This is a genomic window from Tsukamurella sp. 1534 (assembly GCF_000312385.1).
Lineage (GTDB): Bacteria > Actinomycetota > Actinomycetes > Mycobacteriales > Mycobacteriaceae > Tsukamurella.
Genome location: NZ_HE997627.1, coordinates 531292 through 587522, shown reverse-complemented (window position 1 = coordinate 587522; position 56231 = coordinate 531292). Strand labels below are relative to the sequence as shown.

The 56231-nt window shown below is 71.7% G+C and carries 55 protein-coding genes (1 of these 55 running past the window's edge); 34 read left to right on the top strand and 21 right to left on the bottom strand.

Annotated features, from left to right (window positions below):
- Positions 1 to 881: the 3' portion of a DUF4192 domain-containing protein gene (locus BN39_RS15210; protein ID WP_159103255.1), read on the top strand. 193 nt of this gene lie to the left of the window's left edge; the window shows 881 of its 1074 coding nt (coding positions 194-1074); its start codon lies off the left edge, out of view; it ends in the stop codon at positions 879 to 881.
- A 93-nt stretch (positions 882 to 974) separates the two neighbouring features.
- Here BN39_RS15210 and galE read toward each other — a convergent pair whose 3' ends face one another.
- Together galE and BN39_RS15200 are read right to left on the bottom strand one after the other, a co-directional pair.
- Complete coding sequence (galE, locus tag BN39_RS15205) at positions 975 to 1961, bottom strand: UDP-glucose 4-epimerase GalE (RefSeq protein WP_019203285.1); 987 nt, start codon at positions 1959 to 1961, stop codon at positions 975 to 977.
- A gap of 5 nt (positions 1962 to 1966) precedes the next feature.
- The gene (locus BN39_RS15200) at positions 1967 to 2650 is read right to left on the bottom strand and encodes a metal-dependent transcriptional regulator (protein WP_019203284.1); all 684 of its coding nucleotides are present in this window, start codon (positions 2648 to 2650) and stop codon (positions 1967 to 1969) included.
- A gap of 189 nt (positions 2651 to 2839) precedes the next feature.
- Between BN39_RS15200 and BN39_RS15195 the strand changes: the two genes are divergently transcribed.
- Positions 2840 to 4072 carry an acetoin utilization protein AcuC gene (locus BN39_RS15195; RefSeq protein ID WP_040768059.1) on the top strand — a complete coding sequence of 411 codons (1233 nt, stop codon included), beginning with the start codon at positions 2840 to 2842 and terminating at the stop codon, positions 4070 to 4072.
- 50 nt (positions 4073 to 4122) lie between these two features.
- A complete protein-coding gene (locus tag BN39_RS15190; RefSeq protein ID WP_019203282.1) occupies positions 4123 to 6837 on the top strand; it encodes a GNAT family N-acetyltransferase in 2715 nt (904 codons plus the stop codon).
- Positions 6838 to 6875: 38 nt separating this feature from the next.
- Here BN39_RS15190 and BN39_RS15185 read toward each other — a convergent pair whose 3' ends face one another.
- From BN39_RS15185 to BN39_RS15175, 3 genes are all read right to left on the bottom strand, one after another.
- Complete coding sequence (locus tag BN39_RS15185) at positions 6876 to 7868, bottom strand: sigma-70 family RNA polymerase sigma factor (RefSeq protein WP_019203281.1); 993 nt, start codon at positions 7866 to 7868, stop codon at positions 6876 to 6878.
- Between the two features lie 114 nt (positions 7869 to 7982).
- Positions 7983 to 9467, bottom strand: coding sequence for a methyltransferase (locus BN39_RS15180; RefSeq protein WP_019203280.1), 1485 nt, complete (start codon positions 9465 to 9467; stop codon positions 7983 to 7985).
- Between the two features lie 15 nt (positions 9468 to 9482).
- Positions 9483 to 9818, bottom strand: a complete 336-nt coding sequence (locus BN39_RS15175; RefSeq protein WP_019203279.1) for a DUF3099 domain-containing protein — start codon at positions 9816 to 9818, stop codon at positions 9483 to 9485.
- Between the two features lie 38 nt (positions 9819 to 9856).
- Between BN39_RS15175 and BN39_RS15170 the strand changes: the two genes are divergently transcribed.
- Positions 9857 to 10093 carry a DUF3039 domain-containing protein gene (locus BN39_RS15170; protein WP_019203278.1) on the top strand — a complete coding sequence of 79 codons (237 nt, stop codon included), beginning with the start codon at positions 9857 to 9859 and terminating at the stop codon, positions 10091 to 10093.
- Between the two features lie 9 nt (positions 10094 to 10102).
- On the opposite strand, the gene BN39_RS15165 is transcribed toward BN39_RS15170, so the two are convergent.
- Complete coding sequence (locus tag BN39_RS15165; RefSeq protein ID WP_019203277.1) at positions 10103 to 11365, bottom strand: YihY/virulence factor BrkB family protein; 1263 nt, start codon at positions 11363 to 11365, stop codon at positions 10103 to 10105.
- Positions 11366 to 11501: 136 nt separating this feature from the next.
- Here BN39_RS15165 and BN39_RS15160 point away from each other — a divergent pair, with 136 nt between their 5' ends.
- The gene (locus BN39_RS15160; RefSeq protein ID WP_019203276.1) at positions 11502 to 13187 is read left to right on the top strand and encodes a DEAD/DEAH box helicase; all 1686 of its coding nucleotides are present in this window, start codon (positions 11502 to 11504) and stop codon (positions 13185 to 13187) included.
- Between the two features lie 106 nt (positions 13188 to 13293).
- On the opposite strand, the gene BN39_RS15155 is transcribed toward BN39_RS15160, so the two are convergent.
- Entirely contained in the window at positions 13294 to 13503 is a 210-nt protein-coding gene (locus BN39_RS15155) for a hypothetical protein (protein ID WP_019203275.1), read from the bottom strand.
- 110 nt (positions 13504 to 13613) lie between these two features.
- Between BN39_RS15155 and BN39_RS15150 the strand changes: the two genes are divergently transcribed.
- Positions 13614 to 14486: a DMT family transporter gene (locus BN39_RS15150; protein ID WP_040768056.1), complete on the top strand. Its 873-nt coding sequence runs from the start codon at positions 13614 to 13616 to the stop codon at positions 14484 to 14486.
- A gap of 42 nt (positions 14487 to 14528) precedes the next feature.
- A complete protein-coding gene (locus BN39_RS15145) occupies positions 14529 to 16775 on the top strand; it encodes a M13 family metallopeptidase (protein WP_019203273.1) in 2247 nt (748 codons plus the stop codon).
- A 31-nt stretch (positions 16776 to 16806) separates the two neighbouring features.
- Here the strand turns inward: BN39_RS15145 and BN39_RS23700 are convergent, their stop codons facing one another.
- From BN39_RS23700 to BN39_RS15130, 4 genes are all read right to left on the bottom strand, one after another.
- Positions 16807 to 16977, bottom strand: coding sequence for a hypothetical protein (locus BN39_RS23700; RefSeq protein ID WP_019203272.1), 171 nt, complete (start codon positions 16975 to 16977; stop codon positions 16807 to 16809).
- A gap of 9 nt (positions 16978 to 16986) precedes the next feature.
- On the bottom strand, positions 16987 to 17763 hold the full coding sequence (locus BN39_RS15140; protein WP_019203271.1) for a rhomboid-like protein: 777 nt from the start codon (positions 17761 to 17763) through the stop codon (positions 16987 to 16989).
- A 68-nt stretch (positions 17764 to 17831) separates the two neighbouring features.
- Entirely contained in the window at positions 17832 to 18989 is a 1158-nt protein-coding gene (locus tag BN39_RS15135; RefSeq protein WP_019203270.1) for an acyl-CoA dehydrogenase family protein, read from the bottom strand.
- A 64-nt stretch (positions 18990 to 19053) separates the two neighbouring features.
- On the bottom strand, positions 19054 to 19659 hold the full coding sequence (locus BN39_RS15130) for a TetR/AcrR family transcriptional regulator (RefSeq protein ID WP_019203269.1): 606 nt from the start codon (positions 19657 to 19659) through the stop codon (positions 19054 to 19056).
- Between the two features lie 172 nt (positions 19660 to 19831).
- Here BN39_RS15130 and BN39_RS15125 point away from each other — a divergent pair, with 172 nt between their 5' ends.
- From BN39_RS15125 to BN39_RS15045, 17 genes are all read left to right on the top strand, one after another.
- Positions 19832 to 21049, top strand: coding sequence for an acetyl-CoA C-acetyltransferase (locus BN39_RS15125; RefSeq protein ID WP_019203268.1), 1218 nt, complete (start codon positions 19832 to 19834; stop codon positions 21047 to 21049).
- Positions 21049 to 21804 (top strand): SDR family oxidoreductase, encoded by a 756-nt coding sequence (locus tag BN39_RS15120; RefSeq protein WP_019203267.1) that lies wholly within the window; start codon positions 21049 to 21051, stop codon positions 21802 to 21804. The genes BN39_RS15125 and BN39_RS15120 overlap by 1 nt, the downstream gene beginning before the upstream one ends.
- Before the next feature lie 4 nt (positions 21805 to 21808).
- Positions 21809 to 22612, top strand: coding sequence for an SDR family oxidoreductase (locus BN39_RS15115; RefSeq protein WP_019203266.1), 804 nt, complete (start codon positions 21809 to 21811; stop codon positions 22610 to 22612).
- Complete coding sequence (locus BN39_RS15110) at positions 22609 to 23598, top strand: NADPH:quinone oxidoreductase family protein (protein WP_019203265.1); 990 nt, start codon at positions 22609 to 22611, stop codon at positions 23596 to 23598. Before BN39_RS15115 ends, BN39_RS15110 begins: the two co-directional genes overlap by 4 nt.
- Positions 23595 to 24299 carry an HAD family phosphatase gene (locus BN39_RS15105; RefSeq protein WP_040768054.1) on the top strand — a complete coding sequence of 235 codons (705 nt, stop codon included), beginning with the start codon at positions 23595 to 23597 and terminating at the stop codon, positions 24297 to 24299. The genes BN39_RS15110 and BN39_RS15105 overlap by 4 nt, the downstream gene beginning before the upstream one ends.
- A complete protein-coding gene (gene fabG, locus BN39_RS15100) occupies positions 24296 to 25051 on the top strand; it encodes a 3-oxoacyl-ACP reductase FabG (protein WP_019203263.1) in 756 nt (251 codons plus the stop codon). Before BN39_RS15105 ends, fabG begins: the two co-directional genes overlap by 4 nt.
- An 11-nt stretch (positions 25052 to 25062) precedes the next feature.
- A complete protein-coding gene (locus BN39_RS15095) occupies positions 25063 to 25515 on the top strand; it encodes a MaoC family dehydratase (protein ID WP_019203262.1) in 453 nt (150 codons plus the stop codon).
- Entirely contained in the window at positions 25515 to 26531 is a 1017-nt protein-coding gene (locus BN39_RS15090) for a phosphotransferase family protein (RefSeq protein WP_019203261.1), read from the top strand. The genes BN39_RS15095 and BN39_RS15090 overlap by 1 nt, the downstream gene beginning before the upstream one ends.
- 3 nt (positions 26532 to 26534) lie before the next feature.
- A complete protein-coding gene (locus BN39_RS15085) occupies positions 26535 to 27767 on the top strand; it encodes an acyl-CoA dehydrogenase family protein (RefSeq protein ID WP_019203260.1) in 1233 nt (410 codons plus the stop codon).
- Positions 27764 to 28945, top strand: coding sequence for an acyl-CoA dehydrogenase family protein (locus BN39_RS15080; protein ID WP_019203259.1), 1182 nt, complete (start codon positions 27764 to 27766; stop codon positions 28943 to 28945). Before BN39_RS15085 ends, BN39_RS15080 begins: the two co-directional genes overlap by 4 nt.
- A complete protein-coding gene (locus BN39_RS15075; protein ID WP_019203258.1) occupies positions 28942 to 30027 on the top strand; it encodes an acyl-CoA dehydrogenase family protein in 1086 nt (361 codons plus the stop codon). Before BN39_RS15080 ends, BN39_RS15075 begins: the two co-directional genes overlap by 4 nt.
- Before the next feature lie 32 nt (positions 30028 to 30059).
- A complete protein-coding gene (locus BN39_RS15070; RefSeq protein ID WP_019203257.1) occupies positions 30060 to 31040 on the top strand; it encodes a phosphotriesterase in 981 nt (326 codons plus the stop codon).
- Between the two features lie 7 nt (positions 31041 to 31047).
- Complete coding sequence (locus BN39_RS15065; protein ID WP_019203256.1) at positions 31048 to 32571, top strand: long-chain fatty acid--CoA ligase; 1524 nt, start codon at positions 31048 to 31050, stop codon at positions 32569 to 32571.
- Positions 32572 to 32739: 168 nt separating this feature from the next.
- Positions 32740 to 34128 (top strand): MFS transporter, encoded by a 1389-nt coding sequence (locus BN39_RS15060; RefSeq protein ID WP_019203255.1) that lies wholly within the window; start codon positions 32740 to 32742, stop codon positions 34126 to 34128.
- Positions 34129 to 34176: 48 nt separating this feature from the next.
- A complete protein-coding gene (locus BN39_RS15055; protein WP_019203254.1) occupies positions 34177 to 34791 on the top strand; it encodes a TetR/AcrR family transcriptional regulator in 615 nt (204 codons plus the stop codon).
- Positions 34792 to 34828: 37 nt separating this feature from the next.
- On the top strand, positions 34829 to 36562 hold the full coding sequence (locus BN39_RS15050) for an AMP-binding protein (RefSeq protein ID WP_019203253.1): 1734 nt from the start codon (positions 34829 to 34831) through the stop codon (positions 36560 to 36562).
- Positions 36563 to 39754 (top strand): carboxyl transferase domain-containing protein, encoded by a 3192-nt coding sequence (locus tag BN39_RS15045; RefSeq protein WP_019203252.1) that lies wholly within the window; start codon positions 36563 to 36565, stop codon positions 39752 to 39754.
- 58 nt (positions 39755 to 39812) lie between these two features.
- On the opposite strand, the gene BN39_RS15040 is transcribed toward BN39_RS15045, so the two are convergent.
- Positions 39813 to 40247, bottom strand: coding sequence for a DUF6069 family protein (locus tag BN39_RS15040; RefSeq protein WP_019203251.1), 435 nt, complete (start codon positions 40245 to 40247; stop codon positions 39813 to 39815).
- A 147-nt stretch (positions 40248 to 40394) separates the two neighbouring features.
- On the opposite strand from BN39_RS15040, the gene BN39_RS15035 reads away from it, so the two are divergent.
- Together BN39_RS15035 and BN39_RS15030 are read left to right on the top strand one after the other, a co-directional pair.
- Positions 40395 to 40877 carry a cation:proton antiporter regulatory subunit gene (locus BN39_RS15035; protein ID WP_040768438.1) on the top strand — a complete coding sequence of 161 codons (483 nt, stop codon included), beginning with the start codon at positions 40395 to 40397 and terminating at the stop codon, positions 40875 to 40877.
- 7 nt (positions 40878 to 40884) lie between these two features.
- Positions 40885 to 42051, top strand: coding sequence for a cation:proton antiporter (locus BN39_RS15030; RefSeq protein ID WP_019203249.1), 1167 nt, complete (start codon positions 40885 to 40887; stop codon positions 42049 to 42051).
- A gap of 15 nt (positions 42052 to 42066) precedes the next feature.
- Here the strand turns inward: BN39_RS15030 and BN39_RS15025 are convergent, their stop codons facing one another.
- Together BN39_RS15025 and BN39_RS15020 are read right to left on the bottom strand one after the other, a co-directional pair.
- Entirely contained in the window at positions 42067 to 42711 is a 645-nt protein-coding gene (locus BN39_RS15025; protein ID WP_019203248.1) for a response regulator transcription factor, read from the bottom strand.
- Positions 42708 to 43871: a sensor histidine kinase gene (locus tag BN39_RS15020; RefSeq protein ID WP_019203247.1), complete on the bottom strand. Its 1164-nt coding sequence runs from the start codon at positions 43869 to 43871 to the stop codon at positions 42708 to 42710. Before BN39_RS15020 ends, BN39_RS15025 begins: the two co-directional genes overlap by 4 nt.
- Before the next feature lie 108 nt (positions 43872 to 43979).
- On the opposite strand from BN39_RS15020, the gene BN39_RS15015 reads away from it, so the two are divergent.
- The gene (locus BN39_RS15015) at positions 43980 to 44531 is read left to right on the top strand and encodes a hypothetical protein (RefSeq protein ID WP_019203246.1); all 552 of its coding nucleotides are present in this window, start codon (positions 43980 to 43982) and stop codon (positions 44529 to 44531) included.
- A 21-nt stretch (positions 44532 to 44552) separates the two neighbouring features.
- Here the strand turns inward: BN39_RS15015 and BN39_RS15010 are convergent, their stop codons facing one another.
- A complete protein-coding gene (locus BN39_RS15010) occupies positions 44553 to 45125 on the bottom strand; it encodes a TetR/AcrR family transcriptional regulator (RefSeq protein WP_019203245.1) in 573 nt (190 codons plus the stop codon).
- 98 nt (positions 45126 to 45223) lie between these two features.
- Here BN39_RS15010 and BN39_RS22340 point away from each other — a divergent pair, with 98 nt between their 5' ends.
- Positions 45224 to 46792 carry a PDR/VanB family oxidoreductase gene (locus tag BN39_RS22340; protein ID WP_019203244.1) on the top strand — a complete coding sequence of 523 codons (1569 nt, stop codon included), beginning with the start codon at positions 45224 to 45226 and terminating at the stop codon, positions 46790 to 46792.
- Between the two features lie 7 nt (positions 46793 to 46799).
- On the opposite strand, the gene BN39_RS15000 is transcribed toward BN39_RS22340, so the two are convergent.
- From BN39_RS15000 to ppgK, 3 genes are all read right to left on the bottom strand, one after another.
- Entirely contained in the window at positions 46800 to 47591 is a 792-nt protein-coding gene (locus BN39_RS15000; RefSeq protein ID WP_019203243.1) for an alpha/beta hydrolase, read from the bottom strand.
- A gap of 119 nt (positions 47592 to 47710) precedes the next feature.
- Positions 47711 to 49174, bottom strand: coding sequence for an RNA polymerase sigma factor (locus BN39_RS14995; protein ID WP_019203242.1), 1464 nt, complete (start codon positions 49172 to 49174; stop codon positions 47711 to 47713).
- A 218-nt stretch (positions 49175 to 49392) separates the two neighbouring features.
- On the bottom strand, positions 49393 to 50136 hold the full coding sequence (ppgK, locus tag BN39_RS14990) for a polyphosphate--glucose phosphotransferase (RefSeq protein ID WP_019203241.1): 744 nt from the start codon (positions 50134 to 50136) through the stop codon (positions 49393 to 49395).
- Between the two features lie 114 nt (positions 50137 to 50250).
- Between ppgK and BN39_RS14985 the strand changes: the two genes are divergently transcribed.
- Positions 50251 to 51123, top strand: coding sequence for an inositol monophosphatase family protein (locus tag BN39_RS14985; protein WP_019203240.1), 873 nt, complete (start codon positions 50251 to 50253; stop codon positions 51121 to 51123).
- A 29-nt stretch (positions 51124 to 51152) separates the two neighbouring features.
- Here BN39_RS14985 and cei read toward each other — a convergent pair whose 3' ends face one another.
- The gene (gene cei, locus BN39_RS14980; RefSeq protein ID WP_019203239.1) at positions 51153 to 51875 is read right to left on the bottom strand and encodes an envelope integrity protein Cei; all 723 of its coding nucleotides are present in this window, start codon (positions 51873 to 51875) and stop codon (positions 51153 to 51155) included.
- 232 nt (positions 51876 to 52107) lie between these two features.
- Between cei and BN39_RS14975 the strand changes: the two genes are divergently transcribed.
- A complete protein-coding gene (locus BN39_RS14975; RefSeq protein WP_019203238.1) occupies positions 52108 to 52407 on the top strand; it encodes a DUF4193 domain-containing protein in 300 nt (99 codons plus the stop codon).
- 27 nt (positions 52408 to 52434) lie between these two features.
- On the opposite strand, the gene BN39_RS14970 is transcribed toward BN39_RS14975, so the two are convergent.
- Positions 52435 to 52926, bottom strand: a complete 492-nt coding sequence (locus BN39_RS14970; RefSeq protein ID WP_019203237.1) for a DUF3093 domain-containing protein — start codon at positions 52924 to 52926, stop codon at positions 52435 to 52437.
- 23 nt (positions 52927 to 52949) lie between these two features.
- Here BN39_RS14970 and dut point away from each other — a divergent pair, with 23 nt between their 5' ends.
- Together dut and BN39_RS14960 are read left to right on the top strand one after the other, a co-directional pair.
- Entirely contained in the window at positions 52950 to 53408 is a 459-nt protein-coding gene (gene dut / locus BN39_RS14965) for a dUTP diphosphatase (protein WP_019203236.1), read from the top strand.
- 101 nt (positions 53409 to 53509) lie between these two features.
- Positions 53510 to 54334, top strand: a complete 825-nt coding sequence (locus BN39_RS14960; protein ID WP_019203235.1) for a DUF3710 domain-containing protein — start codon at positions 53510 to 53512, stop codon at positions 54332 to 54334.
- Here the strand turns inward: BN39_RS14960 and BN39_RS14955 are convergent.
- The gene (locus BN39_RS14955; RefSeq protein ID WP_040768048.1) at positions 54318 to 55013 is read right to left on the bottom strand and encodes an alpha/beta fold hydrolase; all 696 of its coding nucleotides are present in this window, start codon (positions 55011 to 55013) and stop codon (positions 54318 to 54320) included. The two genes, BN39_RS14960 and BN39_RS14955, sit on opposite strands and share 17 nt — an antisense overlap.
- A gap of 28 nt (positions 55014 to 55041) precedes the next feature.
- Here BN39_RS14955 and BN39_RS14950 point away from each other — a divergent pair, with 28 nt between their 5' ends.
- Positions 55042 to 55740, top strand: coding sequence for a DUF3159 domain-containing protein (locus tag BN39_RS14950; protein ID WP_019203233.1), 699 nt, complete (start codon positions 55042 to 55044; stop codon positions 55738 to 55740).
- Positions 55737 to 56231, top strand: a 495-nt coding sequence (locus BN39_RS23535) for a TRAM domain-containing protein (RefSeq protein WP_019203232.1), incomplete at its 3' end; no start/stop codon positions are given. The genes BN39_RS14950 and BN39_RS23535, both read left to right, overlap by 4 nt.

Below are 56231 nucleotides of genomic sequence, written 5' to 3'. Positions count from 1 at the left end.
ACTGCCGCCGCCACCTCGGTGCCGCCGTGCGGCTCCTGCGGCAGCAGGGCGTGGACCGCCTGCTGTGCGTGGTGGTCGAGGAGCGCAGCCTGGCCAAGGCCACGCCCGCCCTCGTCCACGCGCTGGAGGAGCACCTGCGGGCCGTGGACGCAGACGAGGAGGACCTGGAACTGCTGGACCTGATCTTCGTGCCGGTTCTGGCGGGCGGGGAGCGCTGGGTCTGCCGGCACGGGGAGAGCGGCCGCATGGCGGATCCGGCGGATTCGCCCGCGACGCTCGCCGCGGCCTTCGCCGGGCGGCCGGTGCGGCGGTCCAGGGACGAGCTCATCGGGCTGCTCGCCGAGGAGGGGCCGGGAGTGGGCGAGGTGCGTTGCCGGGACGTCGCGGCGCACGAGGCCGACGACGATCCGGGCGAACTGCTCGACGCCGTCGTGGCCGCGGTGACGGCGGAGGGTGCGGCCGGGCCGGGAAGCCTGAGCGACGACGACGTGGCGCTGCTCGGCGGCGCCGTGTTGCACACCGCGGTCCGGGACGCGGCGATGGCGCTGGGGCTCACGGTGGTCGCGGCCGAGGCGCGGGACCTGTTCGGCGAGCTCGCCCGGAGGCTGCGGGGCGCCCCGCGGGCCGCGGCGGCGACCCTCGTCGCGTCGGTGGCCTACGCGGCGGGAGACGGGCCGCTCACCGGCATCGCCCTGGAGGCCGCTCTTCTCGCCGACCCGACCTACCGGGCCGCGATCCTCATGGCCTCCGCCTTCGACGCGGGGATGAGGCCGGACGAGCTGGCCGAGGCCTCCCGCGCGGGATTCGGTGTGGCGTACCGGCTCGGCATCGTCCTCCCGCCCGAGGAGGGGCGGGACGGAGGGTTCCCGATGACGGGGTGACTGCGGACCCGACGGTGCGCCGCTCGCCCGTGGCGCCGAGCGCCGCCGGGCCCTGCCGCCGTGCGCGGCGTCAGGCCCTGCTGCCGCGCGTCGTCAGGCCTTGCGGGCCGCGTGCGCCCGGTCGCCGAGGGCCACGGTGTAGTCCCAGGCGTCGGCGACGATGCCGCGCAGGTCCGTGTGCTCCGGTTTCCACCCGAGTTCGTCGACGGCGCGGCGCGACGACGCGACCAGCGTCGCCGGGTCCCCGGCGCGGCGGTCGGCCTGCTCCTCGGGGATCTCGCGGCCCGTCACCTCGCGGCAGGTGTCGATCACCTGGCGCACCGAGAAACCTTCGCCCGAACCGAGATTGAAGACGTCGTGGGTGCCCTCGCGGGCGTGGCCCAGTGCCAGCACGTGCGCCTCGGCCAGGTCCTTGACGTGCACGTAGTCACGCACCGCCGTGCCGTCGGTGGTGGGGTAGTCGGAACCGAACACCTTGATCGCCGGCCGCTGGCCCAGCGCGGTCTGCAGAACCAGCGGGATGAGGTGCGTCTCCACCTCGCGGTTCTCGCCGAACCCGCCGTAGCTGCCCGCCACGTTGAAGTACCGCAGCGAGACCGCGGCCAGCCCGTAGGCGGTGGCGTAGGAGGTGATCGCCGCGTCGATCGCCAGCTTGGTGGCGCCGTAGGTGTTGGTGGGCGCCGTGCGGGCGTCCTCGGTGATCGGTACCGCCTCCGGCTCGCCGTAGGTGGCTGCGGTCGAGGAGAACACCAGCCGCGGCACGCCCGCCGCGAGCATCGCGTCGAGGAGCGACAGCGTGGTCACCACGTTGCCCTGCCAGTAATTGTGCGGGTGCTGCACCGACTCGCCGACGAGCGATTTCGCGGCGAAGTGCAGTACGCCGTCGAACTCCCCGTCGGTGAGGATCTGGCGCGCGGCGGTGGCCACGTCGCCCTCCACGAACCGCGCGCCCGCGGGCACCGCCTCGCGGTTGCCCGTGCTCAGGTCGTCCAGGACGGTCACCTCGTGGCCCCGTTCCAGCAGGACCTGGGTGCACACACTGCCCACGTATCCGGCACCGCCGGTCACCAACAGCTGCATCGCGACTACACCGCTTCGACGAACACGGCGTGCGCCATCTCGTCGGGCAGCTCGAAGTCCTCGTGCCCGGCCACCGAGATGACGACCGCCCCGCGCTGCACCGTGACCGCGACGCGCGCGTCCGGCACCACGCCGGCCTCGCGGAACCGGCCGATCAGGTCCGTATCGGCCTGCACGTGCTCGGCCAGGCGCTTGATCACCACGGCGGTCGGGCCGCCCTGGGGTAGGTCGGTCAGGCGCGCCGGGCGCGCCGGTTCGCCGTTCACGCGCACGCCGAGTTCCCCGAGACCGGGGATCGGGTTCCCGTAGGGCGACGTGGTGGGGTTGCCGAGGACCTCCAGCAGCCGGCGCTCGACGTCCTCGCTCATCACGTGCTCCCAGCGGCACGCCTCGGCGTGCACGCTCTCCCACTGCAGGCCGATCACGTCCACCAGCAGCCGCTCGGCGAGCCGGTGCTTGCGCATGACCGCGATGGCCAGCTGCCGCCCCTTCTCGCTCAGCTCGAGGTGGCGGTCGCCCGCCACCCGCACCAGACCGTCGCGTTCCATGCGCTGCACGGTCTGCGACACCGTGGGGCCACTCTGCTCGAGACGCTCCGCGATCCGGGCCCGGAGAGGGACGACACCCTCCTCTTCGAGCTCGTAGATGGTGCGCAGGTACATCTCGGTGGTGTCCACCAGATCGTTCACGAAATCCAGCTCCTTTACGTCGCGACCAGCTTAACGGAGGCGCGGCATTCTCCCCGTGACTTAAGGTTACCTAAGTTGGACGCGTCGCACCCTCGCAATATTCCCCCAGCCGACCCGCGGACGGTGGCTCCGGTCGCATCCCGGGCGATTCGCCGGGCCCGGTGGGCCCGCGCGGATAGGGTTGGGCGCATGCCAAGGTTCCCCGACTCCCAGGTGGTCTGGGACCCGTCGGTGCTCGATTACCGTTTCTCGCAGCACCATCCGATGGACCCCGTCCGGCTCAAGCTCACCCTGGAGCTCGCCCGTTCCGTCGGCGTGCTCGACGGTGTCGAGCTCACCGTGCCCGGCCGGCTCGACCCGCTCGAACTGGCTCGCGCCCACACCGACGACTATCAGGCCGCCGTGCGGGTCGCCGGTTCCGGCCGCGCCCGCATCGACCTCACCGGATACGGCCTGGGCAACGATGACAACCCGGTGTTCCTGCACATGCACGAGGCGGCCGCGAGCATCGTCGGTTCCACACTCTCCGGTGCTCGCGCCATCGCGTCGGGCACCACGACGCGGGCCGTCAACATCGCGGGCGGCATGCACCACGCGATGCGCAGTCACGCCTCCGGCTTCTGCATCTACAACGACGCCGCGATCGCGATCTCCTGGTTGCTGGACAACGGATTCGACCGCATCGCGTACGTCGACATCGACGCCCACCACGGCGACGGCGTGCAGGCGGCGTTCTGGAACGACCCGCGGGTGATGACGGTGTCGCTGCACGAGGACCCGCAGCACCTGTGGCCCAACACCGGCTACCCCACGGAGCTCGGCGGCCCCGAGGCGCGCGGCACCGCGATCAACGTGCCCGTCCCGGCGTTCTGCCCCGACGGGCTGTGGCTGCGCGCGTTCCACGCTGTGGTCCCGTCGGTGCTGCGCGAGTTCCGCCCGCAGCTGATCGTGAGCCAGTGCGGCTGCGATTCGCACGCCAGCGACCCGCTGACCGATCTCTCGCTCACCGTCGACGGACAGCGCGCGGCGATCCTCGCCATGCGGGACCTCGCGGACGAACTGTGCGACGGCCGCTGGCTCGCCGTCGGCGGCGGCGGGTACCAACTGGTGTCGGTCGTGCCCCGCGCGTGGACGCACCTGCTGGCGGCGGTGATCGGCACCGACGTCGATCCGGCGACGCCGATCCCCGATTCCTGGAAGGACCTGGTCGCCGAGTTGCCCGCGGACCGGCTCGGCGGCGTCCCCGGCCCGGTCCCGGAGACCATGGGCGAGGGCGGCGACGTGGCGTTCACGCCGTGGGAACCCGCGTCGCACGACGCGACGTCCCCGCCCGCCGACGCCGCTGCGGACCGCTTCATCGCCCGCGCCCGATCCGCTGTATTCCCCCTTCACGGACTCGATCCGGAGGATCCCCGTGACTGACGTGCTCCCTTCCGCCTTTTCCGCTCCAGGCCTCGATCCGGAGGACCCCCGTGACTGACGAGACGCCGCTGTTCCCCTCCGGCCCCAGCACCGACCCGTTCCCGGCGCCGCTGGCCACCGGGACGCGCTCGGGGCCCTACGAGTTCCCCGCGCACTGGGTGGCCGACGTGCTCGCCAGCGACGGCGGCGTCGTGCACATCCGGCCCGTGGTGCCCGACGACGCCGACGCCATGGTCCAGTTCCACGCAGGCCTGTCCGAGCGCACCCGCTATCTCCGCTACTTCGGCCCCTACCCGGTGATGCCACCGCGGGACGTGGCGAGGATGACCACCGTCGACCACGACCAGCGCGTGTGCCTGCTCGCGGTGCTGGGCGGCAGGATCATCGCGGTGGGCCTCTACGAGGGACTCGCCGACGCCGGGAAGCCGACGGCCGCCGAGGTGGCGTTCGTGGTCGCCGACGAGCACCAGGGCCGCGGCCTCGGGCCGATCCTGCTCGAACACCTCGCGGGCGCCGCCGCGGAGTGCGGCTTCCACAAGTTCGAGGCCGAGGTGCTGGCCGAGAACCGCTACATGGTGAACGTCTTCAAGGCCGCGGGCTACGAGCTCAAGCGCAACTTCGACGGCAGCGTCGTGCACGTCGAATTCGACATCGACCCCACCGAGGCCCTGGTCGCGGTGCGCAACGCGCGCGAGCTCGCCTCCGAGGCGCGCAGCGTGCGGAACGCGTTGCAGCCCACGTCGATCGCCGTGATCGGCGCGTCGGCCACGCCCGGCAAGGTGGGGCACGCCGTGCTGCGCAACCTGATCGCCGGCGGGTTCGCGGGCCCCGTGTTCCCCGTGCACCCCGAGCGCCGGTCCGTGGTCGGCGTGCGCGCCTACGAATCGGTGCGCGACATCCCCGATCAGGTGGACCTCGCCGTGGTGGCCGTGCCCGCCGACAACATGGACACCGTGCTCGACGACTGCCTCGCGAAGGACGTGCGCACGCTGCTCGTCGTATCGTCGGGGTTCTCCGACGCCGGCGGCCGGGGAACCGAGACCGAGAACCGCCTGCTCACCGCGGTCCGCTCCCACGGCATGCGGCTCATCGGGCCGAACGCCCTGGGCGTGGTCAACACCGACGAGGAGGTGCGGCTCAACGCGACCCTGGCCCCCGTCGTCCCCGGGCGCGGCAACGTCGGCTTCTTCTGCCAGTCCGGCGCCCTCGGTATCGCGATCCTCGACACCGCGGCCAAGCGCGGCGTGGGCCTGTCGACCTTCGTCTCCGCCGGCAACCGCGCCGACATGTCCGGCAACGACGTGCTCCAGTACTGGGACACCGACCCCGCCACCGAGGTCGTGCTGCTGTACCTGGAGAGCTTCGGCAACCCCCGCAAGTTCGGGCGCATCGCGCGCAGGCTGGCGCGGCAGAAGCCGATCGTCGCGGTGCATCGCGGCGGTGTCGACGTGGACCGCCGGCGCCGCGGATCCGAGGCGCTGTTCGAGAACTCCGGTGTGGTGCAGGTGGAGTCGATCCCGGAGCTGTTCGACTGCGCCACCTTCTTCAGCTACCAGCCGTTGCCCAAGGGCCGGCGGGTGGCCGTGATCGGCAATTCCACGGCGCTGGGGATCCTCGCGACCCACACCGGCGTGCGGGAGGGCCTCGACGTGGCCGAGCCGGTGGATCTCGGCGCCGCCGCGACCCCGGAGGAGTTCGGCGCCGCGATCGACGCCGCGCTCGCCGACGACCGGGTGGACGCCGTCATCGCGGTCTTCGTCCCGCCCGTGGAGGCGCCGCCGGAGGCGCACGCCGCGGTGCTGCTGGAGGCCTCCCGCAAGCAGATCAAGCCCATCGTGTCCACGTTCCTCGCCTTCGACGGCGTCACCGAGCTGCTCGCCGCCACCGACGACGCCGGGGTGCGGGTGCGCGGTTCCGTGCCCTCGTATCCGGAGCCCGAGCGCGCCGCCCGCGTTCTCGCACACGGGTGGCGGTACGCGCAGTGGCGGGCCCGGCCCGTGTCGGACGTGGTACGTCCGGGTGGGACCGATACGGAGGCCGCCCGCACCCTGGTGCGGGAGTGGCTGCCGTCCATCGATTCCGGCGGGAGTCGCGTGACGCTGGACTTCGCACGCAGCGCGCAGTTGCTGAAGCTGTACGGCGTGCAGGTGGTGCCGTTCGAGGAGGTCTCCACCCCGGAGGAGGCCGTGGCGGCGGCCGAGCGCCTCGGGTTCCCGGTGGCGGTCAAGGCGATGGGGGACCGATGGCGGGTGCGCGCCGACCTCACCGCGGTGCGACTGGACCTCACCGGCCCGTCCGCGGTGGCGTCCGCGTTCACCGAACTGCTGGCGCAGACGGGGGAGAGCGTGCTGCACGTGCAGGCGATGGCGGAGAAGGGGATCGGCTGCGCCGTCGGCTACGAGAACGACCGGAGGATCGGCCCGCTGCTGTCCTTCGGGCTCAGCGGCGTGGTGCCGGAACTGCTGGGGGACCGCGCCTATCGGCTGTTGCCGCTCACGAACGCGTCCGCGGGCGACCTGCTCGACGCCCCGAAGTCGGCTCCCATCCTGGCGGGCTTCGCCGGACAGGCGGGCGTGGACCGCGACGCCCTGATCGACGTGATGACGCGGGTGGCGACGCTGGCCTACGAGGTGCCGGAGATCCAGGCGATCGACTGCGAGCCCATCCTGGCCACCACGACCGGGGCGGCCGTGCTGTCGAGCCAGATCCGGATCGGGCACGCCAGCGACGTTCTGGCCCAACAAGCGGAACCGCGCCGGCTGTAACAGCCGGCGCGGTCCCTGGTCCTCTGGTTCGTGGAGTCCTAGCTGGCGTAGGCGCGCAGTCGGTCCGCCCGCTCCCCGTTGCGGAGTTTGCTCATGACCTCGCGCTCGATCTGGCGGACGCGTTCGCGCGAGAGCCCGAACATCTTGCCGATCTGATCGAGGGTGCGCGGCTGGCCGTCGTCGAGGCCGTAGCGCAGGCGGATCACCTGCTGCTCCCGCTCGTCGAGCGTCCCGAGCACCGACCGCACGTCGCTGTGCATGAGGTTCGAGATCACCGCGGACTCCGCCGAGGCAGCCTCGGAGTCCTCGATGAAGTCGCCCAGGGGGGCCTCCTCGTCGGAGCCGACGGGCATGTCGAGACTCACCGGGTCCCGCGAATGGTCCATGAGGTCGGCGATCTTCTCCGCCGGGATCCCGGACTCGGCGGCGAGCTCCGCGTCGGTGGCCTCACGGCCCAGCTGCTGGTGCAGCTCGCGCCGGATGCGGGCCAGCTTGTTCACCTGCTCCACGAGGTGGACGGGCAGCCGGATGGTGCGCGACTGATCGGCCATGCCGCGGGTGATCGCCTGACGGATCCACCAGGTGGCGTACGTCGAGAACTTGAATCCCTTGGCGTAGTCGAACTTCTCCATCGCGCGGATCAGGCCCAGGTTGCCCTCCTGGATCAGATCCAGCAGTGGCATGCCGCGGCCGGTGTAGCGCTTGGCCAGCGAGACCACCAGGCGCAGGTTGGCCTCCAGCAGGTGCTGGCGGGCGGCCTGGCCGTCGCGCACGAGGAACGCGAGATCGCGCTTCTTCGACGCGGACAGCCGCTTCTTCGTGGCCAGCAGGTGCTGGGCGTAGAGCCCGGCCTCGATCCGCTTGGCCAGTTCCACCTCGTCCTCCGCGGTGAGCAGAGCGGTGCGGCCGATGCCGTTCAGGTACACCCGCACCAGATCGGCTGCGGGGCTCTGTGCATCGAGGTCGGCCTCGGTGAGCTCGGGCCGGACGCGCTCGGTCGCGCGGGCGGGGGTGTTGACGCGGTGTGCCATGTTGGGGCTACCTCCTGTTCGCCGGTACATAGGGACAACGGACGACGGTCGCCCAGAGTTCCCGAGCCCCACGCGGCTGACCTGCGCAAACGGCGCGAAGGTCTGAGAAGTTGCTTAGAGGAAGGTCACGAAGCCGTGACGGTGCAGGTCGGCGAGCAACCGGCGCGCGGGATCGGCGAGATCGTCCGATCCGGTGCCGGCCTCGAGCAGCGCGACCAGATCCTCCGTGGACAGCGCCCCGCGGCAGCCGGCGAGCAGCCGCGCCGCCACATCGTCGACCTCGTGCGTCCACCGCGGCCCCGACATCCGGGTCACCCGCAGCACCACCTCGTCCCACCCCTCGTCGCCGGCGACGGACACGCGCTCCAGCGCCACGTCGTCGCCGAGCAGGGGCCGCGCCGCGTCCAGGTCGGCGTCCCGCAGCCACGCCATCCGCGCGAAGTGCCCGGGCACCTCGTCGCCGAGCGGGTCCTCGAACGGATGGCTCAGCTCCTCGCACACCACCTCCGACGGCCCGTCGATCGCCCGGAGGAACACGAACCCGAAGCCGATGCCGGTGACCCCGTTGTCCGCGAGGTGCGCGAGCCAGCGGTCCGATTTGGCGCGGCCGTCGCCGACCCGCGGATCCATCCCCTCGTCGCGCAGCCAGGTGCCCACGTACAGGGCGGGGTCGGCGACATCGCGCTGCAGCACCCACGCCGCGACGCCCTCGCCCGGCAGCCAGGAGGCGACCCGCGACTGCCAGGTCTCGCCGTCCCGGTGCACCCAGGAGGCCAGGAGGGCGGCCGTGCCGCCGGGGTTCAGGTGCGACGGTGCGCCGCGCACCACCAGCTCCGAGGCGCCGTCGAGGTCGAGGCCGGAATCGCGGTAGGTGTGGTCCACGCGGCCCTCGCCGACCACGAACGGCGGGTTCGCGAGCAGCAGGTCGAAGGAGCGGCCCGCGACCGGGGCGAACCAATCCCCGGTCAGCACCTCCACGGCGACGTCGTTGAGCGCCGCCGACGCGGCAGCGAACCCGGCCGCGCGCTCGCTCACGTCGGTCGCGGTCACCTCGTCGGCGAACAGCGCAGCGGCGCAGGCGTGCACCCCGCAGCCGGTGCCGAGGTCGAGCACCGTGCCCACCCGGCCGCGCGGCGTGGCGCGCAGCAGCGACTGGGAGGCGTGGCCCACGCCGAGCACGTGCTCGCGGTGCTGGGGGTGCGGCCGCATCAGCCCGTCGAGGTCGGAGACGAACCACTGCACGGCACCGTCGGGCAGGTCCAGGGGCCGCAGCCCGAGCGCCGACCGCACCCACCCGGCCGTGCCGGGGTCCGGTTCGAGCAGCCCGGACCCGAGCGCCTCGTCGACGGTGACCGGCGCGAGCGCGGCGGCGGCCCGGTCCCGGGGCACGGGCGCCGCCGCGAGGAACAGCCGGATCAGCACCTCGAGCGGCGAATCTCCGGGCGTCGCCGCGAGCACCGGCCCGGGTTCGCCGCGGCCCAGGCACGCGTACACCTCGTCACCGAGAAGATCGGCGACGGCCGCCTCGGAGAAGCGGGCCGCCGCGAGTACCGGGCCCAGGCGACGGCACAGCGGTACCAGGGCGGGCGAGAGCTGCATGGATTCCGGACTCGGCTAGTCGCCGCGCCCGGCGACCGTGGTGATCGGGTGGCCGGTGAGGGCGAGCCGGTCCATCTTGCGGGCGGTGAACCGGCCCGGTTCGCCGCGCCGGCGGCGGGGCCGGTCGTTGGCGCGGATGACCGCGATCCACGGGATCGGGATGGAGCCGCCCAGCACGGCGAGGGCGATCACCCAGTTGCCGGTGGCGGAGTAGAGCCAGGCGGAGATCACGAGGGCGGGAATGCGGATGGCCATGATCATCAGGTAGCGGCGGACGCGGCGCCGGTACTGCTCCTCGTACGACTCCTCGACGTCGGTGATGACGTACGTGCCGTCCTCCTGATTTCCCACACTTCGATCGTCCCACTGCACCTGGCAGAATGAAAGCCATGAGCACGAAGACTCTGGAGAAGCCCGATGTCGACGCCGACGCCGATACGGGTGACGACGACGACAGTCCCAAGTTCTTCCACTACGTGCGTAAGAACAAGATCGCGGAGTCCGCTGTGATGGGCAACTACGTCGTCGCGCTCTGCGGTGAGACGTTCCCGGTCACCAAGTCCGCGAAGCCCGGCTCGCCGGTGTGCCCGGACTGCAAGAAGATCTACGACCGCATGAAGAAGTAGCCGCGCGGCTCAGCGCGGCTCCACCTCGCGCGGCAGCGGCGGCCTGCGGGGCGGTGCCGGCCGCGGATCCGCCGCCGTGCCGACCGGGGGACCTGCGGGCGCGGCGGGCCGCGCGGCCGTCGGAAGGGTCGGCGGGTCGTCGTCATCGGGCCGGGCGCGCCGCGGCCTCCGGATGGGGCCGGTCGCGCGGCGCAGGCCCTCGGCGGCGGCCTTGCCGGGATTGTCGATGCCCGCGTCCTTCATCTGCCCCACCACCCAGCCGCGGAGCTGATCCGTGCGGACCTCGCGGGCGGGCCAGCGGTCCTGCAGGGCGGCGTTGAACTCGGCGCCCACCATGATGGCGAAGCCGAGGAAGAACGTGAACAGCAGGAAGGCGATCGGGGTGGCGAGCGCGCCGTAGGGGACGCCGCGTCCCGTCGAGATCCACGACAGGTAGACCCGCAGCCCCGTCGACGCGATGAGGAAGATGAGGGCCGCGAGCGCGGCGCCCGGCACGAACCGGTACCAGGGGAGCGGCCGGGGCAGCGCCTGCCGGTACAGCAGGGCCAGGCCGCCCACCAGGATGAGCACCACGAAGGGCAGGTAGCCCACGTCGATCAGCCGGCCCACAGCCGGATGCCACGACGCGGGGAGGTACTTGACGATGAGGGTGGGCCCCAGGGCCACCAGCGGCAGCGTGAAGACCGCGAGTATCAGGTACTCGACGTACAGGGCCAGCGCGAACAGCCGCTGATACACGGGATTGCGCACGGTGTGCTGGTCGTGGGCCATGGAGATGGAGTCCACGAACGACGCCAGGGCGGAGGAGCCGGCCCACAGCGCGATGATGAAACCCACCGAGACGATGTCGCCGCGGCCCTGGTTGAGCACGCCCTCGACGGTCGGCTTCAGGATCTCGTCGACCACGTTCTCGGTGAAGATGGTGCTGCCGAACGCCAGGATCTTGTCGTGGATCACGCCGATCGTGTCCGGCCCGAACCAGCCCGCGACGTAACCGGTGAGGCCCAGGAGACCCAGCAGCAGCGGCGGCAGCGACAGGGTCTGCCAGAACGCCGCCTGCGCGCTGTGGCCGACGATCGAGTCGTCCCAGGACTTCACGACGGTGCGCCACAGCACCTGCGGCATATCGCGGACCACGATCCACATCCGCGTACCCAGGGTGGCCCGAGGGCGACGGTCCAGGTCCCGGGTGTGCGGACCCGGCCGTTCGGGCTCCGGGGTGCTCCCGGAGCCCTCGTGCCGCCCGTGCGGCGCGGGATCCACGTCGTCCATCGGGGTCCAGTCTTCCCCACCAGGGCCGATCGCGCCGGAACCGGGATCGCCGCGTGTTGCCGGTAGACTCCCTCCGGGTTTTCGATCGTGTTCCTCCGGCATGGGCCGGAGAGCTTTCAAGGGGTGCTTTTCTCATATGGCGGCTTCACTTCGTGTCTGGCAGCGCCGCGCGCTCACGAAGTACCTGACCGCGAAGCCGAAGGACTTCCTCGCCGTGGCCACGCCCGGCGCCGGTAAGACCACCTTCGCGCTGCGCGTGGCGGCCGAACTGTTGGCCGATCGCACCGTCGAGCGGGTCACGGTGGTCGCGCCGACCGAGCACCTGAAGTACCAGTGGGCCGAGGCCGCCACCCGTATCGGCATCAACCTCGACCCCAACTTCACCAACTCGGGCGGCAGCACCTCGTCGGACTTCGACGGGGTCGTGATCACGTACGCGCAGGTCGGCATGCACCCGTATAAGCACCACACGCGGACGTCGGCCTACAAGACGCTCGTGATCCTCGACGAGATCCACCACGCGGGCGACGCGAAGAGCTGGGGTGAGGGCGTCCGGGAGGCGTTCGAACCGGCCACCCGCCGGCTCGCGCTCACGGGTACGCCGTTCCGCAGCGACGACAACCCGATCCCGTTCGTCACCTACGAGCCGGAGTTCGGCGGCGGTCAGCGCTCCAAGGCCGACCACGTGTACGGCTACTCCGACGCGCTCGCCGACGGCGTGGTCCGGCCTGTGATGTTCCTCGCCTACTCGGGGCAGGCGAGCTGGCGCACCAGCGCGGGCGAGGAGTTCACCGCGCGGCTGGGCGAGCCGCTGAGCAAGGAGCAGACGGCCCGGGCGTGGCGCACGGCCCTGGACCCGCACGGCGACTGGATCCCCGCGGTCATGCACGCGGCGAACACCCGGCTCGATCAGCTGCGCCGCACGATGCCCGACGCCGGCGGCCTGGTGATCGCCTCGGACCAGAGCACCGCCCGCGACTACGCGGAGCTGCTCGAGGAGATCAGCGGCGAGCCGGTCACCGTGGTGCTCTCGGACGACCCGACCGCCTCGAAGCGGATCTCGCAGTTCGCCGAGAGCCGGGACAAGTGGATGGTCGCCGTGCGCATGGTGTCCGAGGGCGTCGACGTGCCGCGGTTGGCGGTGGGCGTGTACGCGACCAGCGCCTCGACGCCGCTGTTCTTCGCGCAGGCCATCGGCCGCTTCGTGCGTATGCGCACGCAGGGGGAGACGGCCAGCGTGTTCCTGCCCTCGGTCCCGGTGCTGCTGGACCTCGCCTCGAAGCTGGAGGAGCAGCGCGATCACGTGCTGGGCAAGCCGCACCGCGAGTCCGACGGGCTCGAGGACGCGCTTCTGGCCGACGCCAACAAGCAGAAGGACGAGCCCGGCGAGGAGGAGAAGGCGTTCGTCTCGCTGCACGCCGACGCCGAGCTGGACCAGTTGATCTACGACGGGTCCTCCTACGGCACCGCGACGTTCTCCGGCAGCGACGAGGAGGCGGACTACCTGGGCCTGCCGGGGCTCCTCGATGCGGAGCAGATGCGTGCGCTGCTCAAGCAGCGGCAGAAGGAGCAGGTCCAGGTGCGCACCGAGGAGCGGCCCGCGCCGCCGCCCGAGGTGTCCGAGCGGGCGAATGCGGGCGCGCAGCTCTCGGAGCTGCGCCGCGAGCTCAACTCACTGGTCGCGATGCACCATCACCGCACCGGTAAGCCGCACGGCGTGGTGCACAACGAGTTGCGGAGCAGGCTGGGCGGCCCGGTGACGGCGATGGCGACGGCGGATCAGCTCCGCGAGCGGATCGCCGCGCTGCGCACCTGGAAGTAGTCGACCTCACCCACGTCGCCGCGGGACGGCGGCATCCGGCGTGAGGGCGTTCGAGAGCCCGCCGGGACACGCCCCGACGGGGGGCGTGCCCGCGAACGGTGTTCCGCTAGACGGCGACCGGGGCCTCGCCCGAGACCACCGCGCCCTGCGCGTCGAGCTTGTCGCGGTACTCGGAGAAGTGGTGGCCGCAGAAGAGCAGCTCGAATCCGGACGGGAGAACTGCACGCACCTGGGCGGCCGCCGAGCAACGATCGCAACGGTCGGACGCGGTGAGCGGAGCGAACGCGGTACCCGTTGTGGTGGCGTTGTCTGTCATGACTCCTCCGTTCCTGCGAACCGATCAATACATCTATGTATACGTTCGACGATACCGAATGATTCCCGCCGATCGGGGAGACGGGGCCGGTGTTCTCGTAGGGTGAACACGTGCCGCCCCTTCTGATTCCCGCCATGTTCGTGGTCGGCGCGATCAGCCAGTACGTGGGCGCCTCACTGGGCGTGGGCCTGTTCGAACAACTGTCGCCGACGGCCGTCGCGTGGCTGCGCGGCGCGGGGGCGGGGCTGATCCTGCTGATCGCGCTGCGGCCCCGCCGGGCGGACTGGTCGGCGGCGCGCCTGCGCACCGCCGCGCTGTTCGGCACCGTGACGCTGCTCATGAACATCGCCTTCTACCAGGCGATCGCGCACATCGACCTCGGCACCGCGGTGGCGATCGAGTTCCTCGGCCCGATCGCCGTGGCGGTCGCCGGTTCGCGCTGCGCGCTCGACCTCGCGGCCGCGGCCGCGGCCCTGATCGGGGTGGTGTGCGTGGCCGGGGTCAACGTCGGGGGCGTCGCCGGGGCCGACGGTGCGCTCGGCGTCGCGTGCGCCCTGGTCGCGGCGGCGATGTGGGCCGGTTACATCGTCCTGGGCAAGCGGGTCGCGGACGCGGGCGGCGGCATCGAGGGACTCGGGGTGGGGCTCGCGGCGGGTGCGGCGATCCTGGCCGTCCCCGCGCTGGGGTTCGGCGTGGCCGTGCGGCCGGAGGCGTTCGGGCACTGGGAGGTCTGGGTGTTGGGCCTCGGCTTGGGCCTGCTCAGTTCCGTCGTGCCGTACGTGCTCGACCAGGTGGTGCTCGCCCGCATCGGCCGCGCGCGGTTCGCGCTGCTGCTGGCCCTCCTGCCGGTCACCGCGACCGCCGTGGGAGCCGTCATGCTGGGCCAGCGACCGGGCTTGCTGGAGGCGGTGGGCATAGCGCTCGTCGTGATCGCCATCGCCGTCACCTCGCGCGAGACCACCAACACGGACCCCGGTAGTTAGCGGTTGTCACGTTTTCACCGCAACCTCGGGTTAGATTCGGGTATGCGGAACGACGACCACCCGGCCGCCCCCGGCCCCGTCCACCCTCCTCGTCCCGATCGGGGCCCGTTCGGCCGCCCGGCCGCCGGCCTCGACCGCCGACGGTTCCTCGCCGGGTTCGGCGTGCTGGCCGGCGCGGGTGTGCTCGCGGCCTGTGGGGTCCCGGCGCCGACCGGCGGACCGTCGACCTCCGCCCGCCCGAACCGGCCGCTCACGGGGCCCGACCTGTCGGGTGAGGCGCGCGGGATCCGCGTGCAGGACGACCTCTTCGGGCACGTCAATGGCGGCTGGGCCGAGGGATTCACGATCCCCGCGGACAAGGCGTCCTACACCACCTTCACCGAGCTCTCCGATCGCGCGCAGGAGCAGATCAAGGAGCTCATCGAGGGGATCAAGGATCCGCGTCCGCGCGGCGACGAGGCGAAGATCCGGGACGTCTACGACTCGTTCATGGACACGGCCCGGATCGACGGCGACGGTGCGAAGCCGATCCAGCCGGACCTCGACGCGATCGACAAGGCGGCGGACAAGGACGCTCTGCTCGACGTGACCGGCGCGCAGCAGCGGCAGGGCGTCACGGGTCTGGTGGGGCTCTACGTGGACACCGACCCGAAGGACTCCGGGAAGTACGCGCTGAACCTCCTGCAGTCGGGGATCGGCCTGCCGGACGAGGCCTATTACCGAGACCCCAAGTACGCGCGGGCGAGGGACGAGTACCGCGCGTACCTGGAGAAGACGGCCTCGCTCGCCGGCCTCACCGACCCGCCGGGCATCGCCGCCCGCGTACTGGCGTTCGAAACCGCTGTGGCCAAGAATCATTGGGACCGGGTGCGGTCCAGGGACGCCACCGCCACCTACAACCCGTTCCCGTGGGCGAAGCTGCCCGAACTGGCCCCGGGCTACGACTGGGACCGGTGGGCCCGCGCCACCGGGATCAGGGCCGAGGACGCGAAGAACGTCGTGGTGGCGCAGCCGAGCTACCTCACCGCCGCCGCGAAGCTGTGGGCGGACACCGATCTCGCGACCCTCAAGGACCACGCCCGCGTCCAGGTGGTGCGGGCGTACGCCGCGTACCTCTCGAAGCCCTTCGCGGAGGCCGACTTCGCGTTCTACTCGACCTCGCTGCGCGGGGTGGAGAGGCAGTCGGAGCGGTGGAAGCGTGCTGTGGGCGTGGTGGAGACGGCGCTGGGTGACGCCCTCGGCAAACTGTACGTGGACCGGCACTTCCCGCCCGAGGCCAAGCAGCAGGCCGAGCAACTGGTGAACAACCTCAAGAGCGCCTATCGCGCGAGCTTCACCGACCTCGACTGGATGACGCCCACCACCCGGCGGGCCGCGACGGTGAAGCTGGAGAAGATCCGCACCAAGATCGGCTACCCCGAGAAGTGGCGCGATTACGGCGATCTGGAGACCGACTCGAAGTCCATCGTCGCCAACGTGCGGGCGTCGGCGGAGTTCGAGAACGATTACCAGCTGGCCAAACTGGGCAAGCCCGTCGACAAGGACGAGTGGGTGATGACCCCGCAGACGGTGAACGCCTACTACAACCCCGGGATGAACGAGATCGTGTTCCCCGCCGCCATCCTGCAGGCGCCCTTCTTCTCGCCCGACGCGCAGGCGGCCGTCAACTACGGCGGCATCGGCGCCGTCATCGGGCACGAGATCGGCCACGCCTTCGACGATCAGGGATCGAAGTACGACGGGGACGGCAACCTCGAGGACTGGTGGGAGCCCGCGGACCGGGCCGAGTTCGACAAGCGCACCAAGGCGCTGATCGCGCAGTACGACGCGCTGGTGCCGTCGGGGCTGCCGCCCGAGAACAAGGTCAACGGCGGGCTGACCGTGGGGGAGAACCTCGCCGATCTGGGCGGCCTGTCGATCGCCGTCGCCGCCTACCGGATCGCCGTGAGCAACCGGGACGCCGGCACCGAGGGCGCAACACCGGCGAGCGGATCGGCGGCGAGCGGATCGGCACCGGCGTCGGCGGCGGGCGGGGCGTCGTCATCCGCGCGCCCCGGCCCACAGGCCGGACCGGACCTGACGCCGCTGTTCCTGAGCTGGGGACGGATCTGGCGGAACAAGGCCCGGCAGGCGTCCGCGATCCAGTCCCTGGCCACCGACCCGCACGCGCCCAACGAGTTCCGTGCGAACCAGGTGGTCAAGAACGTGAACGCGTTCGCCGACACCTTCGGTGTGCGGCCGGGCGACGGGGAGTGGCTCGACCCGAAGGACCGCGTCCGCGTCTGGTGACCACCGGCCGGTGGGCGGCGACGGGTGTCGCTCAGTCGAAGTCGAAGATGGAGTGGTTGTCGTAGAAGTGCAGGACGTACCGGCAGTTCGCGCAGATCATCAGAGTCATGCGGTGACTGGTGAACCCCCAGCGGGAGTCCTGCCGGGACGACTCCCGCTGGAACTGTTCACCGCCGCAGAGTGGGCATCGTAAAGTAGCCATGCGCTGAGGTTACTTATCCGGCGCCGGCGACGCCGCCGATTCGGCCGGACGGAAGCGCCATCTCCACGTCGTGGCCCGCCTGCGTACCGCCGGGATCCGGGTCACGGGCCACAGCAGGTATCCGAGGATCACGGCGCGCAGGTGCCCGAGGGTCGCGTAGAGCCCGAAGAACGGCATCGTGACGTTCACCAGGACGGGAAGCGCGATCATCGCCGCGATCCGCCACCTCCACGGCGGGATCCGGTACACGAGCAGGCCGGCAACGCACAGGCTCCCGTAGCTGACGCCCACGTCGACCATGCCCTGCAGATCCAGGTCGTCGGTGATGACTCCGTGGGCCAGGAGCCGGTTCGCGGACAGCACCGAGACCAACGACGCCGTGGCGCTCCCGGCGAAGTAGACCGCGGGCATTCCGACGTGCCCGAGCCACCGCTCGGCCGGGCCGAGGACGAGCAGCGTCATCAGCGTCGCGAACACGATGTCGATCGGCTCGATCCACAGTGCCGAGGTGATGAGCGACTGCAATGGGCGCGCGGCGAACTGGCCCAGGTTGGTGCTGTGCACCCGGAGCACCTCGGTCGCCAGCCGGTCGGGGAGCCCGATCAGCATGATCGCGTTGGCGCACACGATGAGCCACATGAGTGAGGCCACCGGGCAGGCCCGCAACCATGCGCGGGCGTACCGGGCGAGCGCCAGCGTCCGGTCGGCGCCCGGACCGCCGCGCCGTACGTTCCACCCCGCCGCGCAGAACACCGCGACCGCGACCGCGGTGATCAGCAGATCCATGTGATCAGTGTGGCAGCGGTCGCGGCGCGCGGGTACCGGGAGCGGCGCCCCCGGGGCGTGGGGTTCGGCTAGAGGCCCATGTCCTTGGCGATGATGGAGCGCATCACCTCGGAGGTGCCGCCGTAGATCCGGTTCACGCGGTTGTCCGCGTACAGCCGGGCGATCGGGTACTCGGTGATGTAGCCGTACCCTCCGTGCAGCTGCAGGCAGCGGTCGATCACGTCGGACGCGGCCTCGGTGCAGAAGAGCTTGAGCGACGCGGCGTCCGCCGCGGTGAGCTCGCCCGCATCGTGCAGCTCCAGGCCGCGGTCCACGCTGGACTCCATCGCGTCCACCTTCGCCTTGCACGCCGCGAGCTCGAACTTGGTGTTCTGGAACGACGCCACGGACTTGCCGAAGATGGTGCGGTCCCCGGTGTAGGACTGGGCGAACCGCACCGCGGCGGATGCCTGCGCGTACGCGCCCACGGCGATCGACAGCCGCTCCTGGGGCAGGTTGTTGCCGAGGTAGGAGAAGCCCTTGTTCTCCTCGCCGAGGAGGTCCTCGGCGGGCACCTGTACGTCGGTGAACGAGAGCTCGGCGGTGTCCGAGGTCTTCAGGCCGATCTTGTCCAGCTTGCGGCCCACGGCGTACCCGGGGAGCGTGGTGTCGACGACGAACAGGGAGATGCCGAACCGGCGGTCGTCCTCCTTCTGCGATGCGGTGCGCGCGCACACGATCACGCGGTCGGCGTTGACGCCGCCGGTGATGAAGGTCTTCGCGCCGTTGAGCACGTAGTGGCTGCCGTCCTCGGAGAGCTTGGCGGTGGTCTTCATGCCCGCCAGGTCGGACCCCGTGCCGGGCTCGGTCATGGCGATCGCGAACATCGTTTCGCCCGTTGCCATCCCGGGGAGCCAGCGCTGCTTCTGCTCATCGGTGCCGAGGCTCGTCAGGTACGGCAGGCATAGCGCGATGTGCACGCTGGAGCCGCCGAAGGAGACCCCGGCCCGCGCCAGTTCCTCGCTGATCACGGCCTGGTACTTGAACGATTCGATGCCCGCCCCGCCGTACTCCTCGGGGACCTCGATGCCGAACACGCCCAGCTCGCCGAGCTTGAGGTAGAAGTCCTTGGGCACGATGCCCTTCTCGTACCACTCGTCGTAGTGCGGCACGACCTCCGATTCGATGAACGCCCGGAGGGTCTCGCGGAAGGCGTCGTGATCGGAGGTGTAGACGGTGCGGCGCATGGTGTTTCTCCTTCGTCGGTGATGGGGGTCGGTGATCGGGTCGGGACTCGGTGGTGCGGGGGAGTCAGGGGCGCAGCGCGGCGCCGACGGTGCGCAGCGCCAGCTCGGCGTAGTAGGTGCCGATGGTCTCGGGGGTGATGTCGCCCCCGTCGTGGTACCAGCGCGCCACGTCGATCCCGCTCGACAGCACCGCGGTGGTGGCGAGCCGTGGGTCGTCGGTGTCGAACGAGCCGTCCGCGACGCCGGCGTCGACGATGTCCCGGATCCGCCGGGTGATCTCGCGGCGCTGCTCGCCCACCTCGGCGCGGTGCTCCTCGGTCATCGCCTCGAGCTCGTAGTTCACCACGCGTGCGCTGGTGTGCTGTGCGGCGTGATGGCTGGCGAACGCGTACAGGACGGCGCGCAGCCGCTCCGCCGGGGACTGATCGGGATCGTCGACGGAGTCGATGAGGTCGATGATCAGTTGATGCCCGGTGTACGAAAGTTGATAGAGCAACTGTTCTTTCGACTTGTAGTGCACGTAGACCGCGGCCGGGCTCATGCCGGCGGCGGCCGCGATGTCGCGGGTGGTGGTGCCGTGAAAACCCCGCTCCGCGAAGGACTCCGTCGCCGCGGCGAGGAGGCGTGCGCGGGTCGCGTCCGCACGGGACGGCGTGTCGGCGTCGGTCATTGGCGGTCCTTTTCGGCTTCGTCCACCGTACGCGGCGGTAGGTGCTTATTGTGATGCAAACCACATCGAGCACTCGATTGACGATCCGCTCTCAGTGGGGCACAGTGGAGGCTACCTGATCGCTAAGCGAGCGCTTAGTCAGGATTGTAGCCATTGTTTCAGGAGGACGCACATGCCCGAAGCCGTCATCGTCGCCACAGCCCGTTCGCCGATCGGGCGTGCGGGTAAGGGATCGCTCAAGGACGTCCGCCCGGACGACCTGTCGGTGCAGATGGTCCGCGCCGCGCTGGCACAGGTGCCGCAGCTCGATCCGCGCGACATCGACGACATCATGTTCGGCTGCGGCCAGCCCGCGGGCGAGTCCGGCTTCAACATCGCCCGCGCCGTCGCCGTCGAGGCCGGTTTCGACCACCTGCCCGGCGTCACCGTCAACCGCTACTGCAGTTCCAGCCTGCAGACCACCCGCATGGCCTTCCACGCCATCAAGGCCGGCGAGGGCGACGTGTTCCTCTCCGGGGGCGTCGAGACCGTCAGCCGGTACGTCAAGGGCAACGCCGACGGTCTGCCGGACACCAAGAACCCGCTGTTCGCCGACGCCGAGGCGCGCACCGCCTCGTTCGCCGAGGGCGGCAGGACGTGGGTCGACCCGCGCGAATCCGGTTCCCTCCCCGACGTGTACATCGCGATGGGCCAGACCGCCGAGAACGTCGCGCAGGTGAAGAACGTCAGCCGGCAGGACCAGGACGAGTGGGGCGTGCGCAGCCAGAACCGCGCCGAGGCCGCCGTCGCCTCCGGGTTCTGGGCGAAGGACATCACCCCCGTCACGCTGGCAGACGGCACCGTCGTCTCCACCGACGACGGCCCCCGTGCGGGCGTCACCTACGAGGCCGTGAGCGGGCTCAAGCCCGTGTTCCGGCCAGACGGCACCGTCACCGCCGGCAACTGCTGCCCCCTCAACGACGGGGCCGCGGCCGTGGTCGTCATGTCGGACACCAGGGCTCGCGAGCTCGGCCTCACGCCGCTCGCGCGGATCGTGTCCACCGGGGTCACCGGGCTCTCGCCCGAGATCATGGGCCTCGGCCCCGTGGAGGCGTCGAAGCAGGCGCTCGCGCGTGCGGGCATGTCCATCGGCGACATCGACCTGATGGAGGTCAACGAGGCGTTCGCCGCGCAGGTGGTCCCCTCGATCCGTGACCTGGGAATCGACCCCGAGCGGGTCAACGTCAACGGCGGCGCCATCGCCGTCGGCCACCCCTTCGGCATGACCGGTGCCCGCATCACCAGCACGCTCATCAACTCCCTCGCCTGGCACGACAAGCAGTTCGGCCTCGAGACGATGTGCGTGGGCGGGGGCCAGGGCATGGCGATGATCATTGAAAGGCTCAGCTGATGACCACACGATTCGAAGGAAAGACGGCGATCGTCACCGGTGCCAGCCGGGGCATCGGCTTCGGCATCGCCCAGCGGCTCGTCGCGGACGGCGCCAAGGTCGTGATCACCGCGCGCAAGCAGGAGGCGCTCGACGCCGCGGTCGCCGAGCTGGGCGGTCCGGACGTGGCGCTCGCCGTGGCCGGCGCCGGCGACGACCTCGACCATCAGGACGAGGTCATCGCCAAGGCCGTCGAGACCTTCGGCGGCGCCGACTACTTCGTCAACAACACGGGCATCAACCCCGTCTACGGCCCGCTCATGGACCTCAAGGCCGACGCCGCCCGCAAGATCATGGAGGTCAACGTGATCTCCATGCTCTCCTGGGTGCAGAAGGTCAACGCCGCATGGCAGAAGGAGCACGGCGGCGCCATCGTCAACGTCGCATCGGTGGCCGGGATCCGGCCCGCGCCGGGCATCGCCTTCTACGGGGTGTCCAAGTCCGCGGTCATCCACCTCACCGAGGAACTGGCCGTCGAGCTGGGCCCGGACATCCGGATCAACGCGGTGGCGCCCGCGGTGGTCAAGACCAAGTTCGCCACCGCCCTGTACGAGGGGCGCGAGGAGGAGGTGTCGGCGAACTACCCGCTCAAGCGGCTCGGCGTCCCCGAGGACATCGCGTCCGTCGTGGCGTTCCTGCTGTCCGACGACGCGGGCTGGATGACCGGCCAGACGCTCACCGTCGACGGCGGCGTGCTGCTCATGGGAGGTGTCTAATCCCATGAGCGCCTTCGATCCTGACGGAAGCGGAGTCGTCGTCACCGGAGCGGCGGGCGGCATCGGTGCCGCGCTCGCGAAGGCGTTGGCGGCCAAGGGGGCCCGCGTCGTGGTCGCCGACCTCAACGCGGACGGCGTGGCCGGCACCGTCGACGCGATCACCGCCGCCGGCGGCACGGCGTTCGGCGTCGCCGGCGACGCCGCGTCCGAGGACGGCGTGGCCGCCCTCGTGGACGCCGCCAAAGGCCACCTCGGCGCGATCGACGCCTGGTACGGCAACGCCGGTGTGGACCGCGGCCGCGGGCTCGACGCCGCTGAGGGCGACTGGGACCTGTGCTGGCAGGTCAACGTCATGGCGCACGTGCGCGCGGCGCGGCTGCTGGTCCCGGACTGGGTCGCGAAGGGCGCCGGCCGCTACGTGGTCACCGCCTCCGCGGCGGGCCTGCTCACCATGCTGGGCGCCCCCGCGTACTCGGTGACCAAACACGGCGCAGTGGCGTTCGCCGAGTGGCTCTCCGCCACCTACCGGCATCAGGGCGTCGTGGTGCAGGCCATCTGCCCGCAGGGCGTGCAGACCCGGATGCTCGACGACTCCGGCCCGCTCAAGGAGGTGCTCTCGCACGACACCGCGCTCACCCCGGAGCAGGTCGCCGACAGCGCGATCGCCGCGCTCGCCGGCGACGAGATTCTCATCCTCCCTCACCCCGAGGTGGGTGACTACTACAAGGCGCGCGCCGCCGTGCCCGACAAGTGGCTCGCCGGGATGAACCGGATCCAGCAGCAGGTCGAGGCGAAGGAGGGCCGATGAGGGCGTGGCGCGTATCCGAGCTGGGTGAGCCCTCGGCGGTGCTGGAGGCGGTCGAACTCGACGTGCCCACCCCCGGGCCCGGCCAGGTCACCGTGCGCACACTCGCCACGGCGGCCAACTTCCCCGACGTGCTCATGTGCCGGGGGCACTATCAGATCAAGCCCGAACTGCCGTTCACCCCGGGCGTCGAGCTGTGCGGTGAGATCGTCACCCTCGGCGAGGGCGTCGAGGGATTCGCCGTCGGCGACCGGGTGCTCGGCGGTGCTGCGCTGCCGCACGGCGGGTTCGCCGAGTACGCGGTGATGAACGCGGCCGAGACCTTCCCGGCGCCCGCGTCGCTCGACGACGGGCAGGCCTCGTCGTTGTTCATCGGCTACCAGACCGGCTGGTTCGGGCTGCACCGCCGCGCGGGGCTCAGGGCCGGCGAGACCCTGCTCGTGCACGCCGCGGCCGGCGGCGTGGGCAGCGCCGCGATCCAGCTGGGCAAGGCGGCCGGGGCCACGGTGATCGGCGTGGTGGGCGGCCCGGAGAAGGCCGAGGTGGCTCGCGCGCTGGGCGCCGACGTCGTGGTCGACCGCCGCTCCGAGGACTTCGTCGACGTGGTCAAGGCCGAGACCGGAGGTCGCGGGGCCGACGTGGTCTACGACCCGGTCGGCGGCGAGACCTACGCGCGCTCCACCAAGTGCATCGCGTTCGAGGGGCGCATCCTGGTCGTCGGCTTCGCCGGCGGGACCATCCAGGAGGTGGCGCTCAACCACGCCCTGATCAAGAACTACTCGATCGTCGGCCTGCACTGGGGCCTGTACAACCGCTTCGACCCGGCGGCCGTGCGCGCGTGCCACGACGACCTGACCGTCCTCGCGGACCGGGGCCTGGTGGCCCCTCTGGTCAGCGAGCGGCTAGGGTTCGACGAGGTCGCCGACGGACTGCAGCGCCTCGGCGACGGGACCACCGTGGGCCGCGTCGTGTACCAGGCGGAAAGATGACCGCAGCAGCGCCTTCCGTGGACGCGGTGCTGTTCGACTACGGCGGGGTGCTCACCCTGCCGATGCGGGACAGCATCAACGCCTGGATCGCGGACGAGGACATCGAGCCCGACAGCTTCACCCGGACCCTCCGGGCCTGGCTCGGCCGGAACGCCGAGCCCGGCAGCCCCATCCACCTCCTCGAGACGGGTGAGCTGCCGGAGGAGGCGTTCGACGCGGAGTTCGCGGCGGCGCTCCGCACTCGCAGCGGCGCACCGGTGGACCCGGACGGCGTGCTGCGGCGGATGTTCGCGCGCGTCACCGAGGACCCGGAGATGTGGCGCCTCGCCGAGGACCTGCGCGCCGCCGGCGTCGCGGTCGCGCTCATCTCCAACAGCTGGGGCGGCGGAAACCTGTACCAGCGGGACCGGCTGGGCGCGCTGTTCGATCCCGTGATCATCTCCGAGGAGGTGGGTCTCCGGAAACCGGATTCCGCCATCTTCCACCTCGCGCTCGGCGCCCTCGGCGTCCCGCCGGAGCGTGCCGCGTTCGTCGACGACGCGGTCCCCAACATCGACGGGGCGGAGGCCGTGGGCATGCAGGGCGTGCACCACACCGACGCCGCGACCACTCGCGCGGCACTCGCCGCCCTCATCCCGGCCCTCACGCCGGACACCACCCGAGCTTCACCCGAAGCCACCCCGAAGAAGGAGAACGCATGACCTCCCAACGCACCGCCATCGTGACCGGCGCCGCCCGCGGCATCGGTGCCGAAGTGGCCCGCCGGTTCGCGGCCGACGGACACCGGGTCGCCGTGCTCGACCTCGACGAGGCCGCCTGCGCGGCGGTCGCCCAGGAGATCGTCGCCGCGGGCGGCCAGGCGATCGGCGTGGCCGTCGACGTGTCCGACGAGGAGAAGGTGACCGCTGCGGTGACCCGCGTCGCCGAGGAGCTGGGCCCGCCCACCATCCTGGTCAACAACGCGGGCGTACTGCGCGACAACCTGCTGTTCAAGATGAGCCTCTCCGACTGGGACACGGTGATGGCCGTGCACCTGCGCGGCGCCTTCCTGATGTCGCGCGAGGTGCAGAAGTACCAGACCAAGGAGGGGTGGGGCCGCATCGTCAACCTGTCCTCGACGTCGGCGCTCGGCAACCGCGGCCAGGCCAATTACTCCGCCGCCAAGGCCGGCATGCAGGGCTTCACCAAGACCCTCGCGTTCGAGCTCGGCAAGTTCGGCGTCACCGCGAACGCGATCGCCCCGGGCTTCATCGCCACCGACATGACCGCCGCGACCGCGGAGCGCATCGGGGTCTCCTTCGAGGACTTCAAGGCCGCCGCCGCCAAGGAGATCCCGGTGCAGCGGGTCGGCCGGCCGGCCGACATCGCGCACACCGCGAGCTTCTTCGCCAGCGAGGGAGCCGGATTCGTCTCGGGCCAGGTCGTCTACGTGGCCGGCGGGCCGAAGGACTAGGGGAGGCGATCATGCGGGTACTCAACGGACTCGACGAGCTGCGTGGCGCCGTCGGCGAGCACCTCGGTTACAGCGACTGGGTGGAGGTCGACCAGAAGCGCATCGACATGTTCGCGGAGGCGACCGGCGATCACCAGTGGATCCACGTCAACCCCGAGAAGGCGAAAGCCGGACCGTTCGGCACGACCATCGCCCACGGCTACCTCACCCTGTCGCTGATCCCGATGCTGGTGTGGCAGATCTACACCGTCGAGGGCACGAAGATGGGCGTGAACTACGGCTGCAACAAGGTTCGCTTCCCGTCGCCCGTCCCGGTCGGATCGCGCGTGCGGGCCGGAGTCGAGCTCGTCTCGGTCGAGCCCGGTGGCGGCGGCCAGCAGGTCGTGGCCAAGGTGACGATCGAGCGGGAGGGCGGCGACCGGCCGGCGTGTGTGGCCGAGACCGTCTCGGTGGTGGTGTTCTGATGACGGAGCAGCACCCCGGCCTCGACCTCGGCGTGCTCGGCAGCTGGCTGCCGCAGCACGTGGACGGGGCGGGGGCCGACCTGTCCGCCGAGCTCATCGCCGGCGGGAAATCCAATCTCACCTACCGGATCTCGGACGGCACGTCGTCGTGGATCCTGCGCCGCCCGCCGGTCGGGAAACTGCTGGCGACGGCACACGACATGGGCCGCGAGTACACCATGATGTCGGCGCTGTGGGGCACCGCCGTACCCGTCCCGCAGATGTACGCCTTCTGCGACGACACCGAGGTGCTCGGCGCACCGTTCTACATCATGAGCGAGATCGACGGAGTCCCGTACCGCCGCGCGGCGCAGCTCGAGGAGCTCGGCGCCGAGCGCACCCGCGGCATCTCCGAGCGGCTCGTGGACACGCTGGTCGAGCTGCACCAGGTGGATCCCGCGAGCGTGGGCCTCGCCGATTACGGCCGGCCCGAGGGCTTCCTGGGCCGCCAGGTGCAGCGCTGGCGCAAGCAGTTCGCCGCCGCGCACACGCGCGACCTGCCCAAGGTCGACGAGCTGTACTCGGCCCTCGAGGCGCGCGTCCCCGCGGACGCCGCGCCGGGCATCGTGCACGGCGACTACCGGCTCGACAACGTGCTCGTCGACCCGCAGGACCGGATGGGCGCCGTCGTCGACTGGGAGCTGGCGACGATCGGCGATTCGCTCACCGACCTCGCCCTCATGGTGGTCTACGGCCGCCTTGCGAAGGTCTCCGCCTCCACCGTCAGCGACGTGACGGAGGCACCCGGCTACCTCACCGAGCAGGAGATCATCGCCCGGTACGCCGCCGGCTCGGACCGCGACGTCAGCGACGTCGGCTTCTACATCGCCCTCTCCTGCTTCAAGCTCGCCGGCATCGTCGAGGGCATCCACTACCGCTACGTGAACGGCCAAACGGTGGGCGCGGGCTTCGCCGAGGCGGGCGAAGCCGTCAACCCACTGCTCGATGCGGGCCTTTCCGCACTGAAGGAGAACTGAGACATGGAATTCGCGTACGACGACAAGACCCGGGAGCTGATCGCCGAGGTCGGCGCCTTCATGGACAGCCACGTGTACCCGGCGGAGGAGACCTTCCACCGGCAACTGGGTGAGCTCGACGACCGCTGGGCCTGGGACAGCGTCCCGGTGCTGCAGGAACTGCGCGCCGAGGCTCGCGCGCGCGGGTTCTGGAACTTCTTCCTCCCCGGCGACAAGGGCGCGGGCCTGACCAACCTGCAGTACGCGCCGCTCGCCGAGATCACCGGCCGCAGCCTGCACCTGGCCCCCGCGGTGTTCAACTGTGCGGCGCCCGACACGGGGAACATGGAGGTGCTCAACGAGTTCGGCACCGACGCCCAGAAGGAGCAGTGGCTGACGCCGCTGCTGAACGGCGAGATCCGCTCCGCCTTCGCGATGACCGAGCCCGACGTGGCGAGCTCCGACGCCACCAACATCGGGCTGTCGATCGTCCGCGACGGCGACGACTACGTGATCAACGGCCGTAAGTGGTGGATCACCGGCGCGATGAACCCCAACTGCAAGATCTTCATCGTCATGGGCAAGACCGCGCCCGACGCCGAGCGGCACCGTCAGCAGTCGCAGATCCTCGTCCCCCGTGACACCCCGGGCCTCGAGGTGCTGCGCGGCATGGAGGTCTTCGGCTACGACGACCACAGCCACGGCGGCCACGCGGAGATGCGGTTCACCGACGTCCGGGTGCCCGCGAGCAACCTGATCGCCGGCGAGGGCGAGGGGTTCGCCGTCGCGCAGGCGCGCCTCGGGCCCGGCCGCATCCACCACTGCATGCGGTCGATCGGCGTCGCCGAGCGCGCGATCGAGCTGATGTGCGACCGCGTCTCGGGCCGCACCGCCTTCGGCAAGCCGTTGTCGGAGCAGGGCGTGATCCGGGACTGGATCGCCGAGTCGCGCGTGAAGCTCGAGCAGCTGCGCCTGCTGACGCTGAAGACGGCGTGGCTCATGGACACCGTCGGCAACCGCGGCGCGCACACCGAGATCCAGGCCATCAAGATCGCGACGCCGCAGACGGTGCAGTGGATCCTGGACAAGGCGATCCAGGCGCACGGCGCGGGCGGCCTCTCGCAGGACTTCCCGCTCGCCGAGGCGTACGCCGGCATCCGCACGCTCCGATTCGCCGACGGTCCCGACGAGGTGCACAAGAACTCGCTCGCCCGTGCGGAACTGAAGAAGCGGGCGGCGGCCCGGGGCGCGCAGTGACCGCGGCGGAGGACCTCGAGCGGAGGGTCGACGCGTTCCTCGCCGAGAACCCGCCCGCCGCGACGGATCCGCTCGAGTTCCTCCGCGCCCGGTACGACGCGGGTCTCGCGTGGGTGGCGTACCCGGAGGGACGTGGTGGGCTCGGTCTTACCCGCTCCCTGCAGCAGGCGGTCGACGCGCGGTTCGCCGCGGCCGGCGCGCCGGACAACCGGAGCCACGTCAACGGCATCGGCCTCGGAATGGCGGCGCCCACGATCCTCTCCTTCGGCACCGAACAGCAGATCGACCGCTTCCTGCGGCCGCTGTGGACGGGCGAGGAGATCTGGTGCCAGCTGTTCAGCGAGCCCGGCGCCGGCTCCGACCTCGCCGGACTCGCCACCCGCGCGGTGCGCGACGGGGACGACTGGATCGTCACGGGGCAGAAGGTGTGGACGTCCGGTGCGCACAACGCGCAGTGGGCGATCCTCGTCGCCCGTACCGACCCGGACCAGCCGAAACACCGTGGCCTGACGTACTTCCTGTGCGATATGAGCGATCCCGGCATCGAGGTGCGGCCGCTGCGCCAGATCACCGGCGAGGCCGAGTTCAACGAGGTCTTCCTGACCGGCGTGCGGATCCCGGACGCGCATCGCCTCGGCGAGGTGGGCCAGGGCTGGCAGGTGGCGAACGCGACGCTCAACAACGAGCGCGTGGCCATCGGCGGCCGCGCGTCGGAACGCGAGGACGGCATGATCGGCGTCGTCGCACGGACGTGGCGGGAGCAGCCGGAGCTGCGCACGCCCGCCCTGCACGACGACCTGCTCCGCCTATGGGTGGACAGCGAGGTCGCCAGGGTCACCGCGCAGCGGCTCGGCCAGAAGCTGGCGTCCGGTCAGCCGGGGCCCGAGGGTGCGGCGATGAAGCTGGCGTTCGCCCGGCTCAACCAGAAGCTGTCCGGACTCGAGTTGGAGCTGCTCGCCGAAGACGGCCTGCGGTACGGGGATTGGGCCATGGTCCGTCCGGATCGGGTCGACTTCTACGGCCGCGACGCGGGATACCGGTACCTGCGCGCCAAGGGCAACTCCATCGAGGGCGGTACCTCGGAGATCCTCAAGAACATCGTGGCCGAGCGTGTGCTCGGTCTCCCGCCGGAACACCGGGTCGACAAGGACCTGCCGTGGAAGGACGTGCCCAAGTGACCTTCGCACCCCAGCTGCTGCCCACCGACGTCGAGGAGGACCTGCGCGCCGCCGTGCGGGACCTGCTCGAGCGGCGGGTGACCCCGCAGGGGCTCACCGCCGCGTACGACGGCGCCGACGCCCCGGGGGTCGACGCCGAACTCGCAGAGATGGGCGTCGCCGGGCTCCTCGTCCCCGAGGAGCTGGACGGCGCGGGAGCCGGCGCCGGGGTGGCCGGGACGGTGGCGGAGGAGCTCGGATCCGCCTGTGCCGCGAGCACGTTCCTCACGTCCGCGGGGATCGCCGCGGTCACCGCGCTCGCCGCCGGCGCGCGCGAGACCGCCTCGGCGCTGGCCTCGGGGGAGCGGACCGCGGTGCTCGTGGTCCCCTTCTCCACCGACCCGCACGGCGCCGTGCCCACGGTCCCGGTCGTCGACGGTGCGCCGTCGGGCACCGTCCGGTCCGTGGCCGGCGCGATCGGGACCGACGTGTTCCTGGTCCCCGGCGACGACGGTGCGCTGTACTCCGTGGAGGCGGCCGGCGTCACCGTGGAACCCGTCTCCTCGCTGGACATGACCCGGCAGGTGGCCGATGTGACGTTCGCCGGCGGGCCCGCCGTCCGTCTCGCCGACGGTGCGGTGCCCGCGGTGCGCGCCGGCCTGCTCACGGGCGCGGCGCTGCTCGCCTGCGAACAGGCGGGCCTGGCGCGCTGGTGTGTCTCCGCCACCGTCGACTACCTCAAGCAGCGCAAGCAGTTCGGGCGCGTGGTGGGCGGTTTCCAGGCGCTCAAGCACCGCTTGGCCGAGCTGTACGCCGATGCGGAATCCGCCGCGGCCGCGGCCCGCTCGGCCGTCGTCACCGTGGCCGCGTTGGGACCCGAGGACCCGGAGGCGGTGATCGCGACCGCCGTGGCCGCCGCCTACTGCTCGGACCTCGCCGTGCGCGCCGCCGAGGAGGCGGTGCAACTGCACGGCGGTATCGGGATGACGTGGGAGCACCCCGCGCACCTGTATCTCAAGCGGGCCAAGGCCGATCAGATCGGTCTCGGGTCCCCCGGGCGGCACCGCGCCGCCCTCGCAGACCTGGTCGACCTCCCGGCCTGACCAGTCACAAAGGATCCGTCAGGAGCACTAGAATGAGTCGAATCAACACGGTGACAGGGGATGTCGACGCCGCCGACCTGGGCGTCACGCTGATGCACGAGCACATCTTCGTGCTCACGCCGGACGTGCAGCAGAACTATCCGGAGTCCTTCGGCGACGAGGACGCCCGCATCGCGGACGCGATCGAGAAGTTGCAGGTGGCCTACGACGCCGGCGTCCGGACCATCGTCGATCCCACGGTCGTCGGGCTCGGCCGGTACATCCCGCGGATCCAGCGGATCGCGGAGAAGACGCCGATCAACATCGTGGCGGGCACCGGCATCTACACGTACCGGGACGTGCCGCGGTTCTTCGACTACCGCGGACCGGCGCTCAAGGCGCTCACCGGGATCGACTTCCCCGAGCCGATGGTCGACATGTTCGTCCGCGACATCCGCGAGGGGATCGCCGACACGGGCGTGAAGGCCGGAATGCTCAAGTGCGCCATCGACCGTCACGGGCTCACGGAGGGCGTCGAGCGCGTCATGCGGGCGGTGGCCCGGGCCCACCAGGCCACCGGCGTGCCGATCACCGTGCACACGCATCCGGGGTCGGAGACCGGGCTGCTGGTCAAGAAGGTGCTCTGCGACGAGGAGGGGGTCGACCCGCGGAAGGTGGTGATGGGGCACAGCGGGGACTCGACCGACATCGTGTACCTCACCACGCTCGCGGAGGCGGGGTTCACACTCGGCTTCGACCGGTTCGGCATCAACCTGGAGACCACGTTCGAGGCGCGCAACGACACCCTCATCGAGATGGTCCGCCGCGGGTATACCGAGCAGATCGTGCTCTCGCAGGACGCGTCCTGCTTCATCGACTGGATCGACCCGAACGTCATGGCCAGCCTGCCGCAGTGGCACTACACGCACGTCTTCGACGACGTCTTCCCGTATCTGCTGGAGCGGGGCGTGACGCAGGAACAGATCGACACCATGCTCATGGACGTGCCGCGGCGGGTCCTCGCGGGGGAATAGGGGAGACGTGTCCTTCAATCTGGCCATCATGCTGCGCGAATCGGCGCTCGCGACACCGGAATCCCCGGTGTTGTTCGCGGGGGACCGGACGCTCGGCTACCGCGAGGTCGACGAGGCGTCGGGCCGGGTGGCGGCGTCGCTGCTCGCCCGCGGCCTGACCCCCGGCGACGCCGTCGCGGTCCAACTGCCGAACCTGCCCGAGTTCGTGCTCGCGTACTTCGGCATCCTCAAGGCGGGCCTGACCATGGTTCCGCTGAACCCCCTGTTCACCGCCCGGGAGGTGGCGTACCACCTGGGCGACAGCGACGCCCGGGTCCTCATCACCTCGGACGTGTCCGCCGAGGCCGCGCTGGCGGGCGCGGTGGAGGCCGGGGTCGCCGACGTGCTCGTGGTTCCGCTCGGTGCCGGTCCGGCGCCGAACGGCGCGGCGCCGTTCGCGGACCTGCTGGTGCACCCCGATTCGGGGGAGATCCACGCGACCTCGTCGGACGACACCGCGGTGCTGCTCTACACGTCGGGAACCACCGGCCGGCCCAAGGGGGCGGAGCTCACGCACTTCGAGCTGTACATGAACTGCACCGTCGCGCCGCAGCTGTTCGGGATGACGGCGAGCGACGTGGCCCTGGGCGCGCTTCCCCTGTTCCACGTGTTCGGCCTCTCCAGCGTGCTCAACGCCGCGGTGCGGTACGGCGGATCCGTCGCGCTCGTACCGCGTTTCGAGGCCCAGGCGGTACTCGACGTGATGGAGCGGCGACGGGTCACGGTGCTCTCCGGCGTTCCCACGATGTACGTCGCGCTCCTCGCAGCGGGTCCGGGCGGCCGCGACCTGTCCGCGCTGCGCGCCGCGGTTTCGGGCGGTGCGTCGATCCCCGGGGAGGTGCTCCGCGGATTCGAGGAGGCGTTCGGCGGCGTCGCGGTCCTCGAGGGCTACGGCCTGTCGGAGACGGCGAGCACCGCGAGCTTCAACATCAGCGCCGAGCAACGCAAGGTGCTCTCCATCGGGAAGCCGATCTGGGGCGTGCAGATGGCCGTCGTGGACACCGACGGCAGGCACCTGCCGCCGGGGGAGGACAACGTCGGCGAGGTGCTCGTGCGCGGACACAACGTGATGAAGGGCTACTACAAGCGGCCCGAGGCCACCGCGGAGGCCCTGCGCGACGGGTGGCTGCATACGGGCGACCTCGGCTACCGGGACGAGGACGGCTACTTCTTCATCGTCGACCGGCTCAAGGACCTGGTGATCCGCGGCGGCTACAACGTGTACCCGCGCGAGATCGAGGAGGTGCTCTACGCCCACCCCGACGTCGTCGAGGCGGCCGTCGTCGGCCGGCCGGACGAGCGGCTGGGCGAGGAGGTGGAGGCGTTCGTCGTTCTCCGGGAGGGCGCGGCGGCCACCACCGAGGACCTCACCGCGTACGCCCGGGACCGGCTGGCGGCGTACAAGTACCCGCGGGCGTTCCATCTGCTCGCGGAGCTGCCCAAGGGAGCCACCGGGAAGATCCTCAAGCGGGAGTTGCGCGCCGCCCGCTGACATCGCCGTCCTGTCGGCCCCGCCGCTCATCGAGCGGCGGGGCCGAGGTCGTTCGCGCAGGTCATTTGCGATAAGCGATTGCTTAGGAATTTCGCCGATTCCGTTGACATGAACGTCAACGTCAATCATGATCTGTGTCGGGGGTCACACACATCGGAAGGCGATCACATGACACAGACCGGCGAAATCGGCGCCGCCGACGCCGCGGAGAAGAAGCGCTCCCACGCCAAACTGCTCACGGCCGGCCTCATCGGCAGCTCGATCGAGTGGTACGACTTCTTCGTCTACGGCACCGCGGCGGCCCTCGTGTTCGACAAGGTGTTCTTCCCGAACGTCTCGCCGCTCATCGGCACCCTGCTCGCGTTCAGCACCTTCGCCGTCGGCTTCATCGCGCGGCCGCTCGGAGGGATCCTGGCCGGGCACTACGGCGACAAGATCGGCCGCAAGCCGATGCTGATCTGGTGCCTCACCGCGATGGGTGTGGCCACCTTCCTCATCGGCTGCCTGCCGAGCGCCGCGGTCATCGGGTCCGCCGCGCCGATCCTGCTGGTGATCCTGCGGTTCGTCCAGGGCCTGGCCTGCGGTGGCCAGTGGGGCGGCGTCGTCCTGCTGCTCACCGAATCGGCCGGTCCGAAGCGCCGGGGTTTCGCGGGCACGTTCGGCCAGATGGGTGTTCCCCTCGGCCTGGTGATGGGGAACGTGATGATGATCGTGATGAACGCGGCCCTCTCCGACGCCGACTTCCTCAGCTGGGGCTGGCGCGTGCCGTTCTGGGCGAGCGCCGCGCTCGTCCCCGTGGTGATGTACATCCATCACAAGGTGGAGGATTCGCCGGAGTTCCTGGCGCTGCAGAAGGAGATCGCCGAGAAGAACCGCGGCAAGGCGCAGGTGGCCCAGGCGCCGCTCTCCGAGGCGCTCCGCAAGCATTGGCGCAAGATCGTGCTCGGGGCGGGCCTGCTGGCCGGCACCAACTCCGCGTTCTACGTCTCCATCGCCGGATTCGTCAGCTACGGGAGCAAGAAGCCCGCCGACGGCGGCCTGGGCATGAGCAGCAACACGATCCTCATGTGCGTCCTCTTCACGTCGATCCTCATGCCGCTCGTCATCCTGGCCGCGGGGGCGGTGTCGGACAGGGTGGGGCGCCGTCCCCTGATCCTCGTCGGCGCCGCGGTGCTCGTGGCGTGGGCCTTCCCGTTCTTCCTCCTGGCCAACACCACGAACGCCGCGCTGCTGGTGATCGCGATGCTGGTCAGCAGCATCGGCCAGGCCCTCACGTACGGCCCGCTGGCCTCGTTCATGGCCGAGCTGTTCGAGCCGCGCGTCCGCTACTCCGGGGCCTCGATGGCGTACCAGCTGGCCGCGGTCGGGGTCTCCGGCGTCGCCCCGCTCATCATGACGTGGATCATCGCGGAGACCGCCTCCACCACGGGGGTGTCGGTGTACCTGGGCGCGATGGCGGTGATCACCTTCCTCAGCGCGTACTTCCTCACGGAGACCAATCCGAAGGCCGTCCGCGAGGATCCGAACGCCGTTCCCGGGATCGCGGCCGCGGCGTAACCGCCGGCCGCCTTGAAGGGATGAGCGGAGCCGAGCAGACTCGTGAGCGTGACGACCAGTGAGACGCAGGAGCGGGCCCGGGCCTCCCGGAAGGACACCGGCGGCGCCCGGCGCGCAGAGTTGGTGCACGCGGCGGGCGAGGTGCTCGACGACCTGGGCTACACCGCCACGACGGTCGAGCTCATCGCGGCGCGGGCGGGCACCTCTCGGCCCACCTTCTACGCCTACTTCCGCTCCAAGGACGAGGTGCTGCTCGCCCTGATCGACAGGGTGGCGGACGACCTGGAGGCGGCGCAGTTCCTCGACGGCATCGAGGACCTGCCCGTCTCCGAGGTCATCGCCGCGACCACCCGGGCCTACGCCGACGCGGTGTTCACGCACGGCGGGCTGGTGGCCCTGTTCGACTCCCTGGCCGGCGTGCGTGAGGACGTGGCCGAGCGGTGGGGGCGGGTGAGCCGCCGCACCCACCGCCGGTACGCCCGCTACCTCGCCGAGACGCCTCCCGGCACCGTGGACATGTGCGCCCCACCGGATCGCCTCGTCCAGGTGCTCAACGACGCCATCCATCACGGCGCCAAGCGCGTCGCCCGCGGAACGGACGACGAGCGCGAACAGTTCATCGCGGACCTGATCCGCATCACCGAACGACTGGTGGGCCTGTAACCGGCCGGCCGGTCCCGTCCCCACGAAGGAGGCGCCCGTGACCGGGCATGCCACCACCGACACCGCCCGCGCCGCCGCCCTGGACGCGGCCGCGGCGGAGATCCGGGACCTGCAGTCCCGCAACTGGCCCGCCGAGGTGCCGCGCACCGTCGGCTATCCCGCGGGGGTTCCCGCGGTCGTCGAGCACCTGCGGCACTGGGCCGCGGAGCGGCCCGCCGTCCCGGCCATCGAGTTCTACGGCCGCACCGTCGATTACGCCGAGTACGACGACCTCTCGGACCGCTTCGCCGGGTGGCTCCTCGGCCAGGGCGTGCGCCCCGGCGACAGGGTGGGGGTGTACCTGGGCAACTGCCCCCAGTTCGCCGTCGCGATGCTCGGCATCCTCAAGGCGGGCGCCGTCCACGTGCCGATCAACCCGCTCTTCAAGGGCTACGAACTGCGGCACGAGTTGGAGGATGCGCAGGTCACCGTCGTCCTCGCGCAGACGGACCTGCTCGATCTACTGGACACCGTGCTACCCGGCACCGGCGTGCGCACCGTCGCCGCGACGGCGCTGGGGGACATGCTGATCGCGCCGCCGGCCGTCGCGGCGCCGTTCCCGCTCGATCCCGACCCGCGCAGCGGCTGGGCGTCGATCATGTCCGCCGAGCCCGCGCCGCACCGCGATTCGGATCCCGATGCGCTCGCGGCGCTCAACTACACCGGCGGCACGACGGGCTTGCCCAAGGGCTGCGAGCACACCCAGCGGCACATGGCCTACACGGCGGCGACCATCGCCAACTCCGGCGGCACCGCCGCCGGCGTCGCCGGGCCGGTGTCGTTGAACTTCCTGCCGGTGTTCTGGATCGCCGGTGAGGATTTCGGCATCCTCAAGACACTGCTGCACGGGCAGACCGTGGTGCTCATGACCCGATGGGATCCCGCGGTCGCCGCGGAACTCATCGCCCGCCACGGCGTCACCGACACCGTGGCGACCGTGGACAACTACGTCGAGCTGATGGAGCTGCCCGGGCTCGACGGGACGCGGCTGCGCTCGCTCCGCAACAGCCTCGCCGTCTCCTTCGTCCTGAAGTTGACGCCCGAACTGCGCTCGCGCTGGCGCGGTCTGACCGGCGCCGTGCTCCGCGAGGCCTCCTACGGCATGACCGAGACGCACACCGCCGACACGTTCACCCTGGGATTCCAGGACGGTGACCGGGACCTCTCCGCCGACCCCGTGTTCTGCGGGCTCCCGGTGCCCGGCACGGACGTCCTGATCGTGGATCCCGACGGTGCGCCGGTCCCCGTCGGTGACATCGGCGAGATCGTGGTGCGCAGCGAGTCGATCCTCACCGCGTACCACGGGCGGCCCGACGCCACGGCGGAGACGCTGCGCGACGGCTGGCTGCACACCGGCGACGTGGGGCGGCTCGACGAGTGGGGTGCACTGCACTACCTGGCGCGGACCAAGGAGATGATCAAGGTCAACGGCATGTCCGTGTTCCCGTCCGAGGTGGAGGCACTGCTCAAGTTGCATCCGCACGTCGAGGCGGTCTCGGTGGTGCCGCGGCCCGACGCCCGCCGCGGGCAGGTGCCGCTCGCGTTCGTCGTCCCCGTGGGCGACGCGGACCCCGCCGCGCTCACGGCGTGGGCGCGCGAGAACATGGCCGGATACAAGGTTCCCGAGTTCGAGCTCGTCGACGCACTGCCCATGACGGCGACGGGCAAGGTGCGCAAGGGAGAGCTGTTCGAGCGTGCCGCGGGCATCGCGGCGGGGGAGACGGAGGACTAGATGAAGCTGCTCATAGCCAACCGCGGGGAGATCGCGCTGCGGGTCATCCGGACCGCCCGGGAGCTGGGCGTCGCGACGGTCGCCGTGTACGCGCCCGACGATGCCGAGACCCCGCACGTCGGGGCCGCCGACGCCGCGGTCGCGCTGCCGGGCTCCGGGCCGGCGGCCTACCTCGACCAGGAGGCCGTCCTCACCGCCGCAACGCGATCCGGGGCGGACGCGATCCACCCCGGGTACGGCTTCCTCGCGGAGAACCCCGGTTTCGCGGCCGCCTGCGCCGACGCGGGCATCACCTTCGTCGGCCCCTCGCCCGCGGTGCTCCGGACGTTCGGCGACAAGGCCTCGGCGCGCGCCGCCGCCGTCGCGGCCGGGGTCCCCGTCGCGCCCGCCACCGACGGGGGCGTGGACCTCGACGCCGTGCGGGAGTTCGCCCGCGCCCAGCCGGACGGCGTGATGATCAAGGCCGTCGCGGGCGGCGGCGGGCGCGGCCTGCGCGCGGTCCGCCCCGGACCGGCGTTCGAGCAGGACCTCGAGAACGCCTACCGCGCCTGCGTATCCGAGGCCGAGCTCGGCTTCGGCGACGGACGGGTGTTCGCCGAGGCGCTGGTGACCGGCGCCCGGCACATCGAGGTCCAGATCGTGGGCGACGGCGCGGCGGCACAGGCCGTGGGCGACCGCGACTGCAGCGTGCAGCGGCGCAACCAGAAGCTGATCGAGGTGGCGCCCGCACCAGCGCTCGCAGACGGGCTGCGCCGCGAGCTGCACGCCGCGGCCGCCCGGCTGTGCGCCGACGCGGGATACCGCGGCCTCGCCACCGTCGAGTTCCTCGTCCGGCCGGACCGGGCCGCGTTCCTGGAGGTCAACCCGCGGATCCAGGTGGAGCACACCGTGACCGAGGAGGTGACCGGGCTCGACCTGGTGGCCGTGCAGTTGTCGCTCGCCGAGGGCGCCGGCCTCGACACACTGGGCCTCGCGCCGGGGATCCGCAGCGGCGGCGGCGAGACGGCCGGGGATCCCGCGTCCGCGACGGGCGCCGCGGTCCAGGCCCGCGTCAATCTCGAGACGATCGCCGCCGACGGCAGCACCCTGCCCACCGCGGGCACCGTCACGGCGTTCACCCCGCCCACCGGGCCCGGTGTGCGGGTCGACACGTTCGGCCTGCCCGGGTTGTCCACGTCCGCGCGGTACGACTCGCTGCTGGCCAAGGTCGTCGTCCGCGCTCCCGGGCTGGAACGCGCTTACACCAAGGCGGACGCCGCGCTCGGCGAGTTCGTGGTCGAGGGGCCGGGAACGAACATCGGCTTCCTCCGCGCCGTGCTCGCCGACGCCGAATTCCGATCGGGCCCCGTCGATACCGGTTATCTCGAGCGTCGGCTCGCCGATCTCGCCCCCGAGACGGTCGCGACCTCCGCGCCCGTGATCGACGCCGACGGCGAGGTGCTCTCGGCGCCGCTCACGGGCACCGTGGTCGCCGTCGCGACGCCCGGAGAGGAGGTCCCGGCCGGCACCCCGCTGGTGGTGGTCGAGGCGATGAAGATGGAGCACGAGCAGGTGCTGCCCGCCGGTGCGCACGTCGTCGACGTGCTGGTGTCCGTGGGCCGGACGGTGCCCGCGGGGGAGCCGCTGGTGGTGTACCGCAGCCTGGGCGACGAGGCGTCGGGCGCGAGCACCGTCGAACTCGACCCCGACCGGTCCCGCGCCGACCTCGACGAGGTGCGGGAGCGGCATCGCGTGACGCTGGACGAGGGGCGGCCGGACGTGGTGGCCAAGCGCCACTCCCGCGGGCGGCGCACCGCCCGCGAGAACATCGACCGCCTGGTGGATCCCGGCAGCTTCGTGGAGTACGGCGCGCTCGTACTACCCGCGCAGCGGGCCCGTCGCAGCGAGGACGACCTGGTCGCGAACGCGCCCGCGGACGGCATCGTCGGCGGAGTCGCCACGATCGGCGCCGCCGAACACGGCCCCGACGCCGCCCGTGCGCTGGTCATGTCCTACGACTACACCGTGCTGGCCGGCACCCAGGGCTGGCGCAATCACGCCAAGACCGACCGGATGATCGACGTGGCGAGCCGCCGCGACCTGCCGGTCGTACTGTTCGCCGAGGGCGGCGGCGGCCGGCCCGGCGACACCGACCTCGATATCGTCGCGGGCCTGGACGTCTCGACGTTCCGCTCCCTCGGCGGGCTCCGCGGCCGGGTGCCGCTCGTGGCCGTCGTCTCCGGCCGCTGCTTCGCCGGCAACGCCGCGCTGGCGGGCGTGTGCGACGTGCTGATCGCGACCCCGGACGCGAACATCGGCATGGGTGGGCCGGCCATGATCTCCGGCGGCGGCCTCGGCGACTTCCCGCCCGAGGCGATCGGCCCGATCGACGTGCAGCGGCGCAACGGCGTCGTGCACCTGGTGGCCGAGAACGAGGAACAGGCCGTCGATCTCGCGGTGCGGTACCTGTCGTACTTCCAGGGCCCCGTGGCGGAGTGGACCGCACCGGACCCCCGGGACGCCCGGCACGTCGTGCCGGAGAACAGGCTGCGGGCGTACGACGTGCGGGCCGCGATCGCCTCCGTCGCCGACGAGGGCTCGGTGCTCGAGTTGCGCCGCGACTACGGCGCCGGCGTCGTCACCGCCCTGGTGCGGGTGGAGGGCGTCGCGTACGCCCTCGTGGCCAACGACACCCGGCACTTGGGCGGCGCGATCGACGCCGAAGCCGCCGACAAGCTGGGCGACTTCCTCGAACTCGCCCAGGCGCACGGTCTCCCGATCGTCTCGCTCTGCGACACACCGGGTTTCATGGTGGGCCCCGAGGCCGAGGAGCAGGCAACGGTGCGCAGGTTCTCGCGACTGTTCGTGCTCGGTGCGCGCCTCACGGTTCCGGTGGGCGCGTTCATCCTTCGGAAGGGCTACGGGCTGGGCGCGATGGCGATGACGGGCGGCTCCTTCCACGCCCCCCAGTTCACGGTGGCCTGGCCGACGGGCGAGATCGGCGGCATGGGCCTGGAGGGCGCGGTACGGCTCGGGTTCAGCAAGGAACTCGCCGCGGCGGCCGACGAGGCGGCGCGCGCCGAGCTGTTCGAGCAGTTGCTGTCGCTGGCCTACCAGCGGGGGCGGGCGATGCACGCCGCCACCACCTTCGAGCTGGACGACGTGATCGATCCGGCCGCCACCAGGAACTGGATCCGCACCCTCGCCCGGTGAGGGGGCGAGGGCGCGGATCCGCTCCGGCGGTGCCGGTGGTCGCTCGTTCGCGCCGCGTTCAGCGCACCCGGCGCAGCAGCGCCTCCAGGGCGGTGACCAGCACCGCCGCGATGACCACGTGCATGAGCGACAGCGTCACCATGGAGGGACCGTCGAAATCGGTGGTCACGGTGCCGGCGATGGTGCCGAGCGCGGCCACCGCGCCGATCACGGCGGCGACCCGCAGGATCGGGGCCCACAGGAGCGAGAGCAGCACGGCGGCGGTCATCCCGACGGCGAGCGGCGCCACCGTCATGAGGACGACGCCGCCCGGGGCGACGGACTGCCGCGCTCCCTCGACCGTCATGGTGAAGTCGCCGCCCGCCGCGAGGCCGATCAGCCACAGCAGCAGGTTCGCCGCGAGCGCGACGGCGACGGTGCCGAGGACGGCGGTCGTGCGGGTGATGCCCCGGCGCGCCGGAGCGGTACGGGCGGAGTCGATGGTGGTGGACATGGTGGCCTCCTGGCGTCGATCGTGTCTCTGGAACGACTCCATTGAATTACCTCAAGATAGGTTTAGGTCAAGCCCGGTGTCCGAATCGGTTTCCGATGCCTCCGGGTTCGGCCGCACGGGGCACTGCGGAGGTCTACGGTGGCGGACGTGAACGTGGAGGTGACACCCCTGCCGGGGATCGGGGTGCGCAAGGATTTCGAACTGGTCGACGGGCGCCGGGTCGGCGTGATCACGCGCCGCGACGGCGGGGTCGACCTCATCGTCTCCGAGCAGGGCGACCCGGACGCCTGCCGGGACCAGGTGCAGATGTCGCACGAGGAGGCCGCCGTCCTCGGCAGTCTCCTCGGCGCGCCGCAACTCGTCGCGCAGCTGCAGGAGGAGCACCGGGACGTGCCCGGCGTGAACACCCGCCAGCTGCCGATCGGCGAGGGCTCTCCCTACGACGGGCGCACGCTGGGCGCGACCCAGATGCGCACCCGGACCAAGGTCTCCATCGTCGCCGTCATGCGCGCCGGCCAGGTGCACCCCTCACCCGGCCCGTCGTTCACCCTGACCGCGGGCGACGTGCTCGTGGTCGTCGGCACAGCGGAGGGCCTGGACGGCGCCGCCAAGCTCCTCGACCACGGCTGATCCCTCGGTGACCAGCACCGCACTGCCGCTCATCGAACTGGGGGCGGTGTTCTTCGTCCTCGGCGTCCTCGGCCGGGTCGCCGCCCGGATCGGCATGTCGCCGATCCCGCTGTACCTGCTGGGTGGGCTCGCCTTCGGCGCGGGCGGCGTCGTCGAGCTGGGCGCCGCGACCGAGTTCGGTCACGTCGCCAGCGAGATCGGCGTGGTCCTGCTCCTGCTGCTGCTCGGCCTGGAGTACACCGCGCCGGAACTCGTCTCCGGGCTGCGCCGGTCCTGGCCCGCCGGGCTGATGGACATCGCGCTCAACGCCACGCCGGGTGCGGTCGTGGCGCTGCTGCTCGGCTGGGGGCCGATCGGCGCCCTGGCGCTCGGCGGCGTCACCTACATCTCGTCGTCGGGCATCGCGGCCAAGGTGCTCACCGACCTGGGCCGCCTCGGAAACCGCGAGACGCCGACGATCCTGTCGGTGCTCGTGTTCGAGGATCTCACCATGGCGGTGTACCTGCCGATCCTCACCGCGCTCCTCGCGGGAGTGGGCTTCTTCGGCGGCCTGCAGGCACTGGTGATCGCCCTCGCCGTGATCACCGTGGTGCTGTGGGTGGCGCTGCGGCACGGGCGCCTGGTGTCCGGGGTGGTGCACAGCGAGGACCGCGAGGTGTTCCTGCTCATGCTGCTGGGCTCCGCGCTGCTGGTCGCGGGTGTGGCCGCGGCGCTGCAGGTCTCGGCCGCGGTGGGCGCGTTCATGCTGGGGATCGCGATCTCCGGAACGACCGCCAACACGGCGACCAAGCTGCTCGAACCGCTGCGGGACCTGTTCGCCGCCATGTTCTTCGTGGTGTTCGGCCTCAACACCGATCCGCGCACCATCCCGCCGGTGCTCGGCTGGGCGGTGTTCCTGGCCGTGGTGACCACCGCGACGAAGGTGTACACGGGCTGGTGGGCCGCCCGCCGCGACGGGGTGCGCAGGATGGGCCGGGCACGCGCCGGGGCCGGGCTCGTGGCTCGCGGCGAGTTCTCCATCGTCATCGCCGGGCTCACCGTGGCCTCCGGCGCCGTCGACGGCGAGCTGGCCGCGCTGGCCAGCGCCTACGTGCTCCTCATGGCCGTCATCGGCCCCATCGTCGCCCGCGCGGTGGAACCGACGGTGCGGGTGGTGCAGGCGCGGGTGGGATGAGGCCCGTCGGCCCGGTCACGGCTCCTCGAGCCCCGCCTGGGCCGCGATCACGGCGGCCTGCACCCGGGACTGGACGCCGAGTTTCATCAGCACCCGCGAGACGTGCGTCTTCACCGTCGCCTCGCCGATGTTCAGGCGGCGCGCGATCTGGTGATTGGAGAGTCCGGCGCCGACCCCGGCCAGCACGTCCCGCTCGCGGTCGGTCAGCGCGGACACGTCGACGGCGGCCTCGGCGACCGCCGGGCTCGGGATCGCTGAGATCACGGCCCGCGTCACCTTGGGATCGAGCACCGCGTCGCCGTCGGCGACGGCCTTGACGGCGCGGACCAGCTCGTCCCCGTCGGCGGACTTCAGGAGGAAGCCGCTGGCCCCGGCGGCCAGCGCGCCGAGCACGTACTCGTCGAGGTCGAACGTGGTGAGCACCAGGACCGCGCAGTCGGTCTGCTCCACGACCTGCGCCGTCGCCGCCAGCCCGTCCACCCGGGGCATGCGCACGTCCATCACCACCACGTCCGGTCCGAGCGCCCGTGCCTGCCGCAGGGCGGCGGCGCCGTCGGCCGCCTCGCCGACCACGCGGACCTCCCCGGAGGACTCCAGGAGCAGGCGCAGCCCGGACCGGATCGCGGCGTGGTCGTCGGCCAGGACGACGGTGACGGTCATCCCGCCACCCGCATCGGGATCGTCGCCCGGACCACCCAGAGGTCGCCCGACGGGCCGTCCTCCGGACCGGCCGCGGCGGTGCCGCCCACGGATTCGGCACGGAAGGCGATGTTGCGCAGCCCGTTCCCGTCGCCTGTGACGGCGCCGGCCGGGCGCGGGTTGGCGGCGGTCATGGTGAGCTCCTGTCCGTCGACGACGAGGTCCACGTCCAGCGGGCGGCCGGACGCGTGCTTGGTGGCGTTGGCGATCACCTCGCCGAGGATCCGCGTGAGGGTGGCCTCGACCGCGGTGGGCAGCTCCGCCTCGGGGGCGCGCACCGTCACCGAGCCGCCGGCCGCCCGCGCCGTGTCGATGAGCGGTTCGAGCGAGGCGAGGGTGGTGCGCACCGCGGCGTCGCCGGGGGAGGTCAGTAGGGTGATCGTCGCCCGCATCTCCTCCAGGGCCGCGAGGCTCCCGGCCCGGATCGACCGCATCACGTCGGCGTCGCCGGGAGAGCGCTGCGCCGCGTCCGCGAGGATGGCCACCGCGGACAGGTGCCCGGCGACGGTGTCGTGCAGTTCCCGGGCCAGCCGCCTGCGCTCCTCGGCGAGCGCGTTCGCGCGGCGCGCCTCGCTCTCGGTCCGCTCCACGTCCGCGAGCCGCCGGTAGGCCAGCACCGCGCGGCCGTACCCGATGGGCGACAACAGGACCGCCACGAGGACCAGCGTCAGGTAGATGCCGCTCTTGACCCCTCCGGTCGCCGACGCGGCGACCGCGAGCCCCATCGTGAGCGCCAGCGCCGTCCACGTGACCGCGGTGCGGAGTCTGTCGCCGCCCGTCGCGACCGCCAGGTAGACGACGTCCGACAGCGCGATCCACAGCACGACCGACGGGCCGAACGGGGCGTCCCAGGCGACCAGTGCGAGCATCAGGCAGAACGCGACGGCGGGTCGCGTGCGGGCCAGGAGCTGGATCGCGAGGGCGCCGCACAGCAGGCCGAACTTCACCTGCCACGGGTAGAAGTGCTCCGTCTCCGCGCGCACCGTCCACCCGTCCGCGGCCCACAGCAGGGCGCCGACCGCCGTGATGCCGATCGCCGGGACCGCGGCGTACTCCGATGTCCAGGACGACATCCAGGAGGGTCGCAGCGAGGACGCCCACGCACGCCTGCCCGATTCCATGCGTCCATTCCAACACACCTCTGGAACGGCGGGGTCCGCCGAAAGGGGGATGCGGTGCGGTCCGATCGCGGGACGCCCGGGGCGCCGGGCGAGCGGCACACTGAGGGCATGAACGAGCTGAACAATCCCGTGGTGTGGACGATCCTGGGCTGTGAGATCGGGTTCTGGGTGCTCGTGCTCGGCGGGCTCGCACTGCGCTACGTCGCGCGCGCCGAGCGCGTCAGCACCGTCGTCCTCGCGCTCGTGCCCGTGCTCGACGTGGTGCTGATCGCGGCGGTCGCGCTGGATCTGCATCGCGGTGGCGAGGTGGGATTCGCGCACCGGCTGGCCGGGATCTACCTCGGCTGCACGATCATGTTCGGCAAGCGGATGATCGTGTGGGCGGACGAACGGTTCGCGCATCGTTTCGCGGGAGCGCCCGCGCCGCACCGGGTTCCGAAGCTCGGACCCGAGCGCACCCGGAAGGAGTGGGAGGACTTCGGCCGCTGGCTGGGCGCGGTGGTGATCGCATCCGCAGTGTCACTCGGACTCGGCTACACGGTGGCGAGCGACGCCCAGCGGGAGTCGCTCATGGGCGTGTTCGGCACCCTGGGCGTGATCACCGTGATCTGGCTCCTCACCGGTCCGCTGTGGGTGGCCGGGCGCCGCCCGTCCGCCTGACCCGGGGCCCGCGCGCCGGCGTCACGCGGCGCGGAGCAGGGGCATCACGACGTCGTCGACGATCGAACGCGCGCCGTCGGGTGGCAGGCGGCCGTCGGTGAGGAAGCGGAACATGACGAGCTCCGGGCCGAGCACGGCAGCGGGGGACTCCGCGGCCGCCTCCGGGACCTCGCCCCGGGCGGCGGCCGCCCGCACCACGGCCCGCAGTTCGTCGGCACGGGGGTCGAACACGGCCTCGTGCAGCGCGTCCATGAGGCCCGGCCTGCGGTGGGTCTCACCCAGGACGGCCCGCATGGCGCGTCCGGCGGGGGAGTCGAGGCCGCGGGCCATCCCCGAGAGCAGGGCCACGAGGTAGCCGCGGAGGTCGCCGTCGAACGGCGGAGCCGGGCGCAGCGTGAAGCCGTGCCGGACCGCGTCCTCGAGGAGCGCGTCGCGGTCCGGCCAGCGGCGGTACAGCGCGGCCTTGCCGGTCCCGGCACGCGCCGCCACCGAGTCCATCGTGACCGCGCCGTAGCCCTTGTCGGCGAGTTCGGCGAACGCGGCCTCGCGGATCGCGCGGAGCAGGTCGTCGCCGCGGCGGCGGGATCCGGTCATCGTCGTCCTCGCGTCGGCGGATGGGGGTGTTCCCCGATGGTGCCACGGGCGCGTCGGGCACAGAATAGAGAACGTATACGTTCACTATAGGAGGGCCGATGTCCCGTTCCCTGCGCCATGTCCTCGTGTGGCTGCACGTGCTGTCCTCGGTGGGATGGATGAGCCAGGCCGCCGCGATGTGCGTCCTCATGGTGCTGAGCGCGACCGCGCCCTCCCGCGACGCCGCGGTGATGGCGATCGACGCCGCTCACACCCTCGACGCGACGGTCCTCGTCGCGTGCGCCAACGCGTCCGCCTTCACCGGCTTCGTCCTCGCCGCGGTCACCACCTGGGGGTACTTCCGGTATCGCTGGGTCGCAGCGAAATTCGTCATCACCCTGGGGCAGCTGTACCTCGGGATCGGCGTCCTGTCCCCGCGGCTGAACGACGCGGTGTCCGCCGTGCGGGGCGGCGGCGAACCGGGCATCGTCCCGCTCGCCGCGGGGACGGCCCTCATGGCGTCGGCCCTCGCGTTCCAGGCGTGGCTGTCCGTCGCCAAGCCGGGGGGACGCACGCGACGCGGAGAGCGGGAGGCGGTCCCGCCGTCCATCGCATCCGCGCCGGTGTTCGCTCTCTGCGTGGCCGCGCCGCTGTTCGACGTCGTCGTCCTGGCCGCGCTCGGCGATCCGACCCCCGTCGCCCAGCTCGCGGCTCTGGTGGTCGTCCTCGTGGATCGGCGCCGCCGCACGCTCCGGTCCCGCCGCGCCCTGGGCGCCGCGGCGCGGCCCGAGCCCGCGTCGAACGCCAGGGTCGCGGAGGTGCGGGAGGTGTGCGACGGAGTGCGGGCGCTGCGCCTGATCCCCGACGATCTCCGGTCCTGGGAACCCGGCGCGCACATCGACCTCACGCTGCCCTCGGGCACCGTCAGGCAGTACTCGCTCGCCGGCGATCCCGGCGACTCCGGCTACCTGATCGCCGTGCGACTCGAGGCCGCGGGACGCGGAGGATCGGCCGAGGTGCATCGTCTCGCGGTCGGCGACGCGGTCCGGGTCTCCGCTCCACGCAACGACTTCCCGCTTGTTCCGGCACCGTCGTACCTGTTCCTCGCAGGCGGGATCGGCGTGGCACCGTTCCTTCCCATGCTCGTCGCGCTCGACCGGGCGGGTGCGGACTTCCGCCTGGTGCTCCGCGGTCGGCGGGCGGGCGCGATCCCGTTCGCGGACGAGCTCGCGGGACGCCACGGGGACCGGATCACGGTGTCGGCGGCGGATCGCGAACCCCGGCCCGATATCGCCGCGCTGGTCCGCACCGCGGCCCCCGGCACCGCGGTCTACGTCTGCGGCCCCGAGCCGATGATCTCCGCCGCCGAGGCGGCGGGCACCGTGCACGCCGAGCGGTTCACGGTGGGCGCCGACGCCACCGGCGAGCCCTTCGACGTCTACCTCGCCCGAACCCGAGCGACGGTGCACGTCGGTGCCGGCGAATGCACCCTGGACGCGTTACGGCGGGAGCTGCCCGGCGCGCCGTCGTCCTGCCGGACGGGGCTGTGCGGGAGCTGCGAGCTGGCCGTACTCGCCGGGCGCGCCGACCACCGCGACACCGTGCCCGCCCCGGACCGCGGCCGGGAGGGGGTGTTCTATCCGTGCGTATCCCGCTCCGCGGACCCGCTTCTCGTGGTCGACGCGTGAACCACGGTCAGGCGCGGTTCAGGAACGCCACCACGTCGGCCAGCACCTCCGCCGAGTTCGTCTCGTTGAAGATCTCGTGGCGGGCGCCGGGGTAGAGCTTCTCCTCGCTCGCCTCCGGGTGGATGACCCGCCACGCCGCGCGCGTCTCCTCCGGCACCACGATCTCGTCGTCCGAGCCGTGCAGCCACAGCGTCCGGGTACCGAGCGTTCCGCCCGCGTCGATCGTGTCCAGCGCCCGCTTCCAGGCCGCCACCGTCGGCTTCTTGAACGGCCCGTGCCACACCAACGGGTCCGCCGCGTACGCCGTGCCGACCGCCGCGTCGCGGGACAGCAGCGCCGGATCGAGCGGCACGTCCGGGATCTCGTCGAGCCCGATCAGGTTCAACACCAGTCGAGCCGGGCCGAGTACCGGACCGGAGAGCACCAGCGACTCCAGTTCCCGCCCGTAGCGCTGCCCGTACCGCGCCGCGATCATCCCGCCCATCGAATGCCCGACGAGCGCGACCGGCAGCCCCGGATGCTCCGAGACGGCGCGCTCGTACAGCAGGTGCAGATCGCTCACCACACCCTCGTAGTCCTCGATGAGCACGCGTTCGCCGGGGGAGCGGCCGTGCCCGATGTGGTCCACCGCGTACACCACCGCACCGTCGGCCTGCAGCGCCGCCGCGACGTGCGGATACCGTCCGGCGTGCTCACCGTAACCATGTGCGAGCAGGACGATCCGGCGCGGCGAGTCGACGTCCCAGCGGTACGCGACGAGCTCGCCGGCGTGGCCGGGCAGGCTGAATTCTGCGGGCATGGGGCACCTTTCGAGTCGTGGGCTGGCTGGTCCCACGCTAGCGAGGCCGCCGGGCCGCCCGCGCCCGAATACGCGAACGCGCCCCCACGGGACCGTGGGTGCGCGTTCGGCGAGCGGTGCTAGTCCAGGTAGTCCCGGAGCACCTGCGAGCGGGACGGGTGCCGCAGCTTGCTCATCGTCTTCGACTCGATCTGGCGGATGCGCTCGCGCGTCACGCCGTAGACCTGACCGATCTCGTCGAGGGTGCGCGGCTGACCGTCGGTGAGCCCGAACCGCAGGCGGACCACGCCGGCCTCGCGCTCGGACAGCGTGTCCAGCACGGACTGGAGCTGATCCTGCAGCAGCGTGAACGACACGGCGTCCACCGCGACCACGGCCTCGGAGTCCTCGATGAAGTCGCCGAGCTGCGAATCGCCCTCGTCGCCGATCGTCTGGTCCAGCGAAATGGGCTCGCGCGCGTACTGCTGGATCTCCAGCACCTTCTCCGGCGTGATGTCCATCTCCTTGGCCAGCTCCTCCGGCGTGGGCTCACGGCCCAGGTCCTGGAGCAGCTCGCGCTGGATGCGGCCGAGCTTGTTGATGACCTCCACCATGTGCACCGGGATGCGGATGGTGCGGGCCTGGTCGGCCATGGCGCGGGTGATCGCCTGACGGATCCACCAGGTGGCGTACGTGGAGAACTTGTAGCCCTTGGTGTAGTCGAACTTCTCCACCGCGCGGATCAGGCCCAGGTTGCCCTCCTGGATCAGGTCCAGGAACGCCATCCCGCGGCCCGTGTAGCGCTTGGCCAGCGAGACCACGAGGCGCAGGTTGGCCTCGAGCAGGTGGTTCTTGGCCCGGTTGCCGTCCCGCGCGACCCAGTTCATGTCGCGGCGGATGCCGATCGCGGGCTTCTCGCCGCGCTCGAGCCACCGGTTGATCATCTGCTCCGCGAACAGGCCGGCCTCGATCCGCTTCGCGAGCTCGACCTCCTCCTCGGCGTTGAGCAGCGCGACCTTGCCGATCTGCTTGAGGTACGCGCGCACCGAGTCCGCCGAAGCGGTGAGCTCGGCGTCCTTGCGGGCCTGGCGCAGCGCCTCGGACTCCTCCTCGTCCCAGACGAAGTCGCCGGAGGCCTTGTCCTGCTCGGAGGGCTCGTCCTCCTCGGTGTCCGCGGGCGCCGGCTTGGTGACCGCGCTCTTGGGCTCCGGGGCGTCCTCCGACGCGTCGTCCGATTCGATCGCCACGTCCTCGTCGGACAGGTCCTCGGGGTTCGGATCACCGTCGAGCTCGGGCGCGTCCTCGTCGGTCGCGCCGTCCTCCGGATTGGCGGCCGAGGCGTCCTTCTTGCCTGCCGCCTTCTTCGCGGTCTTGGCCGGTGCCTTCTTCGCGGCGGTCTTCTTGACCGCCGCCTTCTTGGCCGGTGCCTTCTTGGCCGCGGCCTTCTTTGCGGGGGCCTTCTTGGCCGGTGCCTTCTTCGCGGGGGCCTTCTTGGCCGCCGTCTTCTTCGCCGCGGTCTTCTTGGCGGGGGTCGCCGCCGAGGTGGCCGAACCGTCTGCGCCGTCTGCCGACTGCGCCCCGGCGCTGTCCTGCGTCGCTGCCACTTACGCCCTTTCCTACTGTCCGTCTCTCCACCGGAGGACGCTCCCCGAGCGCGGCAGCGCCACACGTCCCGGCGGTGGCGGGGCGGGGTAGCGGCTGAGGCGGCCGGGAGCGAGGAGGTCCGGCGGTTGGTCCGGCGTGTTCGCGCCGGGCCCCCATTGTAACGATTCTGCGACGAAGGCTGCGTTCACCCGCGTCTTCAACACCGAAAACGGCTCGATCAGCCCCGACCGGAGGCCATCGCGGCACCCACGATGCCCGCCGTGTTCAGCAGCGCGGCGGGCGTCACGGGGGTCCGCACGTCGAGCAGCGGGACCCACTTCTCGGCCTTCCGGCTCACGCCGCCGCCCACGATGATCAGGTCCGGCCACAGCAGCTTCTCGTACTCCTGGAAGACGCGGCTGACCTCCTTCGACCACCGCTCGTAGCTCCACCCCTTGCGCTCCTTCACCGAGCTCGCCGCGCGGTGTTCGGCCTCCTTGCCGTCCACCTCGATGTGGCCGAACTCGGTGTTCGGCACCAGGGTCCCGCGACGCAACAGGGCCGATCCGATGCCCGTCCCCAGGGTCAGCAGCAGTACCACCCCCTCGACGTCGCGGCCGGCGCCGTAGCGGTCCTCGGCGAGCCCCGCCGCGTCGGCGTCGTTGAGCACCGTCACGTCCCGCCCGAGGGCCTCGGTGAACAACGCGTCGGCGTCCGTGCCGACCCAGCCCGCGTCGATGTTCGCGGCGCTGCGGACGGTGCCCTTGGTCACGACGGCGGGCACGGTGACGCCCACGGGGCCCTGCCAGTCGAAGTGGTCGACGACCTCGCGCACGGCTTCGGCGCAGGCCTCGGGCGTCGACGGCTGCGGTGTGAGCACCTTGAAACGCTCGCCCACCAACTCGCCCGTGTCCATGTCGACGACGCCGCCCTTGATGCCGCTGCCGCCGATGTCCACGCCGAATCCCAGATTCTCCGCCATGCGTACTCCCGCCGTTCCTCACCTGTGCCGGACCGGATTCCGGCTCGGGGCGTGCATCCGCGCCGCCGCGGCGCCGGACCCCGACGGTGTCAAACTACCGTGGATTGTGGTTCTGTGGAGGGCGTGCAGCATGACCGGCTGGAGTTGTCCGAGATCGCCGTGACCGTGGTCCGTGAGGCCGCGCAACGGGTCGCAGCGCGCCGTGCGGAGGTCTTCGGCGCCAACGCATTCGACGAGACGGGCGGGGAGACCCCGGACGGCGTCGCCACGAAGTCCACACCGACGGATCCCGTCACCGTCGTCGACACCGAGACCGAGCGTTTCGTGCGCGATCGGCTCACCGAGCTCCGCCCCGACGACGCCGTCCTCGGCGAGGAGATGGGCGGCGACGCCGGCGAGCCCGGCGCAGTGCGGTGGATCGTGGACCCCATCGACGGCACCGTCAACTTCCTCTACGGGGTGCCGGCGTACGCGGTCTCCCTCGGCGCCCAGGTCGACGGGGTGTCCGTGGCGGGCGCCGTCGCCGATGTGGTCGGCGGCCGGATCTACGCCGCCGCTCTCGGAGGCGGGGCTCGCGAGATCGGGCCGGACGGCGACGAGCGGATCCTGCGCGTGAACCCGATCGCGGATCCCTCGCTGGCCCTCGTGGCCACCGGGTTCGGGTACGCCCGGGAGCGCCGCGAGAAGCAGGGCCGCGTGCTGGCGCAGGTGCTGCCGCAGGTCCGCGACGTGCGCCGGATCGGTTCCGCAGCGCTCGACCTGTGCATGGTCGCGGCCGGCCGGGTGGACGCCCACTACGAGCACGGACTCAGCCCGTGGGACTGGGCCGCCGGTGCTCTGATCGCGCAGGAGGCCGGGGCCGTCGTCGTCGTCCCGGCCGTCTCGTCCACGAGTGCCGACGGTGCGCTGACCTTCGCCGCGGCGCCGGGCGTCGCGGACCGGATGATCGAGATCCTGCGCGCCGCGGGCGGCCTCGAGAACCTCTAACCTCTAGGCCCGGGGGAGATCAGGGCGGGTCAGTTGCAGGGCTTGTCGTGCACCGCCGAGACCAGCGCGGGGTTCGCGCCGCCGTCCGCCGCGTCGGCCGGGGCCGACCGCAGGATGCGCAGGATCTCCTGCGCGTCAGTACTGGGTTCCAGGTCGGTGAAGAAGGTGCCCAGGGTCAGGTCGACCGACGAATCGCGCCGGCCGTCGTTGACGAGCTCCGCGCACGGGGCGATCACCCACACCGCCGAGGCGGCGGACCGGCCCGCGTCGCCGAACCGGATCTGCGCCTGGCACTCCATCTTCGAGTACAGCGCGTCGTTGCCGTAGGCGCCGGTGGGCGGCGCCGCGTAGCCGTAGTCGGAGAGCTTGTTCAGGGTCGTCTCCGCGCGCCCGGACTGACCGGAGGCGTTGAGCACGCGCACCGTGGTCGCGGCGAGTGGGGCGGGGCGCACCGAGATGAGGTCGTTGGGGGAGACCACGTCGAACCGGGCCGACGCGGGGCGCGCGGGCGCCTGCGAGGCTCCCGCGGGCGCGGTGGCGGACGTCGGCGCCGCCGAGGACCCGGCGGAGGGCGGCGGACAGGACACGGGCGCCGCGACCTCGGTCTGCGCGGACAGCGCGCGGGCCCACGTCGCGATCGCGACCACGGCGAGGACCGCCACCACGATGAGGATGGGCAGCGCGTTCCTGCGGCGGAACGGCTCGCCGCCCCGGTCGAATCGGCGGCCCGCGCCGGTGAGCTGGGAAACCACGGCCCCGACCTTACGGGAGCGGGAGCCCGAGGGGCCGGAGGCGCCGCCGGGAATCATCCGCGCGCGTTGCGCGTTTGAGGTGCAGCAAGCGGCATACGGGTTGTGGAACAGCAAAACGCGTGACAACGCTGTGGAGGTGCGCTACACTCTGGCCGCTCGCAGCGGGAAAAGATGCCCGGACGCATCGGAAACCCCGAGGCGGAGGGCCCGAGCAGGATGGGGATTAGACGCTATGGCAACTGATTACGACGCGCCGCGGCGCTCCGAGGCGGACGAGATCTCGGAGGATTCGCTCGAGGAGTTGAAGGCGCGCCGCAACGAGGCACAGTCGGGCACGGTGGACGTGGACGAAGGCGAGACCGCCGAGTCCTTCGAGCTTCCGGGCGCCGATCTCTCGGGCGAGGAACTGAGCGTCCGCGTGGTACCCAAGCAGGCCGACGAGTTCACCTGTACGAGCTGCTTCCTCGTGTACCACCGCAGCCGCCTCGCCGATCCGAACGGCACCGAGCTGATCTGCATCGACTGCGCCTGACGGCGAACACTCCCGCGGCGACCCGCTCTAACCGAGCGTGGTCGCGGCGGGGATGGACGCGAGCAACTTCTCCGGATGCCGGGTGGAGACCATCCAGTACGGCGTCGGATCCTCCGGATCGTCCAGTACCACTGCGACCATGGTCTTGATCCAGCCCTTGTGATAGACGAACGCCGCCGGATCCAGTTGGCGGCCCATCGCGGAACTCTTCGCCGACGCCGGCACCACGGCGGTCCGCGCGATCAGCTCCAGCGGCAGATGCGCCGCACCGGCCCACAGCTCACCTTCGCGCACGGCGACGGTGCCCCGGCCCATCGACCACAGCAGCACGCCGATGACGGCCACCACGACGACGAACGCGCCGATCATCCACGAGCCCCAGACGGCGGCCAGCGTGATCTCGTAACAGATCAGGCCCGCGACGACGGCGCCGAAGAGCCACCAGTACCAGGGGATCGTCAGCCGTTCGAAATACGGCGGGTTCGGCTGCGAGGTCTTCTCCGACGGATCGTGCTCCACCCCACCAGCGTAGTCTGCAACGCATGGTGAGCCAGATACCCCTGCTGCGGCTCGACGAGGGCCTGCCGATGCCCAAGCGCGCGCACCCCGGCGACGCGGGCGTCGACCTCTGTTCGACGACGGACGTGACGATCGGGCCGGGGGAGCGCACCCTGATCCCCACCGGCGTCGCGATCGCGCTGCCGTACGGCACCGTCGGCCTGATCCACCCCCGCTCCGGCCTGGCCGCGAAGCACGGCCTCACGGTGGTCAACACGCCGGGCACGGTGGACGCCGGCTACCGCGGCGAGATCAAGGTGTGCCTGCTCAACACGGACCGCGGGACCCCCGTGACGATCGCCCGCGGCGACCGGATCGCCCAGCTCCTCGTGCAGCGCGTGGAACTGCCCGACTTCATCGAGGTGTCCTTCCTGGACGAGACCGTGCGCGGCGCGGGCGGCTACGGATCGTCGGGCGGGCACGCGAGTCTCGACCCCGCCTGACGCGCGTCCGTCGGCGTACCGGCCGCCCACCGTCGTACCCTGAACCCCGGAGAACCGCCGCACCGCGGCGGACACCGTCTCAACTCGAGGAGCACCGTCACATGGCCTTCGGCCGCCGCAAGTCCGGCAAGCAGCGCAGCACCGCGAACGTCGATCCCTACGCCACGATCGGGCAGCCCGAGCACCACACCGCACCCGCGCCCGTCGAGGTGGAGGAGCTGCAGGTCCTCGGCAGCGGCGAGGGCCCGTACGACCTGTCCCTCCTCGAGGACGAGGAGGGCCTCGACGAGGGCCGGCTCGACCTGGGCTCGATCATCCTCGCGATGCCGCAGGAGTCCCAGCTGCAGGTGGAGATGAGCCCCGAGGGCGCCCCCGTCGGCGTGCACGTCGACACCCCCGTCGGGCGGATCACCCCCGGCGTCTTCGCCGCCCCGAAGAAGGGCGGCCAGTGGCGCGAGGTGGTCACCGAGCTCACCGATTCGTTGCGCGAGAACGGCGCCCAGGTGACCATCGAGGACGGCCACTGGGGCCGCGAGGTGGTCGGGGTGCAGCCCGACGGCGTGCTCCGGTTCATCGGCGTCGACGGTCCGCGGTGGATGGTCCGGTTCGTCGTCGCGTCGCCCGAACAGGCGTCCGAGCAGGCCGCCCAGACGGCACGCGCCATGATCGCGGAGACCGTGATCCGCCGCGGCACCGACCCGCGTCCGGCCCGCGACCACCTGGAGATCGAGCTGCCCTCCGAGCTGGTGCAGCAGCTGCAGCAGGCCATGGCCGATCAACAGGCCCAGCAGGAGCAGGCCGCGGCGTCGATCGCCGCACAGGTCGCGCAGCGCGCCTCCGCCGACGGGCCCTCCGCCCTCCGCCAGGCCAACCAGGACCGGCTCACCCAGGGATCGGCCCTGTCCCGGCTCAAGAACCAGCAGTAAGCGCGCCCAGGCCCGCCCGGCCCAGCACGGCCGGGTCCGGCCCCAGGTCCGCGAGAGCTACCACGACGGTGTCGGCGCCCGGTATCGCGGCGCCCCACGCGCGGGCGACGGGCAGCGGGTGGATGAGGTCGCCCTCCGCGCCCACGACGACGGTGCGCGCGCGCAGGCCCGCGAGCCGCTCCTCCGACGGCGCCACGAACCCCGCCGCCTCGCGCAGCGCGGGGGCGAGGAAATCGCCGTGCGCCGCCCAGGACCGGGTGAGCTCGCGCGCCAGCCACGCCGGCGCGCCGTCCTGCATCCGCGCGATCGCCGCCGCCGCGCCGAGATCCTCGACGGTGTCCGCCGTGACCCGCGCCGACAGCGCCGCGGGGACCTCGGGGCCGGCGGGCCCGGACCACGGCGGCAGGGTCAGCACCAGCGTCACGTCGGCCTCCGGATGCTCCAGGGCCCACGCCGCCGCCACCGCGGAACCCAGCGAGACACCGCAGGCCAGCAGCGGACCGTCGGACGCGGCGCGGTCCAGCGCCGCGCGGTAGCCGGCCACGACCGACGGGGGCTCCGCGTCGACCGCCATCGTGGACCGGCACAGCGCCGTGAGCGGCGCGAACGCGCGCAGCGCGAAATCCGCGTCGGAACCGGAACCCGGCAGCAGGACGGCCGTGGAGCGCATCAAGTCCATCCGCCGAGCATGCCAGTAAGGTGGCCGTGTGACGGAAGGTGCGCAGAACGACACGGCCGAGGACGCCGCCCCGGACAAGCCGCTCAAGGAGCAGGTGCTCGACCAGATGGGCGGATGGCAGGGGTTCGTCTATTCGACGCTGCCGGTCGTCGTGTTCGTTCCGGTCAACGCACTGTGGGGCCTGGGCTGGGGCGCCGGGGCGGCCCTCGCCGCAGCGCTGCTGATCCTGGTGGTCCGCCTCGCGACCCGCACCAGCGTGCAGCCCGCGATCTCCGGGTTCATCGGGGTCGCGTTCTGCGTGATCATCGCCCTCGTCCTGGGCGGCCGGTACTACTACCTGTACGGCATCGTCAGCCAGGCGGTGCTCGCCGTCGCGTTCGCCGTGTCGATCGCAGTGCGGCGGCCCCTCGTCGGGGTGCTGTGGCACTTCTTCCAGGGCGCCGAGGAGGGGCCCGACTGGCGCACCCGCCCCCGCGACATGCGCACCTTCATCTGGCTCACCGTGCTGTGGACCGTCGCGTTCCTGGTGCGCTTCGTGATCCAGGGCGCCCTCTTCCTGCAGGACAGCGTCAACTGGCTGGGCGTGGCCCGGATCGTCATGGGATGGCCCATGTTCGCGGTCCTGCTGCTCGCCACCTTCGCGGTGTGCCGACGGCTCGACACCTCCGGGCACGACGAACCGCCGCACGCCGACGACCCGGGGCGCCCGGGCGGGGCCGCAGCGTGAGCACCCCCGCGGTCGGCGACGTCCTCGAACTACGGGGCGGCGCACCCGGGCACGGAGGCTTCGTCGTGGCCCGGCACGACGGCCGCGCCACGTTCGTCCGCGGCGCCCTCCCCGGGGAGACGGTGCGCGCCGAGGTCACCGAGGTGAAGAAGTCCTACGCGCGCGCCACCACGATCGAGGTCCTCGAGCCGTCGCCGTACCGCACCGCCGAGGCCTGCGCGGCCGCAGCGGCGGGCGCCGGCTGCTGCGACCTCACCTTCGCCACCCCGCAGTACCAGCGCGAACTCAAGGGCCAGGTGCTCGCCGAGCTCCTGGTGCGGTTCGGCGGCTTCCCGGAGGGCCGGTTCGAGCCCGCCGTCGCGCCCCTCGACGCGGGCCCGGTCACCGGCTGGCGGCACCGCGCGCGCCTCGTGGCCGACGACGCGGGCCGGCTCGGCCAGCACGCGCACCGCAGCGACGCCGTCGTCGCCGCGCCGTGCGCGCAGCTCCCC

Bases quoted from the DNA above. Each gene is read 5' to 3' on its own strand.
- BN39_RS15130 (WP_019203269.1), bottom strand. From the start codon at position 19,659: ATGACCGACGCCGACACGCCGTCCCGTGCGGACGCGACCCGCGCACGC.
- BN39_RS23700 (WP_019203272.1), bottom strand. From the start codon at position 16,977: ATGGCTACTTTACGATGCCCACTCTGCGGCGGTGAACAGTTCCAGCGG.
- BN39_RS15045 (WP_019203252.1), top strand. From the start codon at position 36,563: ATGAAGCTGCTCATAGCCAACCGCGGGGAGATCGCGCTGCGGGTCATC.
- BN39_RS15095 (WP_019203262.1), top strand. From the start codon at position 25,063: ATGCGGGTACTCAACGGACTCGACGAGCTGCGTGGCGCCGTCGGCGAG.
- BN39_RS15185 (WP_019203281.1), bottom strand. From the start codon at position 7,868: ATGGCACACCGCGTCAACACCCCCGCCCGCGCGACCGAGCGCGTCCGG.
- ppgK (WP_019203241.1), bottom strand. From the start codon at position 50,136: ATGGCGGAGAATCTGGGATTCGGCGTGGACATCGGCGGCAGCGGCATC.
- BN39_RS14960 (WP_019203235.1), top strand. From the start codon at position 53,510: ATGGCCTTCGGCCGCCGCAAGTCCGGCAAGCAGCGCAGCACCGCGAAC.
- BN39_RS15160 (WP_019203276.1), top strand. From the start codon at position 11,502: ATGGCGGCTTCACTTCGTGTCTGGCAGCGCCGCGCGCTCACGAAGTAC.
- BN39_RS15105 (WP_040768054.1), top strand. From the start codon at position 23,595: ATGACCGCAGCAGCGCCTTCCGTGGACGCGGTGCTGTTCGACTACGGC.
- BN39_RS15165 (WP_019203277.1), bottom strand. From the start codon at position 11,365: ATGGACGACGTGGATCCCGCGCCGCACGGGCGGCACGAGGGCTCCGGG.
- BN39_RS14975 (WP_019203238.1), top strand. From the start codon at position 52,108: ATGGCAACTGATTACGACGCGCCGCGGCGCTCCGAGGCGGACGAGATC.
- BN39_RS15180 (WP_019203280.1), bottom strand. From the start codon at position 9,467: ATGCAGCTCTCGCCCGCCCTGGTACCGCTGTGCCGTCGCCTGGGCCCG.
- BN39_RS14955 (WP_040768048.1), bottom strand. From the start codon at position 55,013: ATGGACTTGATGCGCTCCACGGCCGTCCTGCTGCCGGGTTCCGGTTCC.
- BN39_RS15010 (WP_019203245.1), bottom strand. From the start codon at position 45,125: ATGACCGGATCCCGCCGCCGCGGCGACGACCTGCTCCGCGCGATCCGC.
- BN39_RS15135 (WP_019203270.1), bottom strand. From the start codon at position 18,989: ATGCGCCGCACCGTCTACACCTCCGATCACGACGCCTTCCGCGAGACC.
- BN39_RS15085 (WP_019203260.1), top strand. From the start codon at position 26,535: ATGGAATTCGCGTACGACGACAAGACCCGGGAGCTGATCGCCGAGGTC.
- BN39_RS15170 (WP_019203278.1), top strand. From the start codon at position 9,857: ATGAGCACGAAGACTCTGGAGAAGCCCGATGTCGACGCCGACGCCGAT.
- dut (WP_019203236.1), top strand. From the start codon at position 52,950: ATGGTGAGCCAGATACCCCTGCTGCGGCTCGACGAGGGCCTGCCGATG.
- BN39_RS15145 (WP_019203273.1), top strand. From the start codon at position 14,529: ATGCGGAACGACGACCACCCGGCCGCCCCCGGCCCCGTCCACCCTCCT.
- BN39_RS15110 (WP_019203265.1), top strand. From the start codon at position 22,609: ATGAGGGCGTGGCGCGTATCCGAGCTGGGTGAGCCCTCGGCGGTGCTG.
- BN39_RS15025 (WP_019203248.1), bottom strand. From the start codon at position 42,711: ATGACCGTCACCGTCGTCCTGGCCGACGACCACGCCGCGATCCGGTCC.
- BN39_RS15195 (WP_040768059.1), top strand. From the start codon at position 2,840: ATGCCAAGGTTCCCCGACTCCCAGGTGGTCTGGGACCCGTCGGTGCTC.
- BN39_RS15020 (WP_019203247.1), bottom strand. From the start codon at position 43,871: ATGGAATCGGGCAGGCGTGCGTGGGCGTCCTCGCTGCGACCCTCCTGG.
- BN39_RS15060 (WP_019203255.1), top strand. From the start codon at position 32,740: ATGACACAGACCGGCGAAATCGGCGCCGCCGACGCCGCGGAGAAGAAG.
- BN39_RS15115 (WP_019203266.1), top strand. From the start codon at position 21,809: ATGAGCGCCTTCGATCCTGACGGAAGCGGAGTCGTCGTCACCGGAGCG.
- BN39_RS15015 (WP_019203246.1), top strand. From the start codon at position 43,980: ATGAACGAGCTGAACAATCCCGTGGTGTGGACGATCCTGGGCTGTGAG.
- BN39_RS15155 (WP_019203275.1), bottom strand. From the start codon at position 13,503: ATGACAGACAACGCCACCACAACGGGTACCGCGTTCGCTCCGCTCACC.
- BN39_RS15040 (WP_019203251.1), bottom strand. From the start codon at position 40,247: ATGTCCACCACCATCGACTCCGCCCGTACCGCTCCGGCGCGCCGGGGC.
- BN39_RS15000 (WP_019203243.1), bottom strand. From the start codon at position 47,591: ATGCCCGCAGAATTCAGCCTGCCCGGCCACGCCGGCGAGCTCGTCGCG.
- BN39_RS15070 (WP_019203257.1), top strand. From the start codon at position 30,060: ATGAGTCGAATCAACACGGTGACAGGGGATGTCGACGCCGCCGACCTG.
- BN39_RS15120 (WP_019203267.1), top strand. From the start codon at position 21,049: ATGACCACACGATTCGAAGGAAAGACGGCGATCGTCACCGGTGCCAGC.
- BN39_RS22340 (WP_019203244.1), top strand. From the start codon at position 45,224: ATGTCCCGTTCCCTGCGCCATGTCCTCGTGTGGCTGCACGTGCTGTCC.
- BN39_RS15090 (WP_019203261.1), top strand. From the start codon at position 25,515: ATGACGGAGCAGCACCCCGGCCTCGACCTCGGCGTGCTCGGCAGCTGG.
- BN39_RS15125 (WP_019203268.1), top strand. From the start codon at position 19,832: ATGCCCGAAGCCGTCATCGTCGCCACAGCCCGTTCGCCGATCGGGCGT.
- galE (WP_019203285.1), bottom strand. From the start codon at position 1,961: ATGCAGCTGTTGGTGACCGGCGGTGCCGGATACGTGGGCAGTGTGTGC.
- fabG (WP_019203263.1), top strand. From the start codon at position 24,296: ATGACCTCCCAACGCACCGCCATCGTGACCGGCGCCGCCCGCGGCATC.
- BN39_RS15140 (WP_019203271.1), bottom strand. From the start codon at position 17,763: ATGGATCTGCTGATCACCGCGGTCGCGGTCGCGGTGTTCTGCGCGGCG.